This is a genomic window from Pedobacter jamesrossensis (assembly GCF_042650905.1).
Classification (GTDB): domain Bacteria; phylum Bacteroidota; class Bacteroidia; order Sphingobacteriales; family Sphingobacteriaceae; genus Pedobacter; species Pedobacter jamesrossensis.
The window spans coordinates 1-57,671 of record NZ_JBHSBY010000032.1 but is presented as its reverse complement, the minus strand read 5'-3'; the positions used below and the strand labels follow the sequence as shown (position 1 = coordinate 57,671).

At 33.2% G+C, this 57,671-nt stretch carries 53 protein-coding genes (1 of these 53 running past the window's edge); 25 read left to right on the top strand and 28 right to left on the bottom strand.

Annotated elements, in window-relative coordinates:
• Positions 1-82, top strand: partial view of a glycerophosphodiester phosphodiesterase family protein gene (locus tag ACFOUY_RS06545; protein ID WP_378959680.1) — the final stretch only. The gene continues 818 nt to the left of window position 1, outside the view; only the last 82 of its 900 coding nucleotides appear in the window; the start codon falls outside the window, past its left edge; it ends in the stop codon at positions 80-82.
• A gap of 37 nt (positions 83-119) precedes the next feature.
• On the top strand, positions 120-812 hold the full coding sequence (locus ACFOUY_RS06540) for a GDSL-type esterase/lipase family protein (protein WP_378959679.1): 693 nt from the start codon (positions 120-122) through the stop codon (positions 810-812).
• On the opposite strand, the gene bioD is transcribed toward ACFOUY_RS06540, so the two are convergent.
• The 4 genes from bioD to ACFOUY_RS06520 all read right to left on the bottom strand — a co-directional run bounded on the left by bioD (position 804) and on the right by ACFOUY_RS06520 (position 3,911).
• Positions 804-1,412, bottom strand: a complete 609-nt coding sequence (gene bioD, locus ACFOUY_RS06535; protein WP_378959678.1) for a dethiobiotin synthase — start codon at positions 1,410-1,412, stop codon at positions 804-806. The genes ACFOUY_RS06540 and bioD overlap by 9 nt on opposite strands.
• On the bottom strand, positions 1,405-2,535 hold the full coding sequence (locus tag ACFOUY_RS06530) for an aminotransferase class I/II-fold pyridoxal phosphate-dependent enzyme (RefSeq protein WP_378959676.1): 1,131 nt from the start codon (positions 2,533-2,535) through the stop codon (positions 1,405-1,407). Before ACFOUY_RS06530 ends, bioD begins: the two co-directional genes overlap by 8 nt.
• Before the next feature lie 70 nt (positions 2,536-2,605).
• A complete protein-coding gene (locus tag ACFOUY_RS06525) occupies positions 2,606-3,055 on the bottom strand; it encodes a hypothetical protein (RefSeq protein WP_378959675.1) in 450 nt (149 codons plus the stop codon).
• A 79-nt stretch (positions 3,056-3,134) separates the two neighbouring features.
• Entirely contained in the window at positions 3,135-3,911 is a 777-nt protein-coding gene (locus ACFOUY_RS06520) for an XRE family transcriptional regulator (RefSeq protein ID WP_378959674.1), read from the bottom strand.
• Between the two features lie 132 nt (positions 3,912-4,043).
• Here ACFOUY_RS06520 and ACFOUY_RS06515 point away from each other — a divergent pair, with 132 nt between their 5' ends.
• Positions 4,044-4,394 carry a GIY-YIG nuclease family protein gene (locus ACFOUY_RS06515; RefSeq protein ID WP_378959673.1) on the top strand — a complete coding sequence of 117 codons (351 nt, stop codon included), beginning with the start codon at positions 4,044-4,046 and terminating at the stop codon, positions 4,392-4,394.
• A 111-nt stretch (positions 4,395-4,505) separates the two neighbouring features.
• Here the strand turns inward: ACFOUY_RS06515 and ACFOUY_RS06510 are convergent, their stop codons facing one another.
• Together ACFOUY_RS06510 and ACFOUY_RS06505 are read right to left on the bottom strand one after the other, a co-directional pair.
• On the bottom strand, positions 4,506-7,658 hold the full coding sequence (locus tag ACFOUY_RS06510) for a peptidase MA family metallohydrolase (RefSeq protein WP_378959672.1): 3,153 nt from the start codon (positions 7,656-7,658) through the stop codon (positions 4,506-4,508).
• Between the two features lie 118 nt (positions 7,659-7,776).
• A complete protein-coding gene (locus ACFOUY_RS06505; RefSeq protein WP_378959671.1) occupies positions 7,777-10,221 on the bottom strand; it encodes a transglycosylase domain-containing protein in 2,445 nt (814 codons plus the stop codon).
• A gap of 143 nt (positions 10,222-10,364) precedes the next feature.
• On the opposite strand from ACFOUY_RS06505, the gene ACFOUY_RS06500 reads away from it, so the two are divergent.
• From ACFOUY_RS06500 to ACFOUY_RS06485, 4 genes are all read left to right on the top strand, one after another.
• Entirely contained in the window at positions 10,365-11,243 is an 879-nt protein-coding gene (locus ACFOUY_RS06500; RefSeq protein ID WP_378959670.1) for a polyphosphate kinase 2 family protein, read from the top strand.
• Between the two features lie 64 nt (positions 11,244-11,307).
• A complete protein-coding gene (locus ACFOUY_RS06495; protein ID WP_378959669.1) occupies positions 11,308-11,772 on the top strand; it encodes a VOC family protein in 465 nt (154 codons plus the stop codon).
• Positions 11,773-11,902: 130 nt separating this feature from the next.
• On the top strand, positions 11,903-12,985 hold the full coding sequence (locus ACFOUY_RS06490) for a PAS domain-containing sensor histidine kinase (protein ID WP_378959668.1): 1,083 nt from the start codon (positions 11,903-11,905) through the stop codon (positions 12,983-12,985).
• Between the two features lie 416 nt (positions 12,986-13,401).
• Positions 13,402-13,584: a hypothetical protein gene (locus tag ACFOUY_RS06485; protein ID WP_378959667.1), complete on the top strand. Its 183-nt coding sequence runs from the start codon at positions 13,402-13,404 to the stop codon at positions 13,582-13,584.
• A 386-nt stretch (positions 13,585-13,970) separates the two neighbouring features.
• Here the strand turns inward: ACFOUY_RS06485 and ACFOUY_RS06480 are convergent, their stop codons facing one another.
• From ACFOUY_RS06480 to ACFOUY_RS06460, 5 genes are all read right to left on the bottom strand, one after another.
• Entirely contained in the window at positions 13,971-14,774 is an 804-nt protein-coding gene (locus tag ACFOUY_RS06480) for a S1/P1 nuclease (protein ID WP_378959666.1), read from the bottom strand.
• Between the two features lie 89 nt (positions 14,775-14,863).
• On the bottom strand, positions 14,864-15,529 hold the full coding sequence (locus ACFOUY_RS06475; protein WP_378959665.1) for an HAD family hydrolase: 666 nt from the start codon (positions 15,527-15,529) through the stop codon (positions 14,864-14,866).
• Positions 15,530-15,647: 118 nt separating this feature from the next.
• The gene (locus ACFOUY_RS06470) at positions 15,648-16,166 is read right to left on the bottom strand and encodes an RNA polymerase sigma factor (RefSeq protein ID WP_378959663.1); all 519 of its coding nucleotides are present in this window, start codon (positions 16,164-16,166) and stop codon (positions 15,648-15,650) included.
• A gap of 440 nt (positions 16,167-16,606) precedes the next feature.
• Positions 16,607-17,269: a phosphatase PAP2 family protein gene (locus ACFOUY_RS06465; RefSeq protein ID WP_378959662.1), complete on the bottom strand. Its 663-nt coding sequence runs from the start codon at positions 17,267-17,269 to the stop codon at positions 16,607-16,609.
• A gap of 635 nt (positions 17,270-17,904) precedes the next feature.
• Entirely contained in the window at positions 17,905-18,255 is a 351-nt protein-coding gene (locus ACFOUY_RS06460; protein ID WP_378959661.1) for a hypothetical protein, read from the bottom strand.
• 329 nt (positions 18,256-18,584) lie between these two features.
• On the opposite strand from ACFOUY_RS06460, the gene ACFOUY_RS06455 reads away from it, so the two are divergent.
• Positions 18,585-21,293 (top strand): PQQ-dependent sugar dehydrogenase, encoded by a 2,709-nt coding sequence (locus tag ACFOUY_RS06455; protein ID WP_378959660.1) that lies wholly within the window; start codon positions 18,585-18,587, stop codon positions 21,291-21,293.
• 164 nt (positions 21,294-21,457) lie between these two features.
• On the opposite strand, the gene ACFOUY_RS06450 is transcribed toward ACFOUY_RS06455, so the two are convergent.
• From ACFOUY_RS06450 to ACFOUY_RS06440, 3 genes are all read right to left on the bottom strand, one after another.
• On the bottom strand, positions 21,458-22,201 hold the full coding sequence (locus ACFOUY_RS06450; RefSeq protein WP_378959659.1) for a LytR/AlgR family response regulator transcription factor: 744 nt from the start codon (positions 22,199-22,201) through the stop codon (positions 21,458-21,460).
• 130 nt (positions 22,202-22,331) lie between these two features.
• Positions 22,332-23,444 carry a sensor histidine kinase gene (locus ACFOUY_RS06445; RefSeq protein ID WP_378959658.1) on the bottom strand — a complete coding sequence of 371 codons (1,113 nt, stop codon included), beginning with the start codon at positions 23,442-23,444 and terminating at the stop codon, positions 22,332-22,334.
• Between the two features lie 26 nt (positions 23,445-23,470).
• A complete protein-coding gene (locus ACFOUY_RS06440) occupies positions 23,471-24,211 on the bottom strand; it encodes a LytR/AlgR family response regulator transcription factor (RefSeq protein ID WP_378959657.1) in 741 nt (246 codons plus the stop codon).
• Positions 24,212-24,463: 252 nt separating this feature from the next.
• On the opposite strand from ACFOUY_RS06440, the gene ACFOUY_RS06435 reads away from it, so the two are divergent.
• From ACFOUY_RS06435 to ACFOUY_RS06400, 8 genes are all read left to right on the top strand, one after another.
• Positions 24,464-25,357, top strand: coding sequence for a MerR family transcriptional regulator (locus ACFOUY_RS06435; protein ID WP_378959656.1), 894 nt, complete (start codon positions 24,464-24,466; stop codon positions 25,355-25,357).
• Complete coding sequence (locus ACFOUY_RS06430; protein ID WP_378959655.1) at positions 25,354-26,190, top strand: phytoene/squalene synthase family protein; 837 nt, start codon at positions 25,354-25,356, stop codon at positions 26,188-26,190. The genes ACFOUY_RS06435 and ACFOUY_RS06430 overlap by 4 nt, the downstream gene beginning before the upstream one ends.
• Positions 26,191-26,225: 35 nt before the next feature.
• A complete protein-coding gene (idi, locus tag ACFOUY_RS06425) occupies positions 26,226-26,744 on the top strand; it encodes an isopentenyl-diphosphate Delta-isomerase (protein WP_378959654.1) in 519 nt (172 codons plus the stop codon).
• Positions 26,745-27,087: 343 nt separating this feature from the next.
• Positions 27,088-27,279 carry a hypothetical protein gene (locus ACFOUY_RS06420; RefSeq protein WP_378959653.1) on the top strand — a complete coding sequence of 64 codons (192 nt, stop codon included), beginning with the start codon at positions 27,088-27,090 and terminating at the stop codon, positions 27,277-27,279.
• Between the two features lie 106 nt (positions 27,280-27,385).
• Positions 27,386-28,177, top strand: a complete 792-nt coding sequence (locus ACFOUY_RS06415; protein ID WP_378959651.1) for a HipA family kinase — start codon at positions 27,386-27,388, stop codon at positions 28,175-28,177.
• A complete protein-coding gene (locus ACFOUY_RS06410; protein ID WP_378959650.1) occupies positions 28,155-28,538 on the top strand; it encodes a DUF3037 domain-containing protein in 384 nt (127 codons plus the stop codon). The genes ACFOUY_RS06415 and ACFOUY_RS06410 overlap by 23 nt, the downstream gene beginning before the upstream one ends.
• A gap of 35 nt (positions 28,539-28,573) precedes the next feature.
• On the top strand, positions 28,574-30,487 hold the full coding sequence (locus tag ACFOUY_RS06405) for an AAA domain-containing protein (RefSeq protein ID WP_378959649.1): 1,914 nt from the start codon (positions 28,574-28,576) through the stop codon (positions 30,485-30,487).
• A gap of 159 nt (positions 30,488-30,646) precedes the next feature.
• A complete protein-coding gene (locus tag ACFOUY_RS06400; RefSeq protein WP_378959648.1) occupies positions 30,647-31,021 on the top strand; it encodes a response regulator in 375 nt (124 codons plus the stop codon).
• On the opposite strand, the gene ACFOUY_RS06395 is transcribed toward ACFOUY_RS06400, so the two are convergent.
• A complete protein-coding gene (locus ACFOUY_RS06395) occupies positions 31,018-32,868 on the bottom strand; it encodes a DNA topoisomerase 3 (protein ID WP_378959647.1) in 1,851 nt (616 codons plus the stop codon). The two genes, ACFOUY_RS06400 and ACFOUY_RS06395, sit on opposite strands and share 4 nt — an antisense overlap.
• A 192-nt stretch (positions 32,869-33,060) precedes the next feature.
• On the opposite strand from ACFOUY_RS06395, the gene ACFOUY_RS06390 reads away from it, so the two are divergent.
• On the top strand, positions 33,061-33,501 hold the full coding sequence (locus ACFOUY_RS06390; RefSeq protein WP_378959646.1) for a hypothetical protein: 441 nt from the start codon (positions 33,061-33,063) through the stop codon (positions 33,499-33,501).
• Here the strand turns inward: ACFOUY_RS06390 and ACFOUY_RS06385 are convergent.
• Positions 33,498-34,283, bottom strand: a complete 786-nt coding sequence (locus tag ACFOUY_RS06385; protein ID WP_378959645.1) for a murein L,D-transpeptidase catalytic domain family protein — start codon at positions 34,281-34,283, stop codon at positions 33,498-33,500. The genes ACFOUY_RS06390 and ACFOUY_RS06385 overlap by 4 nt on opposite strands.
• Positions 34,284-34,499: 216 nt before the next feature.
• Here ACFOUY_RS06385 and ACFOUY_RS06380 point away from each other — a divergent pair, with 216 nt between their 5' ends.
• Positions 34,500-35,951 carry an SDR family oxidoreductase gene (locus tag ACFOUY_RS06380; protein WP_378959644.1) on the top strand — a complete coding sequence of 484 codons (1,452 nt, stop codon included), beginning with the start codon at positions 34,500-34,502 and terminating at the stop codon, positions 35,949-35,951.
• 146 nt (positions 35,952-36,097) lie between these two features.
• On the opposite strand, the gene ACFOUY_RS06375 is transcribed toward ACFOUY_RS06380, so the two are convergent.
• Together ACFOUY_RS06375 and ACFOUY_RS06370 are read right to left on the bottom strand one after the other, a co-directional pair.
• Complete coding sequence (locus ACFOUY_RS06375) at positions 36,098-38,005, bottom strand: DUF3857 domain-containing protein (protein ID WP_378959643.1); 1,908 nt, start codon at positions 38,003-38,005, stop codon at positions 36,098-36,100.
• Position 38,006: 1 nt separating this feature from the next.
• Positions 38,007-40,118, bottom strand: a complete 2,112-nt coding sequence (locus tag ACFOUY_RS06370) for a DUF3857 domain-containing protein (protein ID WP_378959642.1) — start codon at positions 40,116-40,118, stop codon at positions 38,007-38,009.
• Positions 40,119-40,166: 48 nt separating this feature from the next.
• Here ACFOUY_RS06370 and ACFOUY_RS06365 point away from each other — a divergent pair, with 48 nt between their 5' ends.
• From ACFOUY_RS06365 to ACFOUY_RS06355, 3 genes are read left to right on the top strand one after another with little or no spacing between them, the layout of a single operon-like run.
• Positions 40,167-41,111, top strand: a complete 945-nt coding sequence (locus ACFOUY_RS06365; protein ID WP_378959641.1) for an exonuclease domain-containing protein — start codon at positions 40,167-40,169, stop codon at positions 41,109-41,111.
• Positions 41,112-41,158: 47 nt separating this feature from the next.
• Positions 41,159-41,530 (top strand): GxxExxY protein, encoded by a 372-nt coding sequence (locus ACFOUY_RS06360; RefSeq protein WP_378959640.1) that lies wholly within the window; start codon positions 41,159-41,161, stop codon positions 41,528-41,530.
• Positions 41,531-41,590: 60 nt separating this feature from the next.
• The gene (locus tag ACFOUY_RS06355) at positions 41,591-43,450 is read left to right on the top strand and encodes a M1 family metallopeptidase (RefSeq protein ID WP_378959639.1); all 1,860 of its coding nucleotides are present in this window, start codon (positions 41,591-41,593) and stop codon (positions 43,448-43,450) included.
• Here ACFOUY_RS06355 and ACFOUY_RS06350 read toward each other — a convergent pair.
• Together ACFOUY_RS06350 and queG are read right to left on the bottom strand one after the other, a co-directional pair.
• Positions 43,447-44,295 carry a hypothetical protein gene (locus tag ACFOUY_RS06350; protein ID WP_378959638.1) on the bottom strand — a complete coding sequence of 283 codons (849 nt, stop codon included), beginning with the start codon at positions 44,293-44,295 and terminating at the stop codon, positions 43,447-43,449. The genes ACFOUY_RS06355 and ACFOUY_RS06350 overlap by 4 nt on opposite strands.
• A gap of 2 nt (positions 44,296-44,297) precedes the next feature.
• Entirely contained in the window at positions 44,298-45,230 is a 933-nt protein-coding gene (queG, locus tag ACFOUY_RS06345; RefSeq protein ID WP_378959637.1) for a tRNA epoxyqueuosine(34) reductase QueG, read from the bottom strand.
• A gap of 152 nt (positions 45,231-45,382) precedes the next feature.
• Between queG and ACFOUY_RS06340 the strand changes: the two genes are divergently transcribed.
• Positions 45,383-45,589 carry a hypothetical protein gene (locus tag ACFOUY_RS06340; RefSeq protein WP_378959636.1) on the top strand — a complete coding sequence of 69 codons (207 nt, stop codon included), beginning with the start codon at positions 45,383-45,385 and terminating at the stop codon, positions 45,587-45,589.
• Between the two features lie 68 nt (positions 45,590-45,657).
• Here the strand turns inward: ACFOUY_RS06340 and ACFOUY_RS06335 are convergent, their stop codons facing one another.
• From ACFOUY_RS06335 to pdxH, 4 genes are all read right to left on the bottom strand, one after another.
• Positions 45,658-47,166: a carbon-nitrogen hydrolase family protein gene (locus tag ACFOUY_RS06335; RefSeq protein ID WP_378959635.1), complete on the bottom strand. Its 1,509-nt coding sequence runs from the start codon at positions 47,164-47,166 to the stop codon at positions 45,658-45,660.
• A gap of 236 nt (positions 47,167-47,402) precedes the next feature.
• On the bottom strand, positions 47,403-48,425 hold the full coding sequence (gene ruvB, locus ACFOUY_RS06330) for a Holliday junction branch migration DNA helicase RuvB (protein ID WP_378959634.1): 1,023 nt from the start codon (positions 48,423-48,425) through the stop codon (positions 47,403-47,405).
• A gap of 31 nt (positions 48,426-48,456) precedes the next feature.
• Positions 48,457-49,353, bottom strand: coding sequence for a 3-hydroxybutyryl-CoA dehydrogenase (locus tag ACFOUY_RS06325; RefSeq protein WP_378959633.1), 897 nt, complete (start codon positions 49,351-49,353; stop codon positions 48,457-48,459).
• Positions 49,354-49,409: 56 nt separating this feature from the next.
• Positions 49,410-50,060, bottom strand: coding sequence for a pyridoxamine 5'-phosphate oxidase (gene pdxH / locus ACFOUY_RS06320; protein ID WP_378959696.1), 651 nt, complete (start codon positions 50,058-50,060; stop codon positions 49,410-49,412).
• A 46-nt stretch (positions 50,061-50,106) separates the two neighbouring features.
• On the opposite strand from pdxH, the gene ACFOUY_RS06315 reads away from it, so the two are divergent.
• Positions 50,107-50,670 (top strand): YqgE/AlgH family protein, encoded by a 564-nt coding sequence (locus tag ACFOUY_RS06315; protein WP_378959632.1) that lies wholly within the window; start codon positions 50,107-50,109, stop codon positions 50,668-50,670.
• 184 nt (positions 50,671-50,854) lie between these two features.
• On the opposite strand, the gene ACFOUY_RS06310 is transcribed toward ACFOUY_RS06315, so the two are convergent.
• From ACFOUY_RS06310 to ACFOUY_RS06300, 3 genes are read right to left on the bottom strand one after another with little or no spacing between them, the layout of a single operon-like run.
• Positions 50,855-51,169 carry a nucleotidyltransferase family protein gene (locus ACFOUY_RS06310; protein ID WP_378959631.1) on the bottom strand — a complete coding sequence of 105 codons (315 nt, stop codon included), beginning with the start codon at positions 51,167-51,169 and terminating at the stop codon, positions 50,855-50,857.
• 20 nt (positions 51,170-51,189) lie between these two features.
• On the bottom strand, positions 51,190-51,684 hold the full coding sequence (purE, locus tag ACFOUY_RS06305) for a 5-(carboxyamino)imidazole ribonucleotide mutase (protein ID WP_378959630.1): 495 nt from the start codon (positions 51,682-51,684) through the stop codon (positions 51,190-51,192).
• 32 nt (positions 51,685-51,716) lie between these two features.
• Entirely contained in the window at positions 51,717-52,856 is a 1,140-nt protein-coding gene (locus ACFOUY_RS06300; protein ID WP_378959629.1) for a 5-(carboxyamino)imidazole ribonucleotide synthase, read from the bottom strand.
• A 215-nt stretch (positions 52,857-53,071) separates the two neighbouring features.
• Between ACFOUY_RS06300 and ACFOUY_RS06295 the strand changes: the two genes are divergently transcribed.
• Positions 53,072-54,262, top strand: a complete 1,191-nt coding sequence (locus ACFOUY_RS06295; RefSeq protein ID WP_378959628.1) for a BaiN/RdsA family NAD(P)/FAD-dependent oxidoreductase — start codon at positions 53,072-53,074, stop codon at positions 54,260-54,262.
• A gap of 51 nt (positions 54,263-54,313) precedes the next feature.
• On the opposite strand, the gene ACFOUY_RS06290 is transcribed toward ACFOUY_RS06295, so the two are convergent.
• The gene (locus ACFOUY_RS06290; RefSeq protein ID WP_378959627.1) at positions 54,314-55,030 is read right to left on the bottom strand and encodes a hypothetical protein; all 717 of its coding nucleotides are present in this window, start codon (positions 55,028-55,030) and stop codon (positions 54,314-54,316) included.
• Positions 55,031-55,249: 219 nt separating this feature from the next.
• On the opposite strand from ACFOUY_RS06290, the gene ACFOUY_RS06285 reads away from it, so the two are divergent.
• Positions 55,250-57,451, top strand: coding sequence for a B12-binding domain-containing radical SAM protein (locus ACFOUY_RS06285; RefSeq protein WP_378959626.1), 2,202 nt, complete (start codon positions 55,250-55,252; stop codon positions 57,449-57,451).
• Positions 57,452-57,671: the final 220 nt, after the last annotated feature.

Genomic DNA, 57,671 nt, shown 5'->3' with positions numbered 1-57,671 from the left:
TGAAGATATGAATGCTTTGAGAGCCTTAGGCGTAGACGGAATTATTTCTGATTACCCAAATTTGTTGGTTCAATCAAAATAATTTTAGAAATTGCATTAACAATATCAACCCTGATTATATGAAATCTTTCTTTTGCAAATGCTTTTTAGCAATATCGTTAACCATTGTATTAAGTTCTAATTATGCCATTGCGCAAGTTGTAAAATGGGATAGTACTTATCGTCCGGGTAAGTATGCAGAACTGGTAACTAAGTTTAAAGAAGAGCCAAAGTCGAAGAAAGATTTCATATTCTTAGGGAATAGCATTACAGATGGCACCGATTGGGCGAAGCTTTTAAATCTTCCACAAGCAAAAAATCGTGGTATTTCGGGCGATATATCTTTTGGTGTTTTAGAAAGATTGCAGGAAGTTATTGATAGAAAACCTGCAAAAGTTTTTATTTTGATAGGCATTAATGATATTTCGAGGAATATTCCAGATAGCGTTATTCTGCGAAACTACAAAACCATGATTGCTAGAATTAGAAATGGTTCTAAGAAAACACAGATTTATTTCAACACACTTTTACCTGTTAATAGTTCATTCGAAAAGTTTAAAAACCACTATGGCAAGGATAACCATATCCTTTGGCTAAACGATGAGATTCGAAAACTGGCCGCCAAAAATGTAACAATTATCGATTTATATCCTGTTTTTGTTGATGATAATAAGCGTTTAAGGGCAGAACTAACAAAAGATGGTTTGCATCTTATTCCGGAAGGTTATAAAGTTTGGGCGGAATATCTTAATGCAAATGATTATTTAAAGTGATATTAAATCGCAAGAAAGTTTAATATTTTCTTTGGTTACTGTTTCAAACATTGAGACATAACCAAGGTAATTTACGTTTGTGTATTGCAAAATATAACGCTGAGTTTCCAAATTCTCTACGCCATTAAAAATTATCCCTCTAATTTTTATTTTATACTGATTAAGGAGATTTATCGACATCAACGTATGGTTGATGCTACCAAGATAATTTTGAGAAATTAATATTACCTCAACATTTAGTTCTTTAATCAAATCGATTAAAAGTTCTTTTTCATTTAAAGGAACCATTAAACCTCCCGCACCTTCAATAATCAAATTGTTATCGGTATCAGGAACTTTAATCTTATGGAGTTCGATTTCTACATTATCAAGTCTTGCAGATAAATGAGGTGATAGAGGGTTGTTTAATCTATAACTTTCTGGATGAATTACAGTTTTACTATTGCTGATTAAACTTGCAACAGTTAGGCTATCGCTTTTGTCTAAGTCTCCAGATTGAATAGGTTTCCAATAATCAGCATTAAGTTTTTCTGTTAAAATTGCGCTCACTAAAGTTTTTCCTATTCCCGTGCCAATTCCGGCAACAAAGTATTTAGCCATTATTTTGTATCTCTTTTAAATTATTAATTAGCGATGTAATTTCTTGATCTGTGTTATAACTGTGCAGGCAAATTCTTAATCTTTCCTTTCCTACCGGAACAGTTGGACTTAAAATGGCACGAACATCAAAACCTTTTGATTGAAGCAAAGATGCTGCATTTTTGGTTTCTGCATTCGAAGAAAATAAAATTCCTTGTATCGCACTTGGACTTTCTAAAGCTTTAATATTATTTTCCTTAATCAGTTTTCTAAATAAATTAATCTTATCAGATATGCTTTTAAGATTAATTTTCCCCAGTAAAATATACGCCGATTTTATAGAAACGATATTTTGCATAGGAGCGGCTGTTGTGTAGATAAACGAACGGGCAAAGTTTATCAGGTAATTGCGAAGGTTTTTATTTCCTAAAACAATTGCACCATGCACGCCTAAAGCCTTTCCAAAAGTTACTATTCTAGCGAAAATTTTATTTTGGAGATTAAGATGATTAACCAATCCAGTACCATTTTCGCCGAAAATACCTAGTGCATGTGCTTCATCAACAATTAAAGCTGCATTGTAAGTTTGGCAAAGTAATGAAATTTCTTTTAAAGGAGCCAAATCTCCATCCATAGAGTAAACACTTTCTACAACAACAAAAATGTTTCCTTTTGATAATTTAAGCTTTTCAGTAAGGTCTTCAATATTATTGTGAGAAAATTTATATCTGGTTGCGTGGCTTAATCTGCAGCCATCGATAATACTGGCATGAATTAGTTCGTCGGTTATTATGGTATCACCCCGTTGCGGCAGGCTAGAAAGTAAACCAACATTTGCATCGTACCCAGAGTTAAATATTAATCCACTTTCTGCTTTATGATAATTGGCAATAAATTGTTCGGTTTCTTCTGTATAAGTTGTGTTCCCACTCAATAATCGAGATCCAGCAGCACCATTTTTATAATTCTTGATATTTAATAGATTTTTATCTATCAATTTTTTTAGTTCAGAAGAACGGGATAAACCTAAATAATCGTTCGAGCAAAAATCTATAGGAGGGAAGGTTTTAGTCAATTTCCTAATTGAAAAATCATCTTCCCGCTTCTCTAATCTATTATTAATAAATAGCTCGATATTGTTCATTTGCTCAAAAATAAAGAAAGCGTTCCGGTTTAACGGAACGCTTTCAAATATTTAAAATAAATTTTTATAATTAACCTTGTGCTGGTGGATTAGAAACAACAGGTGCTTTATCTCTTTTTCCTTTTCCCATACCTTTTCTCATTTTACCTGCTTTCTCTTTAGCTTCGGATCTAAATGCTTCTAATTTTGTTTTTTGTTCTGCATTTAAAACACCATCAAGTTCTGCTTTGCTTTTATCCATATCTGCTTTTCTCTCTTTCATTTTTCCTTTCATTGCAGATTTATCTTCATTGCGGTAAGCTTCCATCTTTTTAGCTCTATCCAATTCAATTGCATAAACTTTTTTCTTTTGATCAGCAGATAAGCTTAATTTTTTTTCCATCATGCCTGTTGCTTTCTCAGCTCTTTGTTCTGCTGTAAGCTTAGGCATTTCTCTTCTTGCTCTTCTAGTCGAATCTTGAGCGAACACTGCAGTAAAACCCATTACTGCAATGGCCATTGTTAAAATTAGTTTTTTCATGTGTATTAGTTATCTATGTGTTTTTAACTAATAGATACTAAAAAAGCTAATCGGTTTAATTTGCAGTTGTTAAATAATGTTAATTCTTGTTCAGCTGCGAGATCGATTTTTGCATTTGAGCCATCATTTGGGTTAAAGTTTCCATTGTTGGATCTGGTGCAGGTTCTGGTAATGATGTAGAAATGTACGCCTTGGCTCTCCAGATTTCAAGGATATCATCGGCTGCAATTGTATAAGCATCATAAACTTTATTATCAGATACTAATTTAAGTTCTTTATTTTCTCTGAAACGATTGCCTGCACGTTTATAAACAACACCTTCATTCTTACTAATTACAATATATGTTTCGCCAGTTTTTACTTCGCTCCAATTATCTAAATACTCGCCAATAATTACACTGCCTGGTTGAACTGGTAACATACTATCGCCCATAATTTCAAAAGCTCGAAAAGTACCTTGACGAAGAGCAGCAATTGGAAGCTGGAATTTAGGAAGATCACTTATATACTGTGGATCAGAAAAACCATTTAAGTAACCAGCACTTGCTTTTACAGGCACAAGTTCTATGTTTTCTCTGTCATTGGCATCTACAGAAATACTAAGCACCCTTAAATTAGAACCCTGGCTTTTCGGTTTTGGTTTCCAGCTATCAGAAATTTTTTCGTTAATGAATTCATCGATGGTTAAATCAAAATATTCAGCTATTTTTTTTAGCAAATCATATTTTGGTTCAGCTCTATCTTCTTCATAAGCACCAATAAGAGATCGCTTAATTTCCATAATATCAGCAAATCCCTGCTGTGTATGACCTTTTTTCTTCCTTAGGTACTTTAAATTATTTGAAATATTCGACATAAAAATAAATTTTAAAATAAATTTGGAATTACTAAAATAGTTAGTAATTTTATGCTCATAAAGTTAGTAATATTATTTTGATTTGCAAGAAGGTATACTAAATAGTTTAGTTTTAATTTTAAATACGTTATTATGAAAAAGTTTGTTTACATCGTTACCGACAGAAATCGCACAAGCATGCATGTTGGCATGAGTTCTGATTTGATTAAAACATTAGATTTTTATAAGCAGATGCCAAACTTATTTTTTGATAGCGGTCAGCACTTAACTCGCCTGGTTTATTTTGAAGAGTTTAAAACCGAAGCACAAGCTTTGGCACGCTTTAAATTAGTTAGCAGATTTACCCGTATGCAAAAGGAACGTTTAGTGAGGTCTTGTAATCCGGATTGGATTGATTTAACTATCGGGTTAGATTTTGAGAATATTCTAATGCACAGAAATATAACTAATCAGGTTAAGCTTTCTTTCAGTAGTTTATCTTGATTAAATTATTAAATACTAATGATGAAGAATTATAAAAGTGAATGATTGAAAAACATTGAAATGTTCAATCATTCACATATTTAAAAATCTATTAGTTCTAATAATTTAAATCTACCATCCTGGTGCGAATGTTAGGCCAAATACACCACCTTTAACGTCTTTACGTTGGAAAGGAATTGCATAGTATGGCTCTAAAACAAAATAGCCAAAAACATTAACCCTTAGTGAGATACCCGCACTCATTACAGGTATGCGTTCATTTGTATCTTCGTAAGAACCAACAATTTGACCATTTGAATCGAAAATAGGTGTTGTAGTATAGGTTGGTTCACTTTTAAAAGCAACTTTAGTGTTGTTTGTCCAAGCTACTCCTGCATCAAAAAATAGATTTAAATCTGTAAATAAAAATTTAGAAGGAATTGCTGTCAACTTTTTAGGTCCGGTAAAAGGTAAACGAACTTCAAAATTAAAAACTGCTAATTTACTTCCACTTAATTGGTTAATATCAAAGCTGTTTCCAAGGGTAGAAGTATTGTTTTTATAAATTGAGTTTGCCTCATAACCTCTAATTAAATAAGGATAACCAACATACATTGGATATAACCTATCAGCATCTGTACCAATACGGAACATATTATAAGATCTGGCTGCTATCGTTATTGGTTTTAATCTCCAGTATTTACGTAAATCTGCTGTAACCCCGCTAAATTTATAAGTTCCAAAATACAATTCGCCACCAACACGATATCTAAATCCATCAAGTGGGCCGGTTAATCCGAAGATTGAATTATCGCCAATAAATGAGGCGTTTAACTGATATAATGTAAATGAGTTGAATGGCACTCCATAATCTAAGCTAGCTTGTTCGTTAGATACTTTACTTCTTTCTGAACCAATATAGTAACCATCGGTACTGTAATAATTACTATAGCGATCGATACGATAACTATATCTTGAGAAAGCACCACCTAGTTCGAAACGATGGATTTTACTAAAAGGGTAGGAACCAAATAATTGAACCTGATCTTCGAATGTTCTAATAATATCTGTACGATAATTTATTGCATCGGTAGTTGTGTTGTTTGCAACAGGTAATTTTTCAAAACCGTAAGAACTAAAACCCGAAACATAAGGTATATGAGATACGGCAGCTCCCCAATTTATTCTGCTTTTCTGGTTGATATAGCCAACTAATCCACCAAAATCATAAATTTCGCCGTTAACAGAAAGGTTTGCTATAATTTGATTTGTTCCTAAAATATCGCTGAACATTCCAATTATACCACCCTGAACACCAGTACCAAATCTACTTGTAGAAACTCCAACGCCGCTATTTGCTAAATAATCTAATTTAAACTTCGGTTTATAAGGAACAGTTTTCATCGAATCAGCGACTATCTTTTCAAACCTATCGAAATTCGCAAGGTTAGAATTAATAATATTTACACCAATATTTTCCATTGGAGGAAGAATTGCTGCATCAAAATTCTCTTCTTTATTACTTATTCTTTTTGGCTTAAAGCTATTTAAATTTGCATTATAAAGTGTATAACGTTGGTAGCGATAATAACTATAAACAATATCGTTAGTTTGTGATATAGAAATGGCTGGAGAAAATTCGGTAATACCGCTAATTCCTGTGAAATAATCTGTAAGTTGATCTACTGAATTATCAGCAAAAGTGTATTTATATAAGTTTCTAAAACCATCTCTATTTGATAAGAAATAAACGTTTTTACTATCCGGAGAGAACTGAGCATTCAAATTATTTGCGCCAGGAAAAACGTCAAGATTACTAACTGTTTTTGTCGAAATATCAAAGATTGCAAGATTAATAGGATTTACTGCCGCAATATTGTTATTCTGAATTGCAGCTCTATCCGAAGAAAAAACTAATTTTTTACCATCTGGCGAATAATTAGGAGCATAATCAGAATAAACATCGTTGGTAATCTGAGTAACTTGTTTAGTATCTAAGTTGTAAGAGAAAATATCGCTTTGTCCTTCTACCATGCCTGAAAAGGCAATATCTTTTCCATTTGGCGACCATGTTAAATTACCAAATTGAGAAACATCACCCATTGCAGTTTGCGAAACTGTAGAGCCATTATCTACATTAATAATCATCATTTGGTTTTTTCCCTGACTAAAAATACTAAAAGCGAACTGCTTGCTATCTGGCGACCAGGCACCAGCAGATTCTATAAAATTAAAATCATCTATATGTCCGTTTGAAATTTGGCTTGTAAGCTTTCTTAAAATTTTGCCTGTTTTAGCATCTGCAAGAAATAAATCAATTCCAAATAAATCTTTCTCAGATAAAAAAGCAAGGTATTTACCATTAGGACTAAGGGCAGGGGCAACGTTCATATTTCCTGCATTTTTGTTATCGATAATTTTGTTTCCGGTAATTTTTATTTGAGAACTATCTGCTTTTAACATTGGCTTATAATGTGCGTCTATGGCATTCTTCCATAAGCCAGATAAAGTTTTATCATCATAACCAAAAGTATATCTTATTGCATTTTCGTAGCCATATTTTGCCGTATTTTTAAACAAGGGAACAATTGTAGTATCTCCGTATTGAGAGCCTATGTAAGTCCAGAATGCTTGACCGTAACGGTACGGGAAGTATTTATTCGAATTAGTTAAATCTTTTAAAGACGGAATATCTCTATTCAACATTGCATCACGCATCCACATAGAGGTAAATGCGTCGCGTTTTCCTATCGATAGATATTCGGCCATTCCTTCAACCATCCAAAGTGGCGTTTGACCTACATTTTCTAAGCTAATAGAATCTTTCTCTAATAAAATATGGTATTGAAATGCATGAACCAACTCATGTCCAAGTACGTGCCTTGTTTGACTGTTAAGCTCCATTATAGGCATAATTACCCTGTTTTTTAAAGCTTCGGTTACTCCCCCAGTTCCTACGCCGATTTCGCCATTAAGTGCTGTAGTTTGTTGAAAATCAGGATGATTATTGTATAAAATAATAGGGTTTTTCTTCATGAAAGTATCTCTAAAAACTTCCTGATGCATTTTATACCAGGTTTCGGCATCCTGAGAGAATTTTTTTAGTAAACTTTCATTTTTTAAATAGTAGTAAATTTCAAAGTGTGGAGTTTGTAACACTTTAAAATCCATATTTTTATATCTTACCTTATTTTGGCCAAAGTACTGTGCCTGAGCTGAGAAGGAAAATATGGTTAAAAGCAAAGCCGGTATAAATTTCTTTAAGATAGTAGAGCTTATTTTCATACGTTGGTTTTAATGTGCAGTATTGTTAATGTACTGAAATGGCAAAAATTTATAAATAAAAATAGCAATTGTTTAAATCACTATTTTTATTTTAACATTTTAAGAGAATAATTCGAAATTAATTATCTCCATTTTTTTTCTTCTCACGCTCTTCCTGTCTTTGTTTTCTTTTCAATTCGCGTTCTTCCTTTTTAGTTAAGGGAACTACAACGGCAGGTTGAATCGGAGCGGATTCTGGCTTTTTCTCTTCTTTTTTAACTTCCATTTCAGTTGTCGAAGTTGGAGTTGCCGTTTCTGGATTTTCTGGTTCAGTAACTGTCGTAGAATCTACAGAAACACTATCGCTAGAGGTTGTATCTTGTACAATACGCGGACTTGGACAATTAATTGTTCTAGTAATATCTACAGTTGCTTTTGGAAAGGGCCCATAAGTATAACCCGAAGTTGGGTCATGATAAACTTTCTCCATAAACTTCGCAAAAATAGGCAGAGCAGTTCTAGAACCTTCTCCTTGTTCTCCGTTTTTAAAGTGTGCCGTTCTTTCATCACAACCAACCCAAACGCCAGTTACTAAATCTTTAGTAATTCCCATATACCAGGCATCAACATAATCTGATGAAGTTCCGGTTTTACCGCCAATTTGATTATTCTTTTTCCATAGATCCCATTCCCATAATGCTTGAGAAGTACCGCCCGGTTCCTCCATACCTCCACGGAACATATATAACATTAACCAGGCAATTTCTTCGGTTAAAACTCTTTTGGTTTTGGGCTTAAAATCATCTATAACATTATCATCCTGGTCGGTTATTTTTTCTACCAAAATCGGATCGGTTTTAACACCTTTATTCAAAAACGTACTGTAAGCCTTTACCATTTCATAAACACTAACATCATTAGAACCTAAACTTACTGATGGAACGGATTCTAAATGGCTATCAATACCACATTCATGAGCCCATTTAACAACATTATCCCATCCAACTTTTTCTGTTACCTGAGCAGTAATGGTATTTACCGATTTAGCCATTGCCCAACGCAAACTCATTTCTCTGTATGTTACGCTATAATCAGCATTTTTTGGCTCCCAATATTTAGTTTGTCCTTTATCCTGATAAGCGATTTTTACTGGTTTATCTGTAAATTTATCGCATGGATTCATTCCTTGCTCTAAAGCTGTTAAATATGCAAATGGTTTAAATGTAGAGCCAGCTTGTCTTTTTGCTTGATTTACGTGATCGTATTTAAAGAATTTGTGATCTATTCCTCCAACCCAAACTTTAATTTTACCACTCGCGGGCTCCATGGTCATCATGCCTGTATTCATGATTTTTCCGTAATAACGAATTGAATCTAAGGTTGAAAACATGGTATCTCTATCACCTTTGTAGGTGAAAATTTGCATCTTTTTCTTTTTATTAAAATATGCAGTTACTGAGTCTGGTGCATTCGAAAATTTCTTTTGTAGTAAAGCATAAATCGGTAAATTTTTCATTGCACGATCTGGGTAATCAACTTTGTTTTTTTCAGAGTCGTACCAAGGGTCTTCATTTCCCCAAACACTATAAAACCTGCGTTGCAAAGTTTTCATTTGCTCTTGTACAGCTTCCTCTGCATATTTTTGAAGTTTAGAATCGATAGTTGTATATATTTTTAAGCCATCTTCATACAAATCGTAACCGTTATCCTTACACCACTTTTCCAGATATTTTGCAACTGCTGCTCTTAAATAAGAATCGCCGTCACTGCCATCTTCCATTTTACCTTCTTTAAGTTTAATAGGCTCTTTAGATAACTGATCTAAACTATCTTTACTTAAATATTTGTATTTATTCATTTGGCTTAAAACCGTATTCCTTCTAATTAACGCCTTTTCAGGGTTTTTGGTTGGATTGTAAAGCGAGGTTCCTTTTAGCATTCCAACTAGCAATGCAGCATCAGTTGTCGATAAATCTTTTGCTTCTTTATCAAAATAAATACGACTTGCAGTTTTAATACCATAAGTATTGTTTCCAAACGAAACGGTATTTAAATACATGGTAATAATATCATTTTTTTGGTAGTTTGATTCTAATTTTACTGCCGTCATCCATTCCTTTAATTTAAAAACAATGGTTCTAACCAAAGGTATTTTTGATAATAGACCCTGCGATTTATTATACCGTGTACGGTATAAATTTTTAGCTAATTGTTGCGTAATTGTACTAGCGCCACCATCTTTACCAAAACCTACAACAGCTCTAACAACGGCCTGGGCATCGATTCCCCAATGCTTATAGAAGCGAACATCTTCTGTAGCAACTAAAGCATTTAAAACGCTTGGTGCAATTTCGTTGTAATTAACTGGCGTTCTGTTTTCTTTAAAATACCTTCCAATTAATTTTCCATCAGAAGTGTATAATTCAGAACCTACTCGAAGTGTAGGGATTTTAATATCATGATAGCTTGGCGAGTAGCCAAACAACCATAAAAAGTTAAGTTGAAGCGCAGAGAAAAATATTATTATAAAAAAAACACTAATTGCAGAATAACGTAAGTACTTGTTTTTTATCTCTTTAAACATATAGGTTAAGATGATGTATTTGGTAAAAGCTTTGGCGTTAAATATAAAAAACTCTAAATGCAAATTAACGTTTTTAATTTACTTATTTTTTAGTTCTATATTTAAATAATTGATATTAGAAATTACAACATTAATACACAGATATGAAAAACGAATTTAAAGGACTAATTGTACAAGGAGATAAAAAATTTTCGATAAAAAATGCTAAAACTGATTATACAGGCGGTTATAACAAAGAAAAGGCTAAAGATGCATTAGTAAATTCGAAAATTGAGATTGACCATTTACAAGAAAAGCTTTATGCATCGGGAACATATTCGTTGTTAATTATTTTTCAGGCAATGGATGCTGCTGGGAAAGATAGTGCAATTGAGCATGTAATGAGTGGCTTAAATCCACAAGGTTGCCAGGTTTTTAGCTTCAAGGTTCCAACTTCCGAAGAGTATGAACACGATTTTTTATGGCGACATTATAAAGCTTTACCCGAACGTGGTAGAATTGGTATTCATAATCGTTCGCATTACGAGAATGTTTTGGTTTGTAAAGTTCATCCAGAATATATATTAAGCGAAAACATACCTGGTTTTACTGATATAAAAAAAATCAATAAAGATTTTTGGAAACAACGTTATCAAAGCATTCGAAATTTTGAAGAACATTTAACGGCAAACGGAACAGTAATATTAAAATTCTTTTTAAATGTAAGCAAGGACGAACAAAAACAACGATTTTTAGATAGGATAGAAGACCCTACTAAAAACTGGAAATTTTCATCTGGCGATATTAAGGAAAGAGCACTTTGGGATGATTATATGAAAGCTTACGAAGATGCAATAAATGAAACATCTACAGCTGACTCTCCATGGCACATTATTCCTGCTGATAAAAAATGGTTTGCCCGTTTAGCGATTAGTGAAATTATCGAAGATAAACTTAAAAGCCTTAATATTAAATTTCCTGTTCTTGATGAATTGGAACAAAGTAAATTGGCTGAAACTAAAAACATTTTGTTGACAGAGTAAATAAATAGAGCTTTATTTCAACCCGATAATTTTTTCCACATTACGTAACAAAATTCACATTCCTATGAGAACTTTTTTAAAGTTTATACTAATTATAATTGCTTTAAACCCTATTCAAAAAATTATGGCGCAAACTGATAAAAGTCAAATGCCTGCAGTTTTAAATCATATTGCTGTTTATGTAACCGAATTAAAAATTGCAACCGATTTCTATGAAAGTGTTTTTAATTTACCGCAAATTCCAGAACCTTTTCATGATGGACGACATACTTGGTTTAGCTTAGGTAGTGCTGGTCATTTGCATTTAATTCAAGGAGCTAAGACTAAAGAAATCCATGATAAAAATGAACATTTATGCTTTAGCGTACCATCAATAGAGGCTTTTATTAGCAAACTAAAATCGAAAAATATAGGCTTTGAAAGCTGGGCCGGAACTCAGGGAGAATTTACTCTGCGAGTTGATGGCGTAAAGCAGATCTATTTTAAAGACCCAGATGGGCATTGGCTTGAAGTTAATGATGATAAGTAACGATACTCCCATCATTATAAAACATTGTAATTAATGAGCATATAAATAGTTAATTTTAACTTAAGTTACTTGTTTAATTATACGTTAAATCCTTAATAGTATTTTGTTTGGTTATTAAAATTGGTTATTTATGTCTTTACCTAATCCCGAGCTTTTTATTCAAATTGGAAATCAATCAAGAGATATATTTTTTGTTTTCGATTACAATCATAATGTCTTTTCTTATATAGGTCCGGCTTTTGAATCGATTTTTGAAATTTCAATAGATAAGGTTAAAGAGAATTCGCTATGTCTTTTTAACCTTGTTCACGAAGAAGATAAAGATCACGTTTTAGATTGTTTTAATGAGTGCGTCGAAGATCGTATTTCCCATAAATATGAATTCAGAATTGTTTGCAATAACGATTTAGAAAAATATATTCGAGTAACAACTTATCCGCTTTTTTCAAATGATCAACTTTTGCAAATTTCTGGTATTGCAGAAGATGTTAGTGTTGCAAAGCATAATAATTTTCATATAGAGAAAATAAATGCACGAAAAAATACAGCTCTGGAAATTGTTTCCCATGATTTAAAAGAGCCACTTGCAATGATTAGTCTTGCAGTTTCTGATTTGCTTCAGAATAGTATGTTGAGTGGGCAGACAAGGGTGCTCAAATCATTAACTTTTATAAAGGAAATGTGTGAACGTAACGTTTTACTTATACGAAATCTGATTAATCATGAATTTTTAAAGTCTTCCGAAGTAGAAATACGCAAAGAGCGTTCTGATTTGGTCCATGATATTAGAGACGTGATTGGGTTTTATCAACATGCTGAACTGAACCTCTTTAGAAACTTTGAATTTATAAGTTCTGATGAACAGCTTTATGCAATGATTGACAGTATGAAGTTTATGCAGGTAATTAATAATCTTATTTCTAACTCGATAAAATTTACCGAAGTAAATGGAACAATAAAGGTAAGCATTCGAGACAAGGGTTCAGTAGTGTTAATTTCGGTAAGCGATAATGGAATTGGTATCCCAGCTCATTTACAGCCTTATTTGTTTGAGCGTTTTAGTATTGCCATGCGAGAAGGGTTGCACGGAGAAGATTCTTGGGGATTAGGAATGGCCATAATAAAAACAATAGTAGAACTACACGAAGGGAAGATTTGGTTCGATAGTATTGAACACGTTGGAAGTACTTTTTACATTGAAATACCAAAATAGCGAATTCCTTTTTTGGTAAATGGGCTTATCGCCATAAGCTTGTTAAATTATCTTCCCAAATTCTTAAAATTTCCAGAAGGTTAAAAAAAATAAATAATTGCAATAAAATATTATCTAGTTAATAATAGTGCTATATATTATTTAAAGAGGGTATTTTGTTCATTTAGATATACTAATATTCATTATTTTACATTCTAATTTATTCACTTTATTCATACCATTTAATTATTTAACAATTTACCTAATTTGGCGTTAATCATACAATAGCTTATCAGGATTGGAAGCAATGATTAATTTAGAGGATTGCAGGTTATCAAATAACCTGCAATTTTTTTGCTCAAAAAAATATAATGTTACCTTCCAAATTAATTATTTGCTTAACAATTTTGATAATTTAAAATTATCATTAATTAATCATGAAAGAAGTTAATCAAAATACGTCAGCTCATGAATTAGATAGTATTCGTGAAGGCGATCAAATTAGCGTTCGCAATGGAAAAACTGGTGAAGTAGAAAAAATACAAATCGTTTGTGCCAAAGGACAAAAACAATATTTCTACAAACTAAAGAACGACGGTACCATTTTTATTGTTAAATAAAAAACCTAGTCATTATTAAAACAGAAAAACCCGTGTAATAAACGGGTTTTTCTGTTTTGTGGTTCAGTAATTCTCTTATTGTTATGGTGTGCCTGCCCTTCGCGGATAACCCACTCACAGGACTTATTTTTCAGGTTGATTATATAACTATAACAAGTTATGCAATGAAAGGTTTCTAACCTAAAATATTTATAAACACCTGTTGAAAACTGTTAATAACTATCATAATATTAAGAAACTGTTTAAAAATGATTTATAGATTTTATAAAAGTGCTTGGGGACACACACCTTGGCCATTGCCATGGAACGTGTCTCCACGTTCTATAAAGTAATTGGAGTTGAAATTTAAACAGTTTCTAAATAATCAATATTTATTTTGTTAATTTTTATTGGATGTAACCATCTTTATAAATTTCATTTAATAAGCCAGCTAGGCGAACAGATGCCTGTTGAATTCTCTCCTCTACCATACCTATATGTTTTTTATAATACTCATCACCAATTGTATTAGATTTCATTTCATCAACTTCGGCATAAAGTTTAGAACTAATTTGATAGCTTTCCCATGCCCACTTTATAACAGGCGCTCTTTGCCATTTTCTAATTTTCCTTTTTGGTATTTGATTAAATTTTATAGCGAGACTATCAAATTTTAATCCCTCGTGTTCTAATAATTTGGTATCTATTAAACTGTGCAAATTTGTTCCTTTACCATCATAATTTAGTTGTATTGTGTTTCCTCCTTTGTCTTCTGCACGAGATACATGCATTGGTTGATGAATGTCACCTACAAAATGAATTACAAATTTTAAAGCATTAATTTTATCTTTTTTGTTGGCATTACTTTGTTTTAGTGTAGCTTCAGCTTTAATTAAAGCACTATAAACGTTTGCTTGTTTCATGGTATCAACCATTTTTTTGAATTCTTTAAAATTTAAACCTAATGGTAAATTTAGAAAGTGCCAGTTTGCGGTTTCTTTTAATTCAGGGTATTTTCTCGCATCATCTGCCCATGTAGCGGCATCAGCTAAACTTTCATTACCTAATAAATCTTTAACGGCGGCTTTTGCATTCTCAGATAAATAATGCTCAGTTATTTTACCAATAGTTCGATGACCGGTATATCCCCAGGAAATTAAAGTTAAACTTATTGTAATAGTTAGCAATGTGTAAGGGTAGCGGAATTTCATTTTCAATATTTAAAATATTAGGCAAAGGTATGGCCTTAAACTGTATTTTAAATATTGTCATCAAGCCGTTACGAAGAAAGATTATAGACTTATTTTACTAGTTCTAGAAAAATAGGATCGTTATAGTCTGAAACGACTTTTATTACGTTAGGATATTTTTTAAATTCTTTTGCGCTATGTGCTGTGCTTAACACAATGCACTGCATGCCAGCATTAAGTGCCGCTTCAACTCCTTTTGGGGCATCTTCCAGAACTAAACAATCTTCTGGTTTTACACCCAAAATTTCAGCTCCTTTCAAAAATGTTTCTGGATCTGGTTTGCTGGTTACAACATCATCTGCACTTACAATAGCTTTAAAATAAGAACGAATATCTAATCCATCTAAAGCAAAATTAATATTAAAAGGAATAGCAGCAGAACCAATTGCCATTAAAACTCCTGTAGCTTTTGCTCGTTTTAATACCAAATCTAAACCTGCAATTAATTGCAAATCTGGTAAATAATCCTTTTGGTAGATTTTTTCCTTTTTTAAAGATATTTCATCCATTTGAGCTTGAGAGAAATAATCTTTTCCAAAAACGCGTTGTAATAATTCATCGTTTTTGCCATACATCTGTTTCTTTACATCACCATAACTAATGCCTGCATTCAAGTCATCATTTAATATAGAAAACCATGCTTTATTATGATATTCCATATCATCTATCATGGTTCCGTTAAGATCAAAAAGTAGGGCTTTCGGAAGAAATTGCATCGTTGTTTTTATTTTAAGATAAAGGTATAATTTTTAAATAAAAACTGATGCTGCTCTGGTAAGTATATAAAAAAGCCATTAACGGTAAGTATTACTCATTCATTAATGGCTATTTTTTTTAAAAATGATTAACCTTGTCATAGGTTTTTAAATATTTTTTAAGCATTTCTCTTGCTACAAATATTCTGGTTTTAACAGTTCCCAAAGGAATTTGAAGCATATCAGCAATTTCATGATATTTATAACCTTCGAAGTATTTTACAAAAGGGGTGTAATAAGCCTCTGGTAAACTAGTTAAAGCCTTATTTATATCATCAACAATAAATTTTCCATCAGCATGATTTTTGGTTGCACTATGAGCTAAATTTATTGATGAAATTTCATCAGTTTGGGTTATTAGTGTTCTTGTTTTGGTAATTCTGCGGTAGTTGTTAATAAATGTATTTCTCATTATTACAAATAACCAACCTTTAATATTAGTTCCTTCCTGAAAATTTTTATAAAACCTAATAGCCTTAACTAATGTATCCTGAACAAGATCATTCGCATCTTCAACATCATTTGTAAATTTTAATGCATGTGATTTTAATGATACAGAATGTGTGTTAACCATTTGATTGAATTCGATTGTAGTCATGATTTCTAGTTTTAAGATGTTGCTTTTAAACGAACAAAACTTATACCATCAATAGGTTGTAATTATTTTATACTATTTTGCTAAATAGTACATAAACTCATTTTTAAATTAATAATAATGGATTTGTTGATGGAAATTGTAGTTCTGGAGATTTTTAAATAACGTATTTATACTTAATGATTAAGTAGTTTCCCTTAAATAGATTTTTTTACTCGTACTAGGATTAGAACAATAAAACTAATTTATTAATAATATTATAGCGTTGCCTAGTTTCTTTATACTTAGCAATTGCAAATACCCTTAAAATGGTATTGTTAATCAGTAGTTTAGGTTTTATTTTTATCTAAATCTATACAAGTTATTATTAGTTTGTTATGCGTTTTAGAAAACCCTTCTTTCCGATCTATTTAGAAGAAAAGCCTACAGCAAAAAGGAAGTTTTTATTCGTTTTCTGTGATGGAAGATTGATTTATATATCCACTCTTTTTAAAATAGAAGTAACAAAGGGGAAATAGACAAATTAAGCCTAGTAAAAAGCCACCTAGTGTATCAGTAAACCAATGAGCGCCAAGGTATATCCTTGATGGTGCTATTGTTAAAATTAGAAATGCTGATATAACAGTAATGAAATTTCGCCAACCTTTAGCAATGGTTTTTAGGTTTTGCATGAGGACAATTAAAAAACCAAAAAATAAAACATAAGATAAAACATGGCCACTCGGATAACTTTGAAATCTATTAACTTCCAATAATCTAACATAAAAACTAGTCGGCCTGGGTCTGTCAATGATATTTTTGATTCCGAGAATAATTAAACCCGAAAATAAAATCATGGTTATAAATAAGCTTTCTCTTTTATATTTATTGAAATAAAATATTGCGGCAACAATTAAAACCGAAAGTAACGACCAAGGTAATTCTCCAAAAAAGCTAATCGCTAACATTACATTATCTAGCCATTTAGATTGATATCTTTGAACAGCCAATGATATTTCAATATCAAAGGGCAAGATTGGATTTTTGGCGATAAAAACACTTAGTAACGCAAAGCAAATTATAAGTAAGAAGGAAAGTATTATTAGGAACGTTTGCTTTTTAGTCATGCTTAAAAAATAGGATTGTCAAATTTATAAAATTTATTTTGTCATCACTTTCTTTAACGTTTTGTAGCTTTTAAATTTTATAACAATTGGGTTTTTTTCAAGGTGATAAATCATAATTCATGTTAAAAGGATTTTCCTAAACATTACCCTACTTTATAAATTTTGTTACGGTAATTGTTGTGGCTGTATAATTGTAAAACCACCAGCTATATAAATTTCGTAACTGCTATTAAAAGATCCGCTAAGGAACTGTAAATTGATTTATTGGCTCTAGCCATTTATTATGTAGATTTTAAATGATATCGGTTTAAAACAAACATTTATAGAAAAAGTTGTTTCAAATAAAAACCTTTCGAAATAAATCTTTATCAAGGAATAATACCTTTTCATCACGGTTTTTATCCTTTATGTATAAGTTAATAGGAGATATTATTCTGAATTACAATCTTTGAGGCAGATTATAGGAAATCTACGCTTAAACAGTCGGCAAGGCTACCTCTTTGTCGACTGCTAAAGCACTTATAGACATCTGCAATAAGAATATAAATTAAATTGACCCTTACATCTATTATGCCTCATCATTTCGCCCTTCCTTTTAAAAGGAGGGGTTAAAATGATTCAATTTAAATCTAATATCATTTAACAACAATTTGCTTTGGTTCTGTAACCACGATTTGTAGCTTCCCTTTAAATTCGCTAATTGTACCTGTTACACAAATATTATTTCCTAAAAACATACTTGCAGGTTCTGAAGAGAATTTACCGATATCTTCTTTATTTACCACTATAGTTAAAAGTTCTTTCGGATAAGCGCCACCAAGATTGATTAAGGTTAACTTTTCGAGTGCTTTGGTGCTGTACACAGAATCGCAAACAGTAACGTTTTTTCCAACATATTGGGCAGCATCTTTAGCCAATATTAAAGTTTGGCTTTTAGCTAAATAGCTTATAAAGAAGAAAACAACAAAAAATAATATTTTTTTCATGTGGGATGATTTAATAGAAATTATAAATAAGAGCATAATCCTTAAACAAAAGTAATCTTCAAACTTTAGATAGTTGTATAATAGTCTAAAAAAGTAAATTATATTTTAGAAACTGTTTAAATTTCAACGCCAATTAATTTATAGAACGTGGAGACACGTTGCATCGCAATAGCCAATGTCTGTGTCCCCAAGCATCTTTATGAAAAATCATTTTTAAACAGTTTCTTAGTTAAGCAATAATAATATTACCTGATTTTTAATTGCCAGTTTCTATTCGTTTTAAAACATTCGATTATATTTAAGGAATATTAATATCCTAGCCAAATTACATGAAAGTATTTTTTACCATCCTATTACTAGGCATCACTTTTACTATATTTATTTCTAAATCGCTATTCAATAATTCTTTTGATAGTAAGGATTTAACAATCTCAAAACAAAAAGAGATGAAAATTGACACCCCAGATCAAGATAGATTTGTGAAGGTTAGTTTGATTCAAGGCCAATTTACTGAACCAACCGAAATGGCAGTATTACCAAATTTAGATATTTTAGTTGCGCAAAGAAGAGGTGAATTAATGCTTTTTAAAAATCAGACAAAAAAGCTTTCGCAAGTTGCCAAGTTAGATGTTTATTATAAAACAGGATTATCAGACGTAAATGCAGAAGAAGGGCTGTTGGGTTTAACAATTGATCCGCAGTACGCTTCTAATCAATATGTATATCTATTTTACAGTCCTGTTGGGAAATCAGTAAATCGCTTATCACGCTTTAAAATGATAAACGATATGTTAAGTGTATCATCTGAAAAAGTCGTTCTAGAATTTTATTCTCAAAGAGAAATTTGTTGCCATACAGGTGGTTCGCTGGCTTTTGGACCCGATGGCTTGTTATATATTTCGACCGGAGATAACTCTACACCATTTAATGTACCAAAACAGCAATATGTTAATAGAGGTTATGCACCATTAGATAACAGACCAGGATTGCAACAATATGATGCCAGACGATCTGCTGGGAATACTAATGATTTAAGAGGAAAAGTGCTTCGGATTAGGGTAAATGAAGATGGAACTTATGCAATCCCAGAGGGAAATTTATTTCCCGAAGGCGAACCTAATACCAGGCCTGAAATTTTTGTAATGGGCAATAGAAATCCTTATAGGATATCAGTAGATCAGAAAACCGGATTTCTGTATTGGGGAGAAGTTGGGCCAGATGCAAACAGTGATGATGAGTTAAGGGGGCCAAAAGGTTATGATGAAGTGAACCAAGCCAGGACAGCAGGTAATTTTGGTTGGCCATATTTTATTGGCAATAATTACCCATATAAGGCTTACGATTTTACGAATGGAACTAATGGTTCTGCTTTTGATCCGAATGGCGCAATAAATAATTCACCAAACAATACTGGAATGTCTACAGTTCCAGCAGCTCAGCCTGCATTTATTTGGTATTCTTATGGAGAATCAAAAGAATTTCCGCAAGTTGGCTCTGGGGGAAGAACTGCAATGGCGGGTCCAGTTTTGTATAATAAACCCGGCGCCTCTCCCTATCCTGCATATTACGATGGAAAGCTTATCATTTATGAATGGGTTAGGGGGTGGATAAAAGCGGTGACTATGAAACCGAATGGAGATTACGTTGGCATGGAACCGATAATGCCAAATCTATCTTTTTCTGCTCCAATTGATATGGAACTTGGTCCTGATGGTAAAATTTACATTTTAGAGTATGGAAAAGGTTGGTTTACTAAAAATCCGGATGCAGGAATTGCCAGAGTAGATTATTTAACGGGAAACAGACCTCCTTCAATCTCAAGTTTGAACATTGAAAAACCAAGCGGATTACTCCCTTATAAATTAATTGCAAATGTTAATGCCAAAGATGCAGACGGTGGTCCGTTAACCTACATTTGGAACCTTGGTAATGGTATAAAAAAAATAACTGCCATACCAAAATTGCAATATACTTTTACAAAAGCTGGTGAATACCCAATTAGTGTTCAAGTTTTAGATAAAGAAAAAGCCTCTGCAAAGAGCGAAGTAATTAGGGTTTTTGCTGGTAACGAACACCCAAAAGTTGATATTTTATTGGCTGGTAATAAGTCATTTTATTTTCCTGGTAAACCAGTTAGTTACCAGGTTTTAATTGCAGATAAAAACTCTGTAGTTAATAAAGAAAGAATCTACGTTTCCAGTTCTTATACTGAAGGAACAGATTTAGCAGGAGCACAGTTAGGACATCAACAAGCGGCACAAAGTTTAGTTGGTAAATCATTAATGATGAAATCTGACTGCAGTACTTGTCATAAAATTTCTACTGCTTCTATAGGTCCTGCATTTAATAAAATTTCTACTAAATATCAGCAAGACCCACAGGCAGTTGATTATCTGGCTTCAAAAGTAATAAAAGGAGGTGGTGGTGTTTGGGGTGAAGTACCGATGCCAGCACATGCCGCTATGAAAGAAAGTGAAGTAAAACAAATTGTAGAGTGGGTTATGAGTTTATCAGCCAAAAAAACGAATAAAGCTTCGCTTCCTACTGTTGGCAAAATAACACCTCCTGAAACGATTAACAGAGAAAAACCTGTTTTAACTATAAAGGCAACTTATACAGATTTGGGTGCCAAAGGCTTAAAACCTTTAACTACTACGAATACTTATAACTTAAAAAACAATATCATAACTTCAGCAGATATAAAAGATTTTAATGGATTTAATCGTGATGATAATGGTCGATTAAACATGAATGAAAACTCAGCATTCTTAAAATTGGCTTTAATTGATTTAACTGATATAGTGTCGTTTAAGATTCTATTTTCTAGTAAAATAGCCAATGAAAACTATAATATTGAGATAAGAATAGATGAAAAGAATGGAAAATTAATTGGCAAATCTTCTTCCGGTAAAATAAATATCCCAGTTGAAAGTGTAAACGATGGTAAATTTCACAATGTTTTTATAGTATTTAAGGTTATCAAAGAAGAAGTTAAAAACGATTTATTTTTAAGGACGATAACCTTAGATAGCAAATAAATATTTAATAGAAAGAAGGCTGGAATATAATCGAATTATTTGCAAAACTTATCAGCTTGAGCCTGTTGAATTGAACAAATTCATGTTTGAAAAACCTTCGAAAAGCAGATTACCAAATCCTAAAATTATTGATACAGCCTTTTCAAAAATATTTTTTTATAAAACTAATTATCCTCTACTAATTTTTTCTTCAATAAGTTCTCTTTTACAAAAGAAAGAAAAGACTCTTTGTATTTGTTTGCAAGTGATACTGATATACCATCAGTAAGTACAATCTGATCGCCCAGGAAACTCTTTATATGTACTTTGGATATAATTGCAGATGAGCTTACTTGAATAAATGCCGGGTGCTTTCTAACAATATCTAACATTTTACTAAAGCTCAACTTAAAACTAATGTAATTTTGTTTAATTGTTCTAAAGTAAACCATATCATTTATTTCTTCAAGAGAAACCAAATCATTAAATTCTATTTTAACCAATTCATCTATTTCGTTTTGTCCAGGAATAAAGAAAAAATCATCTTCAATTTCAGAGCCTTCACTTCCTTCGTTTGGATAAAGATTATTTATCGTTTCGGTGAAATGAATCATAGAATATGGCTTCAATAAATAACCATCAGCCTCTACGCTAAATGCTTCAATTGCATATCGCGAGTGAGCAGTTGTAAATATAAGATATTTTGTTTTTTGTCTTAATAGTGAAGCTAATTCTATACCAGATAGGACAGGCATTTCGATATCCATAAAAATAATATCAACCTCATCAGAAACTGAAATATCGGTAAGAGCCTTTAATGGATCAGTAAAACTTTTAACTAGTTGTAAATCAGGTAAAGTATTCAAATAATAATTAAGGTTTTCCAAGGAATTCGGATCATCATCTATAGCAATACAATTAATTGGCATATATTTTTATGGGTTTTGAGATTTGTAATTTAAATTTTTATCTGCTGCAAAAAATTTATTCAAAAACATTTAAATCTTTCTTAAAGATTTTACGCCACTCTATCCTGGTTAAGGGTAAAGTAAAGCTAATTTAGGCATAATGTTTCAAAGAATTCTGTTTTTTTACAGTAATTTTAATATTAAAGTGTTCATTATCATCGAAATAGTGTTTAAAAACAGTTTTCTCTCTGTAAGCATATTCTAATCTTTTTCTAATATTACTAATTCCTGTACCGGCTCGTTTAGCCTCGTGAATTTTGCTTTTTATTGGATTAGTTGTTTCTATAAGAAGATTTTCATCGTCAATTGCAACTTTAATAATTGCGGGGTTAGATTTATCTTTCAATTCACCATGTTTAAAAATATTTTCAACTAAAGTGATGAGAATCATAGGAATAATTTTTTCATTTTTAACTTCATCATCATAACTAAATTGGATTTGTAAATCATGATTATTTCTCAACTGATGAAGATTTATGAGGTTTTCTACCTGTTCAATTTCATCACCTAAGTCTATAAAATCTTCTCTATGGTTGCTATCAACAGCATATCTCATCATACCAGATAATGCAATTATTGTTTCAGCAGCAAGAGGCGAATTTTCTTTTGCATTGTGATAAATAAAATCTAGTGTGTTAAATAGCAAATGTGGCTGTATTTGTGCTCTCAAAAATGCATTTTCTGATTTAGCCAACTGGATAATATTGTTTAATCGATGTTGTTCAAGCTGTTCAGTCTTTTTTCTTTCTTTAAGAAAAGTTAGCAGAAAGTAATAACCTGTACCAAAAATTATAAAGTAACCTGAACGGAATATTCCGGCAAGATAGAATGTGGTATTTAAAACCGGATCTATCGGATTTAATATATGCGTATATTTATTTATAAAGGCATAACCTATATACATTGCAGATAGATATACGCCAATTTCTGTAATTAAAAGTAAAGGCATTCTCCAAACAATTTGCTTTCTATACATTAACCCATATTTTAAAACGATTAAGGCATGGACATAAAAAATGGAGATATTTAAAAAATAATGGAAAATATAAGCCCCCAAATAGCCAAATTTCCCTGTATAAAGGCCTACAACAACAATTTCGTAGAATAAAAAAGCAGCCCAACCAATAAAACTGTATTTATTACCTATAAGCCATTTTAGTATTGTATTTTGTCGCCTTAAGGTTTTGCCTGTTGCTTTTATCATTAATTTAGAGAAGGTTTTCGGTTAGATTAAGAGCGGCCAGTTTTAATCGTTTTATCTTTGATGTACATCAAAATTTCATCACGATAATTATTGCCTAGGTTTACGATAAGATGGTTCGTCATTTTCAAAGAACTGCCATCAATCTTTTCGATGTGATTTTTAGAAATAATAAATGAACGATGTGCCTGTATAAAATTAGAATGCTCTTTTAAAACATCTTTAATTTCGGATAAGCCAATGTAGGAAACAATAGTTTCATCAGATGTGTAAATCCTAACATAATTTTGTAAACTTTCTACTGCCACAATCGCACTATAGCGAACCTTAACAAGATTGTTATTATCATTTTTATTTCTGATAAAAAAATAATCTTCTTGCTTCTGTAAACTAATCTGAGGAGTGCCTATAGATTGTGGAAACAATCTGTTAATGGTTTCGGCAAAACGTGCAAAAGTATAAGGTTTTAACAAGTAAGCACTTGCATGCATTTCAAAAGCTTCATAAGCATATTTACTGTGCGAGGTGGTAAAAATAAGTTTAGAGGTTTTATGCCTAATTGCTTTTGAGAGTTCAATACCCGAAATCATTGGCATATCAACATCCATAAAAATAATGTCAACATCGGGGCCAGATCCAATTTCGGTTAACGCTTGCAAAGGGTCTGTGTAAACCTCAAATAACTCGAGATTTTTGAGTGTGTTTATATAAGATTTTATCCCATTAACCGCATGGCTTTCATCATCAATAACAATACACTTCAATCTCATATAAGGCAGCGGCTAAAACGAATGCAAATTAAGGCAACTGTTCTAATTTAGAAAAAAAAATGTTTTAGTAATGGATTTTAATTTGTTTGTAAAGGATTATATAGTTTTCGTGTAGGTTGGTAAGGATTTTCAAAGAAATAAACTACCTGTTCTTCTCTGAAATATATGCTGAAATATAAAATTTCAAACATTTATTGAAAAACTTTCCAATATTATTTTTGTTTAGATTTTATTTAATATATTTAAACAAAAATGATTTACTCCATATCCGACCTCGAACAATTCTCAGGAGTGCAATCTCATACCATCAGGATTTGGGAGCAAAGGTATAATGCTTTAAAACCGATGCGGACTGAAGGCAATACCAGGTTTTATGATGATGATCAGCTGAAAAGATTGCTAAACATTGTAAGTCTTAATCAATCAGGTTTAAAAATATCTAAAATTTGCAGTCTTTCTGATGAAGATATTAGTCGTTTATTACAAAAAGAACTTCAGTCTATTTCTGAAACATCTAACTTTGAGTATTATGTAACTCAATTACTTAAGCATGGACTATGTTACGATGAATTTTCATTTGATAATCTTTTAAATACATGTATTAGTAAGTTCGGGATTTTAGAATCTTATAAAAATATCATGTATCCAATTTTGGTTAGATTGGGTTTAATGTGGCGTAAAGATGATATCTGCCCTGCACAGGAGCATTTTTTATCGAATATTATTCGAAGAAAAATACATGCAGCGATTGATAATCTACCGTTAAATGAAAATGCCAATCAAACCTGGTTACTTTTCTTGCCCGAGGATGAAGACCATGAAATAGGTTTACTGTTTGCAAATTATATCCTTAAAGCTAATGGCAAGAAAGTTATATTTTTAGGTTCAAAAGTTCCTCTAGATTCTATAAAAAAAGTGGTAGAGCAAAATGATATCGACAGTGTTTTATTTTTTATGGTAAGATCAAGGGCTAAAAAAGCAGCTCAAAAGTATATAGAAGATCTAGAGAAAATTTGTTCATCAATTAAAATTTATTTTGCTGGTAATGCTTATGGCCCTAACCAGTTAAAACTTGGAAAAAAAATTAATCAAATAAATTCATTGCAAGAATTCGAAAATAAAGTTCAAAATTTACCTGTTTTATGAAAGAAATATTCGACAAATTGTCTGCAGATTGCAGTAAAATTACAACAAAGCTTTATAGTACCAGTTTTTCGTTCGGAATATATTTCTTGAATAAAAATCTTCGTTTGCCTATTTATTCGATATATGGTTTTGTACGTTTGGCCGATGAAATTGTTGATAGTTTTCACTCCTTTGATAAAGAGTATCTGTTAAATAAATTTAAAGCCGATACTTTCGAAGCATTAGAACTAGGCATCAGTTTAAATCCTATTTTAAATTCTTTTCAAAAAGTTGTAAATGAATATGGCATTGACCATCAGTTAATTATTCTGTTTTTGAATAGTATGGAAATGGATCTGTTGGAAAAAAATTACACACCAGAATTATATGATACATACATACTTGGTTCTGCAGAAGTTGTTGGCTTAATGTGCTTAAAGGTATTTACCAATGGAGATGAAGTTGAATATCAAAAATTAAAGCCTTATGCAATGAAATTAGGTTCGGCATTTCAAAAAGTTAATTTTTTAAGAGATTTAAAAGCCGATCATCAGTCGCTAAAACGTAGTTATTTTCCTAATGTAAATCTTGCAGCCTTTTGCGATAAACAAAAAAAAGCTATCGAGTCTGAAATAGAAACCGAGTTTGAGCAGGCTTTGATTGGTATAAAAATGCTGCCATTGTCGTCAAGAAGCGGCGTTTATTTATCTTACATCTACTACAGAAAGCTTTTTACAAAAATTAAGGGTTTATCAGCAGAAAGAATAATGAACGAAAGAATCAGGATTTCTAATCACCGTAAAGTTGGGTTGATGTTAGATAGCATGATTCGTCACAAATTAAATGTTATATAAAATTTTAATTCTCATCCCGAATATTTATATTAATAATGATTGAAGAAGTAATTCTTGTAGATAAAAACGACAGGCCAACAGGGCAGATGGAGAAAATGGAGGCTCATGAAAAGGGCTTACTACATCGTGCCTTTTCTGTTTTTATATTTAACTCGAAAGGCGAATTGCTTTTACAACAAAGAGCAGTTAACAAGTATCATTCTGGTGGTCTCTGGACTAACACGTGTTGCAGTCATCCAAGATTTGGAGAAGATAATGAGGGTGCTGCAAAAAGAAGATTGCAAGAAGAAATGGGTATGGATTGCGATTTAACCTATGGCTTCAATTTTACTTATAAAGCAGAGTTTGCTGATGGATTAATTGAACATGAGCTTGACCATGTTTTTTTTGGAACTTCTGACGAGTTGCCAACCATAAATTTTAACGAGGTAGAATCTTACAAATATATTGATCTGAAAGTTTTAGAAGAAGATATAAAAACAAATCCGGATTTGTATACTCCTTGGCTCAAAATATGCCTTAAAAGCGTACTAGAAGCAATAAAAACTAATTAAAATAAAAAACGGGCATACAACTTTCGTCGTATACCCGCATCTAAATTAACGCTCTCAAGAGCAAAGATATACTTAGTTCCGATAAAACCGAATTTTTTGTTAAAACTTTTACGTTTTTTTGATTTTTTATCTTTTTGACAATTGTCAAATTCTTTTAGAAACTGTTTAAATTTCAACTCCAATTACTTTATAGAACGTGGAGACACATTCCATGGCAATAGCCAAGGTGCGTGTCCCCACGCACCTTTATAAAATCTATAAATCATTTTTAAACAGTTTCTTATAAAAAGCTTAAATTTAAACTTTATGAAGTTTTAAATGTTTAATTAAAAACTATTTTATAATGGAACGAGCAGAAATTAAATCTCTACTAGAGGTTATTGATCAACAAGTAAGCTCATCTATTCTTGGAGGGATGGATGAACAATATGAAGAACTCGAAAATCTTGGTTATATAAAAATAAATCGAGAAGCCGTTCAATGGTCATCTTCTATTACGCCTGAAGGCATGAATTTTCTTCATAATGAAGAATAAAGAACATTAACATTTATTATTCAGATTTAAAGTTGAAGTTATTTTAGTTCTCGATCCAATAATCTACTTATTTGGCAGATTTCTTCTAAATTTGGCAATATAATTTATGAACGATATTCAACTGAGAACAGTTAACGTAATAAGATATGTTACGCCTTTGCGAGAAGGAGGTTCTATGCCAGCCATCGCCGAAGCCGACGATGGTTTTCTTTATGTATTAAAATTTCGAGGAGCGGGACAAGGTCCAAGAGCATTAATTGCCGAATTAATTGGCGGTGAAATAGCTAGAATTTTAGGTTTACGTGTTCCGGAATTAGTTTTTGCCAATCTTGACGAAGCGTTTGGCAGAACCGAGCCAGACGAAGAAATTCAGGATTTATTAAAGGCAAGTGTAGGCTTAAATCTAGCGCTTCATTATTTATCTGGTGCAATTACTTTCGATCCAACTGTAACTAAAATTGATTCTAAACTGGCTTCGCAAATTGTGTGGTTAGACTGTTTGCTTACCAATATGGATAGAACCTGCCGTAATACTAATATGCTTTTGTGGCATAAAGAATTATGGTTAATTGATCACGGAGCTTCTTTATATTTTCATCATTCATGGCAAAATTGGGAAGAACAGGCAAAGAGACCATTTGCGTTAATTAAAGATCATGTTTTGTTGCCTTGGGCTAATGATTTGGAAACGGTAGATGCTGAATTCAGATCAATCTTGAAACCAGAGCATTTTAAAATAATAGTTTCATTAATTCCAGACGAGTGGTTAGAAGGTGAGAATATTTTCGAGAATAAAGATCAACATCGTATGGCTTACGCCAGCTTTTTAGAAAACCGATTAGCAAGTTCAGATATTTTTTTAAAGGAAGCACAGTATGCAAGAGCGACATTTATTTGAGTATGCTGTAATTCGGGTTATGCCAAGGGTAGAACGTGAAGAATTTTTAAATGTTGGAATCGTACTATATTGTGCCAAACAGAAATATCTAAAAGCAATTTTCACAATCGATTACAGTAAACTAAAAGCATTTTCAAAAGGTTTAGATGTAGAAGAAATTGAAGCAAATTTAATTGCTTTCGAGCGCATTACTTCAGGAGCAGACGGATCCGGAACAATCGGTCAATATGATATGGCTTCTCGTTTTCGCTGGTTAACGGCAACAAGAAGCACGGTTGTTCAATGTTCAAAAGTACATCCGGGTTTTTGTATTAATGCCGAAGAAACGCTGTTAAAACTTCATGAACAATTAGTGCTTTAAAAATCTCCATCAATTTACATTTAACATTTCAGTCTTTGTCTAAAGATTATTTCAAAAAACTTCAGGATTTGCTTGATATTGAACGCAAAGCCGATCATCAAACATTCTTAAAATTAACAGAAAACACTTCTGCTGCCGATAGGAGAACTTTGGGTTTAACTTGGTATCCAATTGCTATTCGTAATACGGAAATTGGCAGAGGCGATTATATTACCGTCGAAATTGAAAGAACAACCCATCAGGATCTATCTCAACAATTTCGTTTTGGTTCTGCAGTTGTTTTATTCTCTAATCATGATCCTAAAACAGATAGGATAGAAGGTGTAATTGCACATCTAAACCGTAATAAGATGAAAATCAGTTTACGTTTAGATGAACTTCCGGATTGGACAAGAGATGGCAAACTAGGCGTTGATTTATTGTTTGATAATAATAGTTACGATGAAATGAATGCCGCTTTGAAACAAGCTGTTTTAATTTCAGATGATTCGGCAAAAAATAAGTTGATAAAAATTTTAACAGGTAGCGAAAAACCTGATTTTAAACTTAATTCGGCTTACTATTCATCAGAAAAGCTGAATGTTTCGCAGCAAAACGCAGTAACCAATATTCTGTCAGCAAATCAATTGGCGATAGTTCATGGGCCACCTGGGACGGGAAAAACAACAACTTTGGTACAGGCTATTAAAGCATTAAGCAAGCAAGAAAACCAAAAAATACTGGTTGTCGCACCAAGTAATACGGCAGTAGATTTACTAACCGAAAAATTATCAGAAGAAGGACTAAATGTAATTCGAGTTGGTAATCCAGCAAGGGTTTCTGAAAAATTAATTCATGCTACACTAGATTACAAAATGGCCGAGCACCCTGAAATGAAATCGATTAAAGCGTTGAAAAAACAAGCTAACGAGTATAAAAATATGGCTCATAAATACAAGCGAAGTTTTGGCAAGGCAGAAAGAGATCAGCGAAAAGCATTGTTCGATGAAGCTCATAAAATTGGTAAGGAAATAGAAAATTCTGAGCAATATATAATCGACAATTTATTTAACAACGCACAGATTATTACAGCTACACTTGTTGGTTCTAACCATTATACAGTTAAAAACTTAAAATATAATACCGTTGTAATTGATGAAGCTGGACAAGCACTCGAACCAGCCTGTTGGATACCTATTTTAAAAGCCGAAAAAGTGATCTTTGCTGGAGATCATTTTCAGTTGTCGCCAACTATAAAATCTGCTGAAGCTGCAAAAAATGGTTTGTCTACTACTTTATTGGAGAAGTTAGTTAGCCTTCATCCCGATGCAGTGGTTTTGTTAAACGAACAATATCGCATGAATCGTAAAATAATGGGCTATTCATCAAAAGTTTTTTATGATGATAAATTGCTTGCTAATGCTTCGGTTTCAGAGCATGTCCTATTCCAAAACGACGAACCTTTAATGTTTATAGATACAGCTGGCTGTGGTTTTGACGAAAGGGCAGATGGTACAAGTACCACGAATCCGGAAGAAGCAGTTTTTTTGCTAAAACATTTAGGCCAATTTATTGAAACAATCGAATCTCAGTATTTAGATGCCAAATTTCCCAGCATTGCCGTTATATCACCATATAAACAGCAGGTTCACTTACTAAAAGAGCTTATGCACGCAAACCCGATTTTAATGGCTCACACAGATGAAATTTCTGCTAATACAATAGATAGTTTTCAAGGTCAGGAAAGAGATATTGTTTATATCAGTTTAACTAGAAGCAATGCTGAAGGCATGATTGGTTTCCTGTCAGATATAAGGAGAATGAACGTTGCGATGACAAGAGCTAGAAAAAAGCTTGTTGTAATTGGTGATGGTGCTACTTTATCAAGATCGATATTTTACAATAATTTTATGGAGTATGCAGAGTATTTAGGTGCCTATCATAGCGCATGGGAATTTAGAGAAGCTTAAGTCATTTATTTTTTTCATTAAAGGATAAAAATGCTATTTTTGAATATCGTCCTTTCTAGTGCATCTTATTGAAAATATAGAGTAAATACTCTATCTAGAATTACTGATTGATGATATTTTATTTGACTAGATCAAAAATTTCATCAGTCAAAATTTTCAATGAAAGAAAACCTTAAAATCTTAATAGCTGATGACAGCGAGTTAATGCGGTTAGTAATGCGTGGCTTTTTTATAAAATATCTAATAAATCCACAGATAAAACAAACTACCAATCTGGAAGAAACATTTAATTTATTAAGCGCTGAAAAATTCGATTTGCTTTTACTGGATATCAACATGCCAAATGGCGATAGCAGTCCAAATACAGTATTTATGATTAAAAAAGATCATCCCGATTTAAAGATTGTAATGTTTACTGGTAACGATAAAAAAACTTTGGAAGCAGAATATACAGCAGCCGGAGCAATTGGATTTATTCAGAAAGATGAGCATATGAATAAAGTTACAAAAGAATTTATCGATACTAAACTTTAAACCTTTTCGGTTTTTTGTTCTTCTAATTTACCAGATATCGTTGCGCCTGCAATAAGCAGTTCATTAGTAATCGTTTTTGTGTATTCTGTAATTTCTGCCTTAAAATCTTTTACTGAGGCACCAGTACGAATCTCTTCTAAACGTTTTTCCCATTGGCCGGTTAATTCTGCCTGGGCGATTTGTTTATCCTTTACAACTTCGTAAACAGCCAATCCCTTATTTGTTGGCACTAGGTTACGTTTCTCTCTGGTTATATATTCTCGCGTAATTAATGTTTCTATAATTGACGCACGAGTAGCTGGAGTTCCTAATCCACTGTCTTTCATTGCATAACGCAATTCTTCATCTTCTATTTCTTTACCTGATGTTTCCAGCGCTTTTAATAAAGATGCTTCGTTAAACATTGCTTTTGGCTTGGTTTGTTTTTCTAGCAAGCTTTTTTCTACGATTGGTAATTGCTCACCAACCGCTACTTTTGGCAACGCTGCATTATCTTCGTCTTTTTTGTCGTCTTCTGTTTCGTTGAAAACAGAACGCCATCCTGCAGAGCGTATTACCGTTCCATTGGCAAGAAAAGTTGTGCCAGATTGTATCGTAATTTTTGTAATTTCTTTTAAGCATTCCTGATGAAAAGCTTCAATCATTCTGCCTACAACCATATCATAAACAGCTTGTTTATCAGCACTTAATCCATAAGCTTCTTCGCCAGTTGGTAAAACAGCATGGTGATCGGTTACTTTTTTGGCATTTACACTTCTTTTGTTTAATGTGGCGGTTTGTAAAAACTGCGCTTGCTTACCGAAATCGGGATGATTGACAAACTTATCAATCAATGCTGGTACGCCGGCAAAAACATCGTCGCCAATATAACGGCTACCAGTACGTGGATAAGAAACCAATTTACTTTCGTACAGGTTTTGCAAAATGTTTAAGGTTTGATCTGCGGTGTAACCTTTTTTCTTATTTGCCTCTTGTTGCAACGAACTTAAATCGTGTAAAAGCGGAGGTGGTTCTTTTCTTGGCTTAGCTTCAACGGCGGTAACATTTCCTCCAATCGGGAATCCTGAAGGTACATCTTCAACTAAACTAAAAATGGCTTCAACTTCAGCTTTATCTTTATAATTACTTGTAGATATGGCTTTAAAAGTCTGTTCGTCTTTAGTAAGCTGAATACTAATCTGGAAATAAGTTTGTGGAACGAAATTTTTAATCTCTAAAAACCGAGCACAAATCATAGCAAGGGTAGGTGTTTGTACTCTACCAAGCGAAAGTACTGTTCGGTTTCCTGCAGATATACTTAGAGCTTGTGTTGCATTCATACCAACAAGCCAATCAGATTCAGAGCGGCAGTGAGCTGAATTAAAAAGCGTGTCGTAATCTGTTCCCGGTTTTAAATTTCTGAAGCCATCTTTTATTGCCTCATCAGTTTGCGATGAAATCCACAACCTTTTAAAGGGTTTTTTACACTTTAAATAATAATAAATGTATCTAAAAATCAGTTCGCCTTCTCGCCCGGCATCCGTTGCAACGATTATTTCTGTTGCATCATCGAAAAGTTTTTTAATGGTATCTAACTGCTTTCTTACGGCTGGGTCTTCAACAAAACCATCTTTCGTTTTTATTTTTCTAACAGCAAGTTTAAATTTTGCAGGTAACATTGGTAAATGTTGTTTCCGCCAGCCAATAAAACCATAATCTTGTGGTGGTGCAAGTTGCAGTAAATGACCGAATGCCCAGGTAAAAGAGTAGCCTTTACCTTCAATGTATCCGTCTTTTCTGGTGGTAGCGCCGAAAACTTTGGCAAGCTCGCGACCAACAGATGGTTTCTCTGCAATTACAATCTTCATTAATTAGGTTCCGTTTTTTAAACCTCAAAGATGATTAAAAATATTCGTGTAAGGCTTAAAATTTTACTCACAATATTGGTTATAATGGATTTAGAAACAGTTTTTAAATGAAAATATCTGATAATCAATTATTAATCGAAAGCATGATAACAATTTTGGTCTTGAAGTGTCTAATTACTATAATTTTAATAAATGGATAAGATTTACGAATTAGAAAACTGCAAAATTAAGGTAAAGCTTGAGGAAGGAATAATTCGGCTAAAAAGTGATAATGGTTTGTGGCGATATCTGGATGGTGGCGCTAAAACACGTACATTTCAATTAATTAAAGTTATAAAAGAAGATTATAAAAGCGAATTTGATAAGCCATTAAATATCCATAACGAATCTTTAATGGTAGAAATTTGGGCACATGTTTATTGCGATTATTATGGTTTACTTTTTCATCGAAATATTAAAATAAAATGGATTCAAAATATTTTAATGAAAGGTATAGAGCGGGCAGCAATAATCGATTGCGGAGAACGAGAACTAGATAGTAACCGTTGGATTTGGGATTTTTTATCAAATTTTAAATCGCCCATATCATGGGTTTTACCGAAAAATATCAGTAATAAGAACCTTAAAAATTAATCAATATTAGCCGCTAAAACTTCTTCCTGATTTAAAACTTCGTTGGCGGCCAATGTTTCATTTAAGTATTGAGAAGTATAATTTAACGATGAACTATTAATAAATAGCACTGTTTTATCAGAAATTGTATTAATAACTGTGTTGATTAATTTAGAAGAAACAGCAGGGCAACCCTGGCTTCTTCCTAATCTTCCTAATTGATTTATGCTTTGTTGGCTCACATAATCAGCACCATGAATTACTATTGCTCGTTCTCTTGCATTGTTGTTAAAACCGTAATCCATACCATCGAGTTTTAAAGAACGACCGTGTTTTCCGGAATATATCTCACCAGTTAAATAAAAACCAACGCTGCTTGTATTAGAATTTACGGCATTCGAAAAGTATGAAGGTTTATCGCCACCGCTATTTTGCCCATGCGCAACCCAAGTGTTTAGAACCAATTCTTTTTTATCTAAATCGATAATATAAAGTCTTTTTTTACAACTTTCCTGGTCAAAATCAGCAATAGTTAAAATGGATTTATTATGAAGGAAACCAGATGATTTAAAATTATAGAACCCCGTTAATGCCTTTTCGAAAACATTTATATTTAAACCTGTAGAATCTAGATGAACCGTATGATATAAATTCAAAATATATTCATTATAAAGACTATCGGTTCTAAGTCTATTAATATTATCTTGATTATTTAGTGGATGCTCTACCGCTTTCCAACTTGTACCGACAATGCTAATCACCAATAAAATGGTCTTAACTATGCCCATTATGTTTTTATTCATTCAGGGATCTTTGTAGATGATAATGAACTACTTATACGGTTATTTATGATTATTATTGTAACGCTCATGATACATGTTGTTGAATTAGTTAGTCTTGACATTCTTATGACTTCAATTCGCGATTTTAAAACTTAATGGAATGTTTTTAATAAAACAATTTAACAACAACCCTAACAAAGAAAGTTTTCTTGTGTTTAATAAATTAGATAATAATTTATGAAAATATTACTTACAGGTGCAAACGGTTACATTGGTACAAGGTTATTGCCTTTACTTTTAGAAGAAAAACACGAAATTATTTGCATGGTTCGCGATAAGAGACGATTTGTTGCACTATCTGATTTATGTGAACAGGTTACAATTATCGAAGGCGATTTACTTAACCCCGAAAGTTTAAAAGTAATTCCGGAAAATATTGAAGCCGCTTATTATTTAGTTCATTCTATGTCATCGAGTGGTTCTGAATTTGATGATATGGAAAGGAAGTCTTCAGCAAATTTTTCATCGGCAATAAAAGAAACCAATTGTAAGCAAATCATTTATTTAACAGGAATCGCAAATGATGAGCATCTCTCTAAACATTTAGGCTCGCGGTTGGCAGTAGAAGAAGAGTTGAAATTATCAGGAGTAGCCTGCACAATTTTAAGAGCTGCAATAATTATTGGCTCTGGCAGTGCGTCTTTCGAAATTATAAGGGATTTAACGGAGAAAATTCCATTTATGATAACCCCAAAATGGGTAAAAACAAAGTGCCAGCCAATTGGTATAAGAGATGTTTTAGCCTATTTACTTGGTGTTTTACATAACGAAAAAGCATATAACCAAACCTTTGATATAGGCGGACCTGATATTTTAACCTATCGGGAAATGATGATGGGCTATGCCAACGAGCGACAGTTAAAAAGATGGATAGTTACTGTTCCTGTTTTAACACCCAGATTATCATCGTTATGGTTAAATATGATAACGCCTGTACCATATTCATTGGCCAGGAGTTTGGTTGATAGCATGAAAAATGAAGTGGTTTGTAAGGATGACCGAATACATAATGTTGTACCAAGAAAATGTTTAACATACGCAGAATCGTTGCACCTTGCCTTCGAAAAAATTGACCAAAATTCTATTGTTTCGAGTTGGAAAGATGCCTTAAATAGAGGTTACTTGCAATCGAATTTTATGGATCAGATAAAAGTTCCTCAAAATGGAACATTAGAATACAAGGTTAGAATGCCTTTCGAACGCAAAGCTGAAGAGGTTTTTGAAAATATTTGGAGCATTGGAGGAAACAGGGGTTGGTATTATATGGATTGGCTTTGGCAGTTTAGGGGTCTCTTAGATAAAATGTTTGGTGGCGTTGGTACCAGAAGAGGAAGAACTAGCAATACAGATATTCAAGCTGGTGATGTTTTAGATTTTTGGAGGGTTTTGCTAGCTGATAAAAAAAGTAAAAGACTGTTACTCTACGCGGAAATGAAAGTTCCTGGCGAAGCTTGGTTAGAATTGAAACTAATAGATTTTCATGGTCAGGCTTTTCTTTCTCAAATAGCTACATTCAGGCCAAAAGGCTTGTGGGGAAGAATGTATTGGTATGCAATGTGGCCATTTCATATCGTTCTTTTTAAAGGCATGGCAAAGCAAATTACAACCTATAAACCTAATGCAAAATAATTATTTTAAAAACCCTATTTTTGCCAGTAAATAAATAATAATGCCAAATCAAGATAACGATTATTCTTTCTGGACTAAATATAAACGTTTTGCTTCTACAGAAATTATTATGTATTTAATTATGATTATTGGTATAGGATTGGGAATTATTTTTTTAAGTTAAGAATTATTTTTAAGCCATCGGCAGAATTAACATCAGTAATAAACTTATAAAATTCGGCATAACTTGAAGCTGGGAAAGTGCCATCATTCATTACAAGTTTTCTATAGTAAGTTAATTTTTTGCCTTCTAAACTTGCTTTCATCGTATATTCTCCAAAAACTGTTTTGTATTTTTTGTCATTCTCAGGCAAAATATTAGTCATTACCTCATCTGGTAAATTATAAACAATTGTGTCTTCATCGGTAAAACCTCGGTTAATGTAAACGGGCTGAGTCCTGTTCCTAACTTCAGTAACAGCGTTTTGTGTATTAAAGGCATTTATCTTTATAAACATTCTGCCATTATTTATCGCAGCGTAACTTCTAATACTTATTGCAATATTTTCAATTACTTCGGGGTTTATATCTTTTTTCTGAACATAGTTAACCGCACTGAAATTTATATTATCAATATTATAAACATCTGTTAAAAGCTTTTGTTGCTCAGTGAATGGCTTGCCTATAATCTCTTCGTTATTATCATATTGCGAACCTTTAAAAACAGTTTTAATATTTCCCTTAGCATCACCATTCGGAAATATAGTAATTGTTCCGTTTCTAATCTGTTGATTATTCTCTGTACTTAATTTTGGTGTTTTTAGCAGTTTACCGCCATCTGCGGTACAAGCAAGAACAGTTCTATCATCCGTAAATGTGCTTAAAAATCCAAAAGGGATTTTTTGATTTGTACATTCTAACCAAGTTGTATCTCCTTTGAGTGGCATACATAAAATAATGTGATTTCCCTGCACCATACTTGCATAAGTAGGGTCGAGGCTTGCTTTTTGATTTCCAGCCTCAACAACGCAATAATAAGAATCGATGCCAACTACATCTAAAAGGCTTTGCATGTAGTTTACTAAAGCCTTGCAATCGCCATAACCAAGTCTATCTACATCGGCAGCAGAAACCGGCTGAAAACCACCTATGCCAATTTGGACACTGATATAACGGGTTTTATCTTGCATGTATTGATAAATCTTTCTCGCTTTATCAGTATCTGTCTTCTCGTTTTTTACTAAATCTTTAATTAATTCTACTGTTGCGGGTGCTAGTGTTTTACGGGTTTTAAGCAAATCATCATAAACCCATTTACCCAACTCCTGCCAATTTGTATAACTTCCTTTATGATTATAATAAGTAAATTCTTTAGCTGCTATTTTTATAGTTGTTTGATGAGTATCTCTATCCGGACTGAATGGCTCTGGTTTAACAGCAGCCATATTACTAATTTTCCAAATTAAAGTTTTTTGCTTCTCGTTAATTTGTTCTTCTGGTTTTTCGGCAAAATTCTGGGCTTTAATTCTAAGTTCATCAGTTGGCTTACATATAAATGTATAACTGCTTTTCTCAACCGAAATATCATCTGCTGTTTGCGGCACCCAATCGCGAATAATTAAGTTTTGTTTGTATCGAATTTCGTAATTGTAAACGATTGTGTAAGGATAAATATTTTCTGATGGGAGGTAGTGCTTAACACGGCTATCAACAAATAAAGAAAAACCATCGGCAGCACTTTCATCGCTGAAATTACTTTGAGAAAATTTCTTGGTTAAAATGCCTGATGCATTATAAACTTCGCCCTTGATGCTTTTTATAGCTGTATTTTTATCGTAAAAAAGTACCAATCTCGCATCGTTTTCTCCATTTTTATTGTAAACAGTTATAGCCTTTTTAACACTTAGCATAACGTTATCAGGCGAGCGCATATCTACAACAGTTTCTTCGTTTCTAATGGTTGCGTTAGCCCGATTTTTTAAGTTAGAAGGAATTAGCTCTGAATCGTAATTATCTTGCCCAAACACTGTAGAATAACATAAAATGATACTGGAAAATATAAGTAATAGCTTCATTTTATTTTAGTTTTTTTAGTAAAACATCCGACTTTTGGTTTTGAATAATCTTACTGTAAAACTCCTTTAAATACGGATATTCTTCTGCTTGATAGATAGCCTTATTAAGTTGAAGCATTTGGCTGAAGGATAAAATGTTATCTTCAATAGTCGTTTTTAATAAATACCTTCCACCGCCATTAGGTAAACCAATCGATATATCTTTTGGCTTTTCTATTAAGTCAAATTTGCCAGGCAATGCAATGGTTATTACAATGCGCTCATCTGATGAAGAGCCTAAATCTACAGGATAAGTTCGTTCGTTTAAATTAAATGGGTTTTTTCCCACCGGATTTATAAAAAACGGACTAAAATTTAAATCATCTTTTGTGGCATTTTCAATTGGCGAAAACTCCATTTCATAAATTTCTGTAAGCGTGTTTTCTACGCTATCAATATTTTTTATTTCGTGTTTTAAAATCTGAAGTTTAGGCAAGCGTTCATCTAACTTCTCTACATATTCATCAGGAGAGTTAAATTTTTTAATTTCTTTACGTTTGTTAAAAGCGGCATAACCTGTGCTATGAGTGGTAATTGTTCCTGTAATTTTTCCCTCAGGATTTAATTTTGCATCCATAATGTAGCTGGTAGATGATTTTTGAAAAGCTGTTAAATCTATCCAATATGATGGTTTTTTTAGATTGATAACCCGACCCTGGTCATTAACGCAGCGTAAAGGCAACAAACCAAATGGCAAGAGCGGTTCAGTTGCATCCAAAAGATAACTTTTATCACCAATATTTACTTTTGCTACGAGGTAATTAAAATCGCTAATAATTGGATATAATTTGTTTACGGTACCATTTTCTCGGGTTGATAAAATAACTGCTTCAGCATCTAAATTGGCAGCGGATAACGCTGAAATAAGACTTAAATTAATATCAGCTACATTGCCAGAGCGTATATCCAAAGCTTTTTTAATGTTATCATCGCTTCGGGTTCCGTAATAATTATTCCATTTAATTTGCTTTTTTATGTATTCATAAATTGCTTTTGCTTTACTTAAATCGTCAGTAGTATTTTTAGTAATGGTAGGAATCAAATCTTTAAAAACATCTTTCCGCTTCATTTGCGAGCCCAAAGTTTTTTCAGAAGTTAACTCGTAGTCAACATCTTTCCAGCTTTTAGTATAACTTTGCTTTCTGCCATCAGGCATTTGCCAATCAGATAATTCGAAATAAATTGCTGATTTAAAATTACTTGCAGCAGTCATATAGCTTTCTTCTACAAATGCTGGGATATCTTTCATAACGTATGCAATCTTCGAACAATCTATCGGAATACCATTAATTCGTAAGCATTCTTTAGCAATTTCACTTTTATTATCACTTAGTTTGTAAAATCCTCTAAGCGAAACATTGTAATTATAAACAGCAGGAATGAATACTAAATACTCGCTATAAACTTTAGGGATGTCACTTTGAAATTCCCATGTTTTAAAATTGAAAAGATTTGGAGACTCTAAACGATAACTATATTCTATTATCGACCCATCTTTAATATTTGGAAGTGTAAATTTTGTAGAAGACCAGTATTTTGATTTATTTTCTTTAAAAATGGCCTTCTTATCCATTATAGTTTCTACGAAACGACCATTTTCATAATTGAAAGTAGATGCTTTAATTGTATTTATAAATTCTTCTCTAGAAGCATCTTTATAGCTAGGAATAGCAATATTGGCTTGTTTGTAACCTTCCTTATTATAAATTTTAATTTTTACATGGTATTCAAATATCAATTCTAAGCTGCCTGTTCCGTCGTTTATTTGAATAGAAGATGTTCCGAATTCTTTTAAAACTACAGCATTTGCATTACTATCTATTTTATTCCTGTCGAAGTCGTTATCATCATGTGTAATAACCCCGTAAGAAAAATTTTGTGCAAAGGTTGTAAATACACAAATAGATAAAGAAAGTAGTAAGAAAATTTTACGCATTTTGAGTTTGGTTAATTTATCGCAATTTAAATTTACAGCGTTATATTCTAAAATAATCTGATAATTATATTTTTCAATTAAGCGATAGATTTTACAAAACAAACCAAACCTTTTTAGCACTTTTGAATAAATAAACATTACAGGTAATTTTGTTAAATCAAATGCCTCAATCTCATATTTATTATAATGAAATTAAATTTAAAACGCCCTTTAGCTTTTTTTGATCTTGAGGCAACTGGTATTAATGTTGGTGCCGATAGAATTGTAGAGATTGCTATTTTAAAAGCTATGCCAGATGGCACCGAGCTTGTTAAAACGTGGCGTGTTAATCCAGAGATGCCTATTCCGTTGCAAACTTCTTTAATACATGGTATTTATGATGAGGATATTGTTAACGAACCAACTTTTAAAGAATTAGCAGTAGAAATTGCTGAGTTTTTAGGAGAAAGTGATCTCGCAGGATATAATTCTAACAAGTTTGACATCCCGATGCTTTTAGAAGAGTTTTTAAGAGCTGAAGTAGATTTTGATATGAACGGAAGAAAATTCGTAGATGTTCAAAATATTTTTCACCAGATGGAGCAAAGAACGCTGAAAGCTGCATATAAATTTTATTGTAATGAAGATTTAGTTAACGCTCATGCTGCAGAAGCGGATGTAATTGCAACATATAAAGTTTTGCTTGGTCAGTTAGATATGTATGCTGATAAAGAATTTGAAAATAAGCAAGGAATAAAAAGTAAACCTGTTGTTAATGATGTTGATGCTTTACACGTTTTTACAAATATTAATAAACCAGTAGATTTTGCTGGCAGATTAGTTTACAACGATAAAGATGAGGTTTGCTTTAACTTCGGAAAACATAAGGGTAAAACTACTGAGCAAGTTTTTAGTGTAGAACCAAGTTATTACGCCTGGATGAAAAATGGCGATTTCCCCCTTTACACAAAGAAAAAATTAGATGAAGAGTGGGCGAAGTTTAACGCAAAGAAAAACGAAAACAGAGTGCCGAGACCACAACAACCTCAAGGAAATAAACCACAATATAACAAACCAAAACCTCAGGAAAAACCAGCTCAGCCAATAAATAACGATATGCTTGACCAGTTGAAGATGAAATTTGGCAAGTAATTTTTAACCACAGATAAAAAGGATAAACACAGATAAATTAAATCGAATTGGATGAACTCAATCTTATAACTGAAAAAATAATTGGCGCTGCATACATCGTATCAAATACCTTAGGCTCTGGATTTTTAGAGAAGGTTTATGAGAACGCAATGTTTTTAGAAGTTTCGAAATATAATTTTCGTGTAACAAAACAACAGCCTCTTAACGTTCTTTACGACAGCCAAATAGTTGGAGAATATTTTGCAGACCTTATTGTAGAAGATGAGATTATTGTAGAAATTAAAGCAATAAGAGAACTAAATGAAATACATCAAGCCCAACTAATGAATTATTTGGTAGCATGTAATAAGAGATGTGGTTTGCTTATTAATTTTGGCAAGCCAAGAATAGAAATAAAGCGAATACTTAATGGCTATTAATTTCATTAAAAAAAATCTGTGTTTATCTGTGTGCATCTGTGGTTGCAATAATCTATAAATATGAAATTTTTTAAAATATCTGCGCTCTTAATTCTTGGAGCTAGCACTTTAAATGCACAAACTCAACTTCCAATAGAACCTGTTTTTCAAAAAACATATCAACAGGAAACGAGAAGTATGGATGGAAAACCGGGTAAAAAGTATTGGCAAAATACATCTGACTACAACCTAAAAGTTAATTTTAATCCGGTTAGCCGATTGTTAAATGGAAAAGTAGATGTGGTTTATACCAATAATAGTCCTGATACTTTAAAAACCATTTGGTTTAAGTTATATCCAAATTTATACAAAAAGGGTGTGCCTAGAAAAGCACGTTTTGCTGAATCAGATTTAGGTGAAGGGGTTACAATTGAGCGTTTAGCTGCTAATGGTAGAGGAATTTCAGATTTCAATATTGATGGAACAAACATGACAGTCAACGTTCCCGCTGTTATACCAGGTAAAACCATAAAATTTTCGATTACTTATAATTATACTTTAAATAAAGGTTCGCATATGCGTACTGGTCAAGTAGATGAAGGCTCACACTTTGTTGCTTATTTCTTTCCAAGAATTGCTGTTTATGATGATGTTAATGGCTGGAATAAATATCCTTACACAGGTGCCGAGGAGTTTTATAACGATTTCGATAATTTTAATGCAGAGGTTACCGTACCTGGTGGATACGGTGTTTGGGCAACCGGCGATTTAAAAAATGCTTCAGATGTTTTTCAAAAAGATATTGTTTCGAGAATAGCTTCTGCTGAAAAAAATGATGCTGTTGTAGATGTGATTGCCGATAAAGATTTAGCGGATAAGAAAGTAACTCAGGCGAAAGCTTTCAACACTTTTAAATTTGAAGCGAAAAATGTAACCGATTTTGTTTTTGCTTTGAGCGATCATTATTTATGGAAATCATCAAGCCTTATTGTTGATTCAGCAACAAAAAGGCGCACCAGGGTTGACGCAGTTTTTAATCCAAAACACAAAGATTATTATGAGGTTGTAAATTTTGCCCGCAAAACCGTCGAAGCGATGAGCTATAAATTTCCGAAATGGCCATATCCATACAACCATGAAACTGTTTTCGATGGTTTAGACCAAATGGAGTACCCAATGATGGTAAATGATAATCCGGTAGATAAACGAGAAGATGCAATTACGCTTACAGACCATGAAATTTTTCATACCATGTTCCCATTTTATATGGGCATCAACGAAACAAAATATGGCTGGATGGATGAAGGTTGGGCAACAATAGGCGAGTGGCTAATCTCACCAATGATAGATTCTACAATTGTTGATGAGTACGGCATTCAGCCAACAGCTTCAAGCTCCGGAGGAAAAGATGACTCGCCAATAATGACTTTAACGCCTGATTTAAAAGGTTCTGGTTCATTCACAAACTCTTACCCAAAACCAGGTTTAGCTTATCTTTTTGTTAAGGATTATTTAGGTGATGAACTGTTTATAAAAGCTTTGCATAATTATATTAAAAACTGGAATGGTAAACATCCAATGCCTTATGATTTCTTCTACAGTATGAACGAAGGAAGTGGTAAAGATCTAAACTGGTTCTGGAAACCTTGGTTTTTTGAAGGCGGCGTTGTAGATATGGCCATAAAATCTGCGGATAAAACAGATTCTGGTTATGCTATTGTTATTGAAAATAAAGGAACTAAAGCGCTACCAATTGACTTGTTATTAACTTTTGAAGACGGTTCTTCCATGCAAAATCACAGTACCATCGGTGCTTGGGAAAAAGGGAACAACACTTTTACCGTGGATATTAAAACTGCTAAAAAATTAACTAAAATCGTAATGGGAAATCCACATACGCCAGATAAGGTTAAGAGTGACAATACTTTCTCAGTGCATTAATATTTTCTATAAACAGGATAGTAAGGTTTCTTGATTACACCTTCCTCACTAAAAAAACGACTTAATTTAGGGTTAGTTAAAGCTCTTTTTAAAGTCGTTTTTTTGTTGTTGATATAAATTTTATTTTGAATTAAACGAACACCATGACTATAATCAGCCCAAGTATTCGTGTGTTTATTGTAAACGGGTTGAATCGCTTTTCCATCTAGCTTATGCCAACCATAAATAACAACTCTTGGCGTTGGTTCACCATAAATTTTATTTGAAATAATAATATCTTTCTTATTTCCTGCAGTTAAAGCTCCTGCTGTGTGTTTTATCAAAAAGGGTTCTAGTTGATTTAAAACAGAATCGGTATGTGCTATAAAAACAGGAACCGTTGTCATTGCTTTCGAAGGATTAATAGGTTGGGGTTTCAATTTTATTTCAGACCCAACATGAATATCATCGACGAGAGATTTTGTTGGTAAAATACAATTCGTAAGATTTGCTATTCTTTGCGCCAATATTGGTGTCATCGGAACATAAAAAAAATCATTATTGCTACCAATCGACAGATAATCCGGTAAAACAAAAATGGAAATAAAAACTGTTTCAGCACCAGTCGAATCTGCTTTAATATTTAACTTATATAAATTCCTCAAAAAGTCTGGAACATTGCCTCGTCTTATTTCTTTTAAAATAATATCTTCTCTATCCTTTAAGCTCAAAGTACTATCATTAATAGTCAAAGCAAAAGCTTTGCCTTCTAATGCATTTGCTTTTCTTTTTCTAAGATGCAGCGTTTGTGCACTTAAAACCTGAACAAAAAGCATGAAAAAGATAATCAATTTTATCCTAACCATTTTTAAGATTTTAGAAAATCTATATTTCTTTTTAAACCTGTAAACTTTGTCCGTTTAACTGCAGAGCCTTTAAATACCTTTTTAAATACTTCATCGGTAATTTCTGTAAGTTCTTTCGCGTTTAAATCCAGTAATCCACTTTCTGGCTTAAAAGCTTCTTCATTATGTACTTTCGAAAAACGGTTCCAAGGGCAAACATCCTGACAAATATCGCAACCGAACATCCAGTTATCCATTTTACCTTTAAATTCTGATGGAATTTCGTTTTTCAGTTCGATAGTTAAGTATGAAATACACTTGCTACCATCAACAACTTGCGGCGCAATAATGGCGTCTGTAGGACATGCATCAAGGCATCTGGTACAAGTGCCACAATGGTCGGTTTGAAATGGATGGTCGTAATCTAATTCTAAATCGATGATTAACTCTGCAAGAAAAAAGAAAGAACCGTTTTGTTTACTAATTAGATTAGAATTTTTCCCAATCCAGCCAATGCCAGAACGTTTAGCCCAGGCTCTATCTAAAACAGGTGCCGAATCTACAAAAGCACGACCAGAAACTTCACCAATATGTTCTTCAATAAAAAATATTAATTCTTTTAATTTATCCTTAATTACCGTGTGATAATCTTTCCCATATGCATATTTAGAGATTTTTGGCGCATTTTGGTCTTGTTGCTTATCGTCTGTATAATAATTTAGAGAAAGGGAAATTACCGATTTCGCATCATCAACAAGTAAGCGAGGATCCAATCTTTTATCAAAGTAATTTTCCATGTATTTCATTTCGCCGTGATGATTGTTATCCAACCATTTTTCTAATCTCTGAGCTTCTTCTTCCAAAAATTCTGCCTTCGCAATACCACAATCTAAAAAGCCGAGGCGTATGGCCTCATCTTTTATAAGCTTGCTATATTTTGCAGAATTGTTATACATGATTTTGCAAAGATAAGGCTTAGGATTAAAACCTTTTGCCTAATCGCTTGTTCTTATTTTGAAAACTAAATAATTAAATATGAGCCGAACCTATTTTCAAATCCTATTTGAAATGCAATAAGGCTTTAATTAACGCATTAAAATATTAACTAATGGAAAACATAGATCCAAAACATACGGAAAGTGGAGAAGCTCCAAAACCGATTGAGCAAGATTACGAAAGTCATAAAGAAAACCCAGGACCAGCAAAACCTGCTGTTACTGAAAAAGATGAAAATGGTGCAGGTTCTGTGATGAAGTGGATTTTACCAATTGCCGTTATAATTGGTTTAATTGTATGGTTTGCACTTAGAAAGTAAAAATAATTAGCTTTAGTAAATTTGAAATGCCGGTTAGTGATGTAACCGGCATTTTTTATAGCTAAATTTTATTTCAATAAATTAACCTGATACAAATCGGTTCTTCTATCTTTTAATACCTTCACAGTTCCATAATGGTGCAATTCATCTAAAAGATGTAGATCAACATCAACTACTAAAACCATTTCCGTATTTGGCGTTGCTTCGGCTTTAACCGCATTTGTTGGGAAAGCAAAATCCGATGGCGTAAATACGGCCGATTGCGCAAATTGAATATCCATATTATTAACCTTTGGTAAATTACCTACGCAACCAGCAATAGCAACATAACATTCGTTTTCAATTGCTCTTGCTTGCGCACAATGCCTAACACGGGTGTAACCATTTTGTGTATCGGTTAAGAAAGGGACAAATAAAATCTGCATACCTTGATCAGCATAAATACGACTTAGTTCAGGAAACTCAACATCGTAACAAATTAAAATTCCAATTTTACCACAATCAGTATCAAAAACCTGAACCTTATCGCCCCCGATCATCCCATAATATTTCTGTTCGTTAGGTGTGATGTGAATTTTTCTGTACTCATCTATCTTTCCTGTTCTGTGGCATAAATAAGTTGCATTGTAAAGTTTTCCATTATCTAAAAGCGGCATACTACCTGTAATGATATTTACATTGTAGCTCAAAGCATATTCATGCATTCTATCCACAATTTCCTTTGTCTTTTCTGCAAGCTTACGCATCGCTTCAATTTCTGGCAAATGATTATAAGGCTGTAATAGTGGCGTGTTAAACAACTCCGGGAACATAATAAAGTCTGATTTGTATCCGCTCAATGCATCAACAAAAAACTCAACCTGCTCATAAAACACATCCATATCAGGGAACAAACGCATTTCCCATTGCACTAAGCCTAAACGAATTGTCATTGCAGAGCGGGCAGATGCATCTATACCTTGATAGTAGATATTATTCCACTCAATTAGGGTAGCGTATTCTTTCGATTCTTTATCACCTGGAAGATAATTCTTAAGTACTTTTCTTACGTGAAAATCATTAGAAATTTGGAAGGTAAGGGTAGGATCGTAAATTTCTTTTGCCTTAACTTTATCGATGTATTGCCTCGGCGTTAATGTTTCAGCATAAGTATGATAACCCGGAATTCTTCCACCAGCAATAATACTTTTTAAATTTAAACTTTCACAAAGTTCTTTACGGGCTTCGTATAATCTGCGACCTAAACGTAGACCACGGAAATCTGGATGAACAAAAATTTCAATTCCGTAAAGGGTATCTCCATTTGGGTCGTGAGTTGAAAAGGAATAATCACCAGTTATTAATTTATAGGTATGTCTGTCGCCGTATTCATCATATTCAACTATAATAGCTAACGAGCAGGCTACAACTTTATCATCAACGGCAATACAAAGCTGCCCTTCTGGGAAAATATTTAAAAGTTTTGCAATACTCGATTTTGGCCAGATAGAACCGCCCATGCTGTCGTATGCTTGTGACATCGATTCTTTTAAATCGGCATAATCTTCGAGCGTTAACTTACGTAATTCAATATTCATAATTTGTTGGTTTCTATCTTCTGAACAGCAAAGTGCCCTTAATGTTTCATTCAGCGGCACAATTTGGAACTTATTTATTTTTTATTTTGTAAACGAAAGCAAGTATTTAATCGGATTCTTCAGTCGGGCTGTACGCTAAATCTTTTGCTTAAAAAAAAAGCAAAAGGATATCGCTGCCATCCCGTTTAAGATCAAAGTTTTTGCAAAAAATTAAAAGCTGTAAATAATAAAATGGATTAAAACAATTTACCAGTTTGCCCAGGATAATTTTTCTTCAAATGTTTGTAGGCTGCTTCAGTAACTTCCCGACCGCGAGAAGTACGCATAATATATCCTTCTTGAATTAAAAAAGGTTCGTAAACTTCTTCTATTGTACCTTCATCTTCGCCAACTGCAGTTGCAATGGTTTTTAAACCAACCGGGCCGCCTTTAAACTTATCGATGATTGTAACCAGAATTTTGTTATCCATTTCATCTAAGCCATGCTCATCAACATTTAAGGCATTCAAAGCATAACGAGCAATTTCAGTATCTATATTTCCGTTTCCTTTTATTTGAGCAAAATCTCTGGTGCGGCGTAAAAGTGCATTGGCAATACGAGGTGTACCGCGGCTTCTACGAGCAATTTCATAGGCACCTTCATCACTTATTGGTGTTTTTAAAATATCAGATGAACGAAGCACAATCGTGGTTAAAAGTTTGGCGTCATAATAAGCTAAACGGGCATTAATCCCAAAGCGGGCCCGTAAAGGTGCTGTTAATAAGCCAGAACGTGTTGTCGCTCCTACTAAGGTGAAAGGATTTAGTGATATTTGTACAGAACGGGCATTTGGGCCAGTTTCAAGCATAATATCTATCTTAAAATCTTCCATTGCGGAGTACAAATATTCTTCAACCAAAGGCGATAGACGATGAATTTCATCTATAAATAAAATATCACCTTCATCTAAACCAGTTAACAAACCAGCCAAATCGCCTGGTTTATCTAATACAGGACCAGAAGTTACCTTAATCCCTGTAGCCATTTCATTGGCTATAATATGTGATAGAGTTGTTTTACCTAACCCCGGAGGACCATGTAACAAAACATGATCTAAGGCTTCGCCGCGAAGTTTTGCCGCTTGAACAAAAATTTTCAGATTCTCCATCACTTTTTCCTGTCCGGTAAAATCTTCAAAAGCCTGCGGGCGCAGAACCCTTTCAATATCTCTATCGGTAGGCGTAAGGTTTGAAGCTTCAGGATCTAGATTTTCATTCATAGAGCAAATATAAAATTAAATGCTAAAAAAATTAGGATTTTTTGAATTTGTTAGCCACAACTAATTCTTTAGAGTCCGAAGTATATTGATAAAAACCTTCGCCAGTTTTAGCTCCTTTTTTACCTGCCGCAACCATATTTACAAGCAAAGGACAAGGTGCATATTTTGGATTACCAAAGCCATCATGTAAAACTTTTAATATAGCAAGGCAAACATCAAGACCAATAAAATCGGCTAGTTGCAATGGACCCATTGGGTGTGCCATACCTAATTTCATAACTGTATCAATTTCATAAACACCAGCAACACCTTCGTACAAGGTGTATACGGCTTCATTTATCATTGGCATTAATATACGGTTAGCAACAAAACCAGGATAATCATTTACTTCTACGGGCGTTTTTTGTAAACTTTCGGAAAGTTTCATTATGGTATTCGTTGTTTCATCACTGGTTTGGTATCCACGAATAACCTCAACTAATTTCATTACTGGAACCGGATTCATAAAGTGCATTCCGATAACTTTATCTCCACGATTGGTGATAGCCGCAATTTGAGTAATGGAGATGGATGATGTGTTTGAAGCTAAAATAGCATCAGCAGGAGCGAAGCCATCTAAATCTTTAAAAATTTTTAGTTTTAAATCGATGTTCTCAGTCGCAGCCTCAACAATTAAATTAGCGGTTTTTACACCATCTTCTGTTGAAGTAAAAGTTTTAATATTGTTTAAAGTTTCTGCCTTTTGAGTTTCAGTTAAAGTTCCTTTAGTAACTTGTCTGTCTAAATTTTTAGTAATTGTTTGTAAAGCTTTATCTAATGCAGGTTGATTAATATCAATTAGGTTTACCTGATATCCGAATTGAGCAAAGGTATGTGCAATGCCATTTCCCATTGTTCCCGACCCGATTACTGATATATTTTTTATCATATTTAGTTATTTTTAATACTAATTGGTTATTGAAGATTAAAATTCAATCAAATTTATTAAGGAGCTAATCTCGATTTAACCCAACTTCCTTTTATTAATTCAAAGTTTATTCTATCGTGCAACCTGCTGCGCCTGCCTTGCCAAAATTCTATCCGTGTAGGTTTTACAATATAACCACCCCAATGGGCCGGTTTAACAATATCTTTATTTTCACTTTTTGCTTTTAGTTCTTCAAACTTTTCTTCCAACACCTGTCTATTTGGTATAATCTGGCTTTGAGGAGAGGCAACGGCACCAATTTGGCTCGCTACTGGTCTGGTTTTAAAATACTCCTCCGATGTTTCTTTATCCAATTTTTCAACTGTGCCTTCAATACGTACTTGTCGTTCTAAATCTGGCCAAAAGAAAACTAAAGCTGCATAAGGATTACGTTTAAGCTCTTTGCCTTTAGCGCTTAGGTAATTAGTGAAGAATCTGAAACCATCCTCATCAACACCTTTTAGCAAAACAATGCGGGCATCTGGTTTCCCAGCTTTATCAGCAGTAGCTAAAGTCATTACGTTAGGTTCATAAACCTGTGCTTCAACAGCGTGGTCAAACCATTTTTTAAACTGATTAATAGGATTGTTATCTACGTCAGACTCATCCAACGTGGCGCTTTTATAATCTTGGCGCAGGTTTTGTAAAAATTCATTTGTAACTTGCATAAAACAAAAATAGGCATCTTTTACGGTGCTACAAATGATTATCGTCATGCTTAATAATATAAAACCAAAAACTGGCCGATTACTTATTTCTGAGCCCTTCATGGCAGACCCAAACTTCAAGAGGTCGGTTGTACTTTTAACCGAACATGGCGATGATGGTTCTGTAGGTTATATCTTAAATCAAGTTGGAAATTTGCTGCTGAAAGATATCATTCAGGATTTGTGGGCTGCAGATAATCAAATTTATTTTGGCGGACCAGTTGCAGCAGATACGCTTCATTTTATTCACCGGGCGTATGATAAATTACAAAGTGGCGATGAAATTGGGAATGGAATTTATTGGGGAGGAAATTTCGAAACGCTAAAAATTCTCATCAATAATAATGCTATTGAAGAAGATGAAGTAAAGTTCTTTATGGGCTATTCTGGATGGGACAACGGACAGTTAAAAAAAGAAATAGAGCAAAATGCATGGATGGTTAGCGATATTTCTCATCCCGATATTATTTTTGGCAATGATGATGAAAAACTTTGGAGAGATGTAATTGTAAACTTGGGGCCGAAATATGCACATGTAAGCAATTTCCCTATCGACCCAAGTTTGAATTAGTTTTATTTAGAAAGTTTATAAGTGTTAAGTTGTAAAGATTATTTACTTTTCGGAAAGTATAATTATTTCTAAACTTCTACATACAGCTCTCGTTAACCTTTCATTGGCTATTAATTGTTCAACATTAGTTTCTTTACTTTCACCAATTAGATAATTACATTCAGCAAGAATATGTTTTAAAAATTCAATTTGGAAGAGCGACATATTCTACAGCCTTTAAAATATGAGGCCCAATAAAAGGACTTAATGATTGTTTTGTAACCAGCTCTACTTTTCGCTTAAAAATATCTTCTAAAAAATAATTTAAAGACATAAAGTTTTTAAATGTTTTTTTTTCTTTTTTAATATCTATTAGCAAATCTATATCGCTATTTATGGTTTGCTCATTGCGAATAAAGGAACCAAATAATCCAATTTCTAATACACCAAAATCAGCAAGCTTTTTAGCTTCTTTTTTTAATGTTTCGACAATTTTTTCTTTATTTAGAATAGGTTCCATATTATCAAAAATAGCATTTTTTAAATATTATTATCCATTTCTGCTGCACTTTCCTCAACTTTTCTTCTTAGTTCATCTTTATAAGTTTGCATTTTTACTGTTAAAGATTCATCAGCGGTAGCTAAAATTTGAGCAGCCAATAAACCAGCATTTTTTGCAGCATTTAAGGCTACCGTAGCAACCGGAATACCATTTGGCATTTGTAAAATTGATAAAATACTGTCCCAACCATCGATAGAATTTGATGATTTTACCGGAACGCCAATAACTGGCAAAGTAGTAATCGAGGCAACCATACCCGGTAAATGTGCAGCACCACCAGCACCAGCAATAATTACTTTTAAACCACGAGAAGCAGCTTCCTTAGCATAGTTAAACATGCGTTCTGGAGTTCTGTGTGCAGATACAACCGTGATTTCGTAATTAATTCCAAATTCCTTTAATACATCAGCAGCATCTTGCATTACAGGTAAATCAGATTTGCTACCCATAATTATTCCAACTTTTACGCTCATATTTCTTTAATCTTTTATCCTGTTCTTTTCTTTTACGCTATAACCCTTAAAGTTTTTTGCACGTATCTAGCCTTTTCAATAGCTTTTTCTCTATCAATATCTACAATAGTTACATGCCCCATTTTTCGGAATGGTTTAGTATATTTTTTCCCATATAAATGAACAAAAACACCATCAATAGCTAAAATCTTTTCTAAATTTTCGTATTTGGCAACACCTTCCGAGCCTTTTTCTCCAAGTAAATTAATCATTACGGCATTGGTAATACTGGTTGTGTCGCCTAATGGTAAGTTATATATCGAACGTAAATGTTGTTCAAATTGCGAAACATAATTGCCCTCAATGGTTTGGTGACCGCTATTATGCGGACGAGGAGCAACCTCGTTCACTAATATTTCGCCATCTCTGCAAACAAACATTTCTACGGCTAAAATGCCTGTAATATTCATTCCAGATGCGATATTCTTCGCAATGTTTTCTGCTTTTTGTTGCAAACTTTCAGCATAAGTAGATGGCGAAATTAAAAACTCCACCAAGTTAGCCTCTGGGTTAAATTCCATCTCTACCATAGGGAAAGTTTTCATGTCACCTTTCGAATTACGGGCAACAATTACTGCCACTTCCTTTTCAAAATCCACAAGCTTTTCGATAATACAAGGCGCATCAAAAGCAGCTTTTAAATCTTCGGCGCTGTTAATTCGCATTACGCCTTTACCATCGTAACCATCTTTACGCAGTTTCAAAATATACGGAAAAGGAATATTGCTGTTTTCCATATCTTCCTTTGTATTCACAATTTGGAAAGGAGATGTTGGGATGTCGTTTTCTTTAAAAAACTGTTTCTGAACACCTTTATCCTGAATTAAACGGATAACTCTCGATTGCGGAAAAACCTGTTTCCCCTCTTTTTCAAGCTGTTCTAAGGCTTCAATATTTACTTTTTCAATTTCAATAGTAATAATATCTGCTTTCTTTCCGAAATTGTAAACCGTATCAAAATCGGTAATCGAACCGTTTTCGAAGTAGTTTGCTATATGTTTACAAGGTGCATCTGGGTCAGGGTCAAGAACCAAAGAAGTTACGTTGTAGTTAATTGCCTGCTGAATAAGCATTCTACCCAATTGCCCACCACCTAAAATACCTAACTTTAATTCACTTATCTGTTTTGCCATCAATAAAAGAGATTTTTAAGTCGCAAAAATAACAAAAATTAAACGCCAATCGGGTTTTTATTCAATCAAATGGTCGATTTTTTATTAGTGCAGTCTATTGGAACTATTGAAATTCAGTCTCGCTTTTTGTTACAATCGGGGCTAATTAGAAACTAAATTGGCACTAATACCAACTAAACTTAAAACCTATTGCTTAAAACCTATAACTTTGTAAAATGAATGCAGATGCGATAATTATTGGAGCCGGAGCTTGCGGATTAATGTGTGCAGTGCAAGCGGGCTACATGGGTAAAAAAGTTATCGTGCTCGAAAAGAACGAAAAACCAGGCGCTAAAATCCTAATTTCTGGTGGCGGCCGATGCAATTATACTAATCAATTTGCATCATCAGAACAGTTTATCTCAGCAAATCCGCATTTCATAAAATCGGCTTTTAACCAGTGGACGATTGATGATACCATTAGTTTTTTTGAAACCTACGGCATTAACGGCAAAGAAAAAACTTTGGGGCAATTGTTCCCTGATAATAAAAACTCAAAAGATGTAGTAGAAGTTTTTACTTCAATCTGTGCTGATTTTGGACAAGAAATTAGAACAAAAGCCGATGTAAAAGACATTGAAATTTTACCGAATGGCTTTGAAGTAAGCTATGAAAAGAACGGGAAAACTATTACTCTAACTTCTCAAAAATTGGTTATTGCAACGGGAGGTTTACCCATTCCAAAAATGGGTGCAACCGATTTTGCTTTACGTTTTGCCCGCAAACACGATTTAATAATAGTTGAAACAGCCCCGGCTTTAGTTCCACTAACCATTACTGGGAAAGATGAAGAATGGTTTGCACAGCTTTCTGGTAATTCTGTTTTTTGCGAAGTGAGTAATGATGAGATTTCCTTCGAAGAAAATATTTTGTTTACGCATTGGGGTTTAAGCGGACCAGCAATTTTGCAGATTTCTACCTTTTGGCGTAGGGGCGAGGTCATTAATTTAAATCTTCTTCCAGCAGAAAATATTATTTCCTTATTAGATGAAGAACGTAAATCGAATGGAAAAATCTTGTTATCAACTTTGTTAAACCGTTTTTATACTAAGAAATTTACAGATGCCTTGGGTAAGTTTTTACCATTAAATAAGCCAGTTGCCTCTTTAACTAAAGCCGAAATTGATTTAATTGAACAAACTATCCATCATTTTAAAGTTAAGCCAGCCGGCGATAAAGGTTATGATAAAGCTGAGGTTATGCGTGGCGGAATTGATACCAATGAAATTTCTTCGAAAACTTTAGAATGTAAGAAAATTCCAAACCTTTTTTTTGGTGGCGAGTGTATGGATGTTACTGGTTGGCTTGGTGGTTATAATTTCCAGTGGGCTTGGGCAAGTGGTTTTGTAATAGCGCAGAATATTTAACTAAGATAGACCTTATAGGTTTTTAAAACCTATAAGGTCTGGGCAATAATCCTACAAATAAACATTTGGCATAATTTCCCATGCCCACGGCTTTTTAAATGTTTTAAAAGTTCTCAGCTGTGAAAAATATAAGACCTCACTTGTTTTTCTATTCGCAACGTCTCTTCTATGTAAATTCCCAACGGTTGTAAATAACTCACGCGTATTAAAATCATAAATCCGTTCCGTCATATCGCCAGTATTTTGATTAAAATAAAGATTTATCGCACTGGTTAAAAACCAATCTTTGTTTTGAAATTTAAAAGTGTAGCCCATTTCCCAACGCCATTCTGCACCACCTTGAAAACGTAAATACAACTGCTGATCTTTAATTGCAATTTGTTGCAAGGGATCGCCGAGTTTGCCACCCTCTTCAGAACGTAAAATAAAATCGTTGTTTTGTGCAGATAAGCGATAATCTCCAGTAGCTTTATCTATAAAATAAATAGCTAAAATACGTGGCTTTTGGGTTTCTTTAATGATTTCCGAATTATTATCACCATAAGTCCGCGTTTCATCAATAACTTTATTCGATTCGAAAATTAAAGCTAAGTCATCAACTCCATCATTGTTTAAATCACCATTTGCCGTTTCAATGATGGTCCAGTTTGCAGGTGTTAATTGCTCTACTGATAAACCTTGTGTCTTTACCTTCGGAAAAATAAATGATTTTTGAGCAAAAGAAGGTTGTACAAAAAGTATAGATAAAAGGAGTAGTAAAAATTTCATTCAATAAATGGCGTTGATGTAGTCATAAAACGTGATTTTATAGTTTTTAGTCTGTAGACATCCATCAAACCTAATTGATTTCAGGGTTGTATTGCAAAATAAATGTAGACCACGTAGTAGCTACAAGACCTTATGAAACGAAATCGGCTTGTAAAATAAATTCACCATGAAGAACACTACTTCTAAAAATCCCGTACTTTTGCATTTTAAATATTTCTTTTGAAGACAGAACTTTTCATCATTACACCGCCTTTTACCCAACTGAATACACCTTATCCAGCAACGGCGTATATAAAAGGCTTTCTTAACACCAAAAACATTAGTTCTACACAAGCTGATTTAGGTATTGAAGTAATTATTGAATTATTCTCAAAAAAGGGGTTGAATGATTTATTCTGTCAAACTGAGCATAGTCGAAGCGCTTTAAGTACCAATTCAAAGCGGATTTTAGCACTGAAAGATGAATATTTAAAAACCATTGATTCAGTTATTGATTTTCTGCAAGGAAAAAACCCAACTTTAGCGCTGCAGATTTGTGGTGATGATTTTTTGCCACAAGCCTCAAGATTTGCTCAGCTGGAAGAATTAGATTGGGCTTTTGGTGCAATGGGAACGCAGGATAAAGCCAAACATTTAGCAACACTTTATCTTGAAGATATTTCTGATTTTATTGTAGAATGTGTTGATGAAAACTTCGGTTTCAGTCGATATGCAGAACGTTTGGGTAGAAGTGCAAACTCTTTCGATGAACTTTATAATGCTTTAAAACAGGAGCCAAGCTATATCGATAAAATCCTAATTTCGATTTTAAATGAATATATCGAAACTGTTCAGCCTAAATTGTTTTTGATTTCGGTTCCTTTTCCAGGGAATTTATATAGCGCTTTTCGTTCGGCACAATGGGTTAAAAAATACCATCCAGAAATTAAAATTTCAATGGGTGGCGGTTTTCCTAATACAGAATTACGCTCACTTTCGGATAAACGGGTTTTCGAATTTTTCGATTTTATCACTTTGGATGATGGAGAACTTCCGATAGAATTGCTCATTCAGAATATCTGCGGACAAGTTCCGATAGAGAGGCAGATGTATAAGCGTACGTTTTTACTAGAAAATGATGTTGTTGTTTACAAAAACGATTCTTTTAGAAAAGATTACAAGCAAGCCGATGTAGGCACCCCAGATTATTCAGGTTTGCTTTTGGATAAATACATTTCTGTAATCGAAATTGTAAACCCAATGCACAGAATGTGGAGCGATGGTAGATGGAACAAATTAACCATGGCACACGGTTGTTATTGGGGTAAATGCACTTTTTGCGATATTTCTTTAGATTACATCAAGGTTTATGAGCCTGTTCAGGCAAAACAAATTGTAGATAGGATTGAAGAGTTATCTCTCAAAACCGGGCAAAATGGTTTTCACTTTGTGGATGAAGCTGCACCGCCAGCATTAATGCGTGAAGTTGCTTTGGAAATTTTAAGGAGAAAAATCTCCGTTACTTGGTGGACAAATATCCGCTTTGAAAAAAGCTTTACACGAGATTTGTGCTTTTTGTTAAAAGCATCTGGCTGTATTGCCGTTTCTGGCGGATTAGAAGTCGCATCTGATAGGTTATTAAAGCTAATTGATAAAGGTGTTACCGTTGAACAAGTGGCTAAAGTTACCCGAAATTTTACGGAGGCTGGCATTATGGTTCATGCTTACTTAATGTATGGTTATCCTACACAAACCATTCAGGAAACGGTTGATAGTTTGGAAATGGTTCGCCAGTTATTCGAAATGGGCATTTTACAGTCTGGTTTTTGGCACCAGTTTGCCATGACTGCGCATAGTCCGGTAGGGATGTATCCCGAGAAATTCGGCGTGGTAAAAGAAACGGAAACCATGGGGACTTTTGCAAATAACGACATCAATTACATCGATAAAACTGGCATAGATCATAATAAATTTAGCTTTGGGCTCAAGAAATCGCTTTTCAATTTTATGCATGGAATTTGCTTTGATTATGAGCTACAGGATTGGTTTGACTTTAAGATTCCGAAAACTAAAATCTCTGCTGATTTTATTGAAAAAGCATTAATTGAAGATAATAACTTCAATATCAAGCCAACTGCAAAAGTGGTTTGGTTAGGTAGTAAACCTGAGATTGATTTTTTTACCAAAACAAAAAAAGGTAGTACTTGGCAAATTGCATCAATTACTTTTCACGATAAAAAGGAAAGTTTTACCATTCAAACCAATAAAAATGAGGGAGAGTGGTTGGTTTCTATCTTGGAAAAAATCAAAGTTTCTGGCGATAAAATTTATTCTTTTCAGGAAGTTAAAGCAGATTTTGAAAACAAGATAGAAAACTTTGAATTGTTCTGGTATTCAAAGCCAGTTAATACTTTGAGGGAGTTTAGGTTGTTGGTGCTGTAACTACCTAACCCTTTGTAAGCCACCAATATTTGTTCTTTTATGCAACACTCTACTTGAAGAGAGCTGCTTTTAGCTCAAAACTGCATTCTCTTCATCCTTTGTCTCCCTCTCTTAAAGCTAATCTTTACACACATCTTTATATTCCATTATTTGCGCGTAAACTATAAATTGTTGGTTAAACTTATCTAACCCCTCTTTGATTGTGATATATCCTGGTGGA

Excerpts from the sequence above, each read along its gene's own strand:
- ACFOUY_RS06440 (WP_378959657.1), bottom strand. The coding sequence starts at position 24,211 with ATGAGATTGAAGTGTATTGTTATTGATGATGAAAGCCATGCGGTTAAT.
- ACFOUY_RS06350 (WP_378959638.1), bottom strand. The coding sequence starts at position 44,295 with ATGGTTAGGATAAAATTGATTATCTTTTTCATGCTTTTTGTTCAGGTT.
- ACFOUY_RS06540 (WP_378959679.1), top strand. The coding sequence starts at position 120 with ATGAAATCTTTCTTTTGCAAATGCTTTTTAGCAATATCGTTAACCATT.
- ACFOUY_RS06365 (WP_378959641.1), top strand. The coding sequence starts at position 40,167 with ATGAAATTAAATTTAAAACGCCCTTTAGCTTTTTTTGATCTTGAGGCA.
- ACFOUY_RS06420 (WP_378959653.1), top strand. The coding sequence starts at position 27,088 with ATGGAACGAGCAGAAATTAAATCTCTACTAGAGGTTATTGATCAACAA.
- ACFOUY_RS06480 (WP_378959666.1), bottom strand. The coding sequence starts at position 14,774 with ATGAAATTCCGCTACCCTTACACATTGCTAACTATTACAATAAGTTTA.
- ACFOUY_RS06525 (WP_378959675.1), bottom strand. The coding sequence starts at position 3,055 with ATGAAAAAACTAATTTTAACAATGGCCATTGCAGTAATGGGTTTTACT.
- ACFOUY_RS06370 (WP_378959642.1), bottom strand. The coding sequence starts at position 40,118 with ATGTTTATTTATTCAAAAGTGCTAAAAAGGTTTGGTTTGTTTTGTAAA.
- ACFOUY_RS06300 (WP_378959629.1), bottom strand. The coding sequence starts at position 52,856 with ATGGCAAAACAGATAAGTGAATTAAAGTTAGGTATTTTAGGTGGTGGG.
- ACFOUY_RS06505 (WP_378959671.1), bottom strand. The coding sequence starts at position 10,221 with ATGTTTAAAGAGATAAAAAACAAGTACTTACGTTATTCTGCAATTAGT.
- ACFOUY_RS06395 (WP_378959647.1), bottom strand. The coding sequence starts at position 32,868 with ATGAAGATTGTAATTGCAGAGAAACCATCTGTTGGTCGCGAGCTTGCC.
- ACFOUY_RS06430 (WP_378959655.1), top strand. The coding sequence starts at position 25,354 with ATGAAAGAAATATTCGACAAATTGTCTGCAGATTGCAGTAAAATTACA.
- ACFOUY_RS06290 (WP_378959627.1), bottom strand. The coding sequence starts at position 55,030 with ATGAAATTTTTACTACTCCTTTTATCTATACTTTTTGTACAACCTTCT.
- ACFOUY_RS06465 (WP_378959662.1), bottom strand. The coding sequence starts at position 17,269 with ATGACTAAAAAGCAAACGTTCCTAATAATACTTTCCTTCTTACTTATA.
- ACFOUY_RS06385 (WP_378959645.1), bottom strand. The coding sequence starts at position 34,283 with ATGAATAAAAACATAATGGGCATAGTTAAGACCATTTTATTGGTGATT.
- ACFOUY_RS06455 (WP_378959660.1), top strand. The coding sequence starts at position 18,585 with ATGAAAGTATTTTTTACCATCCTATTACTAGGCATCACTTTTACTATA.
- ACFOUY_RS06490 (WP_378959668.1), top strand. The coding sequence starts at position 11,903 with ATGTCTTTACCTAATCCCGAGCTTTTTATTCAAATTGGAAATCAATCA.
- ACFOUY_RS06325 (WP_378959633.1), bottom strand. The coding sequence starts at position 49,353 with ATGATAAAAAATATATCAGTAATCGGGTCGGGAACAATGGGAAATGGC.
- ACFOUY_RS06335 (WP_378959635.1), bottom strand. The coding sequence starts at position 47,166 with ATGAATATTGAATTACGTAAGTTAACGCTCGAAGATTATGCCGATTTA.
- ruvB (WP_378959634.1), bottom strand. The coding sequence starts at position 48,425 with ATGAATGAAAATCTAGATCCTGAAGCTTCAAACCTTACGCCTACCGAT.
- ACFOUY_RS06510 (WP_378959672.1), bottom strand. The coding sequence starts at position 7,658 with ATGAAAATAAGCTCTACTATCTTAAAGAAATTTATACCGGCTTTGCTT.
- ACFOUY_RS06310 (WP_378959631.1), bottom strand. The coding sequence starts at position 51,169 with ATGGAACCTATTCTAAATAAAGAAAAAATTGTCGAAACATTAAAAAAA.
- ACFOUY_RS06415 (WP_378959651.1), top strand. The coding sequence starts at position 27,386 with ATGAACGATATTCAACTGAGAACAGTTAACGTAATAAGATATGTTACG.
- ACFOUY_RS06530 (WP_378959676.1), bottom strand. The coding sequence starts at position 2,535 with ATGAACAATATCGAGCTATTTATTAATAATAGATTAGAGAAGCGGGAA.
- ACFOUY_RS06445 (WP_378959658.1), bottom strand. The coding sequence starts at position 23,444 with ATGATAAAAGCAACAGGCAAAACCTTAAGGCGACAAAATACAATACTA.
- ACFOUY_RS06315 (WP_378959632.1), top strand. The coding sequence starts at position 50,107 with ATGCTTAATAATATAAAACCAAAAACTGGCCGATTACTTATTTCTGAG.
- ACFOUY_RS06295 (WP_378959628.1), top strand. The coding sequence starts at position 53,072 with ATGAATGCAGATGCGATAATTATTGGAGCCGGAGCTTGCGGATTAATG.
- ACFOUY_RS06410 (WP_378959650.1), top strand. The coding sequence starts at position 28,155 with ATGCAAGAGCGACATTTATTTGAGTATGCTGTAATTCGGGTTATGCCA.
- ACFOUY_RS06470 (WP_378959663.1), bottom strand. The coding sequence starts at position 16,166 with ATGACTACAATCGAATTCAATCAAATGGTTAACACACATTCTGTATCA.
- ACFOUY_RS06450 (WP_378959659.1), bottom strand. The coding sequence starts at position 22,201 with ATGCCAATTAATTGTATTGCTATAGATGATGATCCGAATTCCTTGGAA.
- ACFOUY_RS06500 (WP_378959670.1), top strand. The coding sequence starts at position 10,365 with ATGAAAAACGAATTTAAAGGACTAATTGTACAAGGAGATAAAAAATTT.
- ACFOUY_RS06340 (WP_378959636.1), top strand. The coding sequence starts at position 45,383 with ATGGAAAACATAGATCCAAAACATACGGAAAGTGGAGAAGCTCCAAAA.
- pdxH (WP_378959696.1), bottom strand. The coding sequence starts at position 50,060 with ATGCAAGTTACAAATGAATTTTTACAAAACCTGCGCCAAGATTATAAA.
- idi (WP_378959654.1), top strand. The coding sequence starts at position 26,226 with ATGATTGAAGAAGTAATTCTTGTAGATAAAAACGACAGGCCAACAGGG.
- ACFOUY_RS06390 (WP_378959646.1), top strand. The coding sequence starts at position 33,061 with ATGGATAAGATTTACGAATTAGAAAACTGCAAAATTAAGGTAAAGCTT.
- ACFOUY_RS06475 (WP_378959665.1), bottom strand. The coding sequence starts at position 15,529 with ATGCAATTTCTTCCGAAAGCCCTACTTTTTGATCTTAACGGAACCATG.
- ACFOUY_RS06520 (WP_378959674.1), bottom strand. The coding sequence starts at position 3,911 with ATGTCGAATATTTCAAATAATTTAAAGTACCTAAGGAAGAAAAAAGGT.
- bioD (WP_378959678.1), bottom strand. The coding sequence starts at position 1,412 with ATGGCTAAATACTTTGTTGCCGGAATTGGCACGGGAATAGGAAAAACT.
- ACFOUY_RS06380 (WP_378959644.1), top strand. The coding sequence starts at position 34,500 with ATGAAAATATTACTTACAGGTGCAAACGGTTACATTGGTACAAGGTTA.
- ACFOUY_RS06495 (WP_378959669.1), top strand. The coding sequence starts at position 11,308 with ATGAGAACTTTTTTAAAGTTTATACTAATTATAATTGCTTTAAACCCT.
- ACFOUY_RS06485 (WP_378959667.1), top strand. The coding sequence starts at position 13,402 with ATGAAAGAAGTTAATCAAAATACGTCAGCTCATGAATTAGATAGTATT.
- ACFOUY_RS06355 (WP_378959639.1), top strand. The coding sequence starts at position 41,591 with ATGAAATTTTTTAAAATATCTGCGCTCTTAATTCTTGGAGCTAGCACT.
- purE (WP_378959630.1), bottom strand. The coding sequence starts at position 51,684 with ATGAGCGTAAAAGTTGGAATAATTATGGGTAGCAAATCTGATTTACCT.
- ACFOUY_RS06435 (WP_378959656.1), top strand. The coding sequence starts at position 24,464 with ATGATTTACTCCATATCCGACCTCGAACAATTCTCAGGAGTGCAATCT.
- ACFOUY_RS06460 (WP_378959661.1), bottom strand. The coding sequence starts at position 18,255 with ATGAAAAAAATATTATTTTTTGTTGTTTTCTTCTTTATAAGCTATTTA.
- ACFOUY_RS06515 (WP_378959673.1), top strand. The coding sequence starts at position 4,044 with ATGAAAAAGTTTGTTTACATCGTTACCGACAGAAATCGCACAAGCATG.
- ACFOUY_RS06375 (WP_378959643.1), bottom strand. The coding sequence starts at position 38,005 with ATGAAGCTATTACTTATATTTTCCAGTATCATTTTATGTTATTCTACA.
- queG (WP_378959637.1), bottom strand. The coding sequence starts at position 45,230 with ATGTATAACAATTCTGCAAAATATAGCAAGCTTATAAAAGATGAGGCC.
- ACFOUY_RS06400 (WP_378959648.1), top strand. The coding sequence starts at position 30,647 with ATGAAAGAAAACCTTAAAATCTTAATAGCTGATGACAGCGAGTTAATG.